The organism is Winogradskyella poriferorum, from assembly GCF_036553625.1.
GTDB lineage: Bacteria > Bacteroidota > Bacteroidia > Flavobacteriales > Flavobacteriaceae > Winogradskyella > Winogradskyella poriferorum.
Map to the genome: position 1 here is coordinate 57,672 of NZ_JAZHOU010000004.1, position 57,671 is coordinate 115,342.

A 57,671-nucleotide genomic window follows, 5' to 3' on the forward strand; every position below is an offset into this window, starting at 1 on the left:
TTCATAATTATTTTCGGCACTAAAGGAATGGCCTGTGGTTTCGTGTTTTTCGCCACCGTGCAATATGAACTTGATGTTCTGTTTCTTATAAATTGCTACGTTTTGAGCTGCAATCTTTTTTGGGGTGCAATCCACAACAAGGTCTGACTTATTTAAAATTTCCTGCATATTTCCCTTCACTGAAATGCCTTCAGACTTCATTTTATCAGCAGCTTCTTGAGTTGCCGCGTAGATATCATACTCTTTTCTTACAGCGTTTTGAATACGCCAATCACTAATGATATCGCATACTCCTGAAAGCTTCATATCGTCTTGTAGATTGATGGCATCTGCCACTCTTTTTCCTATAACGCCATATCCTATTACTGCTATTCTTTTCATATTATATTGTTTTAAGTGTTTGATTTTTTATTAAAATGAGGGAACCGATAATGCCTGCGATTAACGATGAAAATAAAATGCCGACTTTAGCGGTATAAATAAATTCTTCATTGGTAAATGCTAATTCGTTTATAAACAGAGACATTGTAAACCCGATACCTGCTAAAAAGGCCACTCCATATACTTGATTCCAATTAACAGCTTCAGGTAGTTTGGCAAGTTTAAAAGCAACAAGTATTCTTGAAAATAAGACGATACCAATAAACTTCCCGAGTATGAGACCAAACCCTATTCCTAGACTTATTGGGTGGGTAAGTACTTCTAGCACTTTGCCGTGTAGGTGAATGCCGGCATTAGCAAAAGCAAATAATGGTAACACTATAAAATTCACAAATGGATTTAGGGCATTTTCAAGTTTTTGAAGTGGTGTTTCAGCCTCTGAACTTGTAACTTTAATTTCTTCGAGTATTTCTAACTGGGAATGGGAAATTAGCGAACCTTTTACAGGTTTTTCTTTATTAAACTTTTTGTGTAATGCAGAAAGGCGTTTTAAAAATGTAGCTTCGTTAATTTTTACACGACCAGGTATTGCTAAGGCTGTTAATATGCCAGCAATGGTAGGGTGTACTCCTGAGAAGAAGAAAGCTAGCCAAACACCGCCAATACCTATGGTGGCGTAGAACCAAGTTTTTCTAACACCTGCATAATTTCCAATAATTAATAATCCAAAGAAAAGAAAAGCGTGAAATAAATCCATCGTAGATATACCAGAAGTGTAAAACAGCGCGATTACCAACACACCTCCCAAATCGTCCACAACGGCGAGTGTTACCAAGAAAACTCGTAATGCAATGGGTAAGCGTTTTCCGAAAAGAGCCAGCACGCCCAGAGAAAAAGCAATGTCGGTGGCCATAGGTATTCCCCAACCCTGTGATGCTTCGCCACCAGTATTAAGGATAAAATATATAAGGGCTGGAAAAACCATTCCACCAATAGCTGCACCAATGGGCAATATAGCATTTTGAGGTGTTGATAGCTTACCGCCCAATATTTCTCTTTTCAATTCTAAGCCTACCTGAAGAAAGAACAGAGCCATCAATGCATCATTAATCCAGAGTAGTAGAGGCTCAGTCAATTGAAAATTACCGATGCTAAATGAAATAGTAGTATTTAGTATATTTTGATAAGTGTTTTGCCAAGGTGAATTAGCCCATAGCATAGCTATTATCACTGCCACTAATAGTACAATACCTGTGTTACTAAATACTTTATTAGTAATGTTCCATACGCTATTATGTAATGCCCTTTTAATCATTGACCGATGCGTTTTTTACTGCGGTTTGCGAATTGGCAATAGATTTTGAATTTGATGCTTTACTGAAATTTCTAATAATCAGGCGGTTGCTCTTTTCGTAAGTGAAATAGCTTACCGCCCAATTAAAACCAACCATCAATCTATTTCTAAAACCGCTTATGGACATTAAGTGTACGATAGACCATAATAACCAGGTGAAATAACCTCCAAATTTGAATTTGCCTAAATCGGCTACTGCTTTTCGTTTTCCTACCGTTGCTAATGCCCCTTTGTCCTTATATTCAAAAGGTTTTACGCCCTCATTCTTCATTAATTTTAATAATACTTTGCCCAAGTATTTACCTTGCTGAATCGCTGTTTGTGCAACTTGTGGATGCCCTTTTGGTGTATTTTCGGTAATCACAGCCGCTATATCACCTATGGCAAAAATGTTTTCGTAACCTTCTACCATTAAAAATGGATCTGTTTTTAAGCGGTTGCCTCTAACCACATGCTTTGCATCAATACCTTCTGGGAATTGCCCTTTGACACCTGCGGTCCAAATCAGGTTCTTTGCTAAAAAGGTCTTGCCACTTTTTGTAGAAACTTTATTGCCATCGTAATTAGTGACAGATTCATTAAGAAGTACCTTTACATTTAAATCTTCTAAATACCTTAAGGTTTTTGAGGATGCTTTGTTTGACATTGTGCTCAAAAGCTCTTTTCCGGCTTCTATCAAATAAATATTCATTATGGAAGATGAATATTCTGGATAATCCTTTGGAAGGATGTATTTGCAGAATTCTGCCAAAGCGCCTGCCATTTCTACGCCTGCGGGACCGCCACCCACAATCACAAAATTGGTTAGCGCATCACGTTCTTCATCATCACAGGTAATGGCCGCTTGTTCGAGATTCTGTAACATCATATGGCGAATATTCAGGGAATCGCGAATATCCTTCATTCCCAAGCTATTTTCTTCAACTGTATTCATTCCGAAGAAATTGGTAGTGGTACCTGTTGCTAATACAAGGTAATCGTAATGAATATTTCCTTTGTTAGTTTTTACAACATTTGAAGAAGGTTGAATTTCTTCTACTTCTGCCAATCGGAAAACCACATTTTTATATCCGTTAAACTGCTTTCTAAAAGGAAACACTATACTATCAGGCTCTAGGGCACTAGTTGCCACTTGGTAAAGCAATGGCTGAAATTGGTGAAAGTTATTTTTGTCAAATAAAACGACCTGTACTTCTTTGTGTTTTAATTTTTCTACCAAAGCCAAACCTGCAAAACCACCACCTACAATAACCACACGTGGCCAATGGGTATCCGGCAGACATATATTGTCCGTTGCTTTACAAGCCGATTTTGATTCTATATTGTGTATAGGTTTATCTTCCATATTCATTTTAAACTCACTACCTGTAGTAAAATGGTTTCTAACCGTTACTCTTATCCCTTGCTATCATCACCGAACACCTAGCGTGAGTAGCCAAGTATTGGGAAACAGACCCTAGTAACAAACGTGATAGCGCGCCTTGACCTTGAGAGCCAACTACAATTAAATCGGCGTCCCATTCTTCAGCTTTTTCGAGAATCACATTTTTAGGTAACCCACTAACAACACTAGTGGTTATGGTAAGTGTTTTATTGATGTTCTTAAGGGTGTCACTAGCTTCCGATATAATTTTTTCACCCACTTTTTGAGCACCACTTATAAATTCTTCAAAATAATTGTTCAAGCTACCACCGGTCGCCATTAATTCTGGCCCTAGGGCTGTGGGAAATTCGTAAACGTTTATGACGTGAATTTCAGTATTTGGTGGCAAGTTCATTCTATTAAGTTGTTCTACAGCTGTTTTGCTGAAATCTGAACCGTCTATTGCCAATACAATTTTCATAATTTTATAGTTTGTTAATAGAAATATATTAGGCTCAATTGTTATTTATAAAGCTTTGGGCATCTTGTTTTGAAGCAAAATAATAGACGCTGCCTTTACTTTTATCCTGAACGATAACAGCGTTTGCTTTATCTACTTTTACATCATTAATAGGATTGCTTCCAAAGCGAACGTTATCTATATTTTTCTGCAGTTTATCAACACAACCTTGACAACAGCCGTAATAGGTTGTGCCCTCAACATCTATGGGTATTTGTTCTACCCCCATAAACCTGTCGTTTACCATACAGACTTTATCGTTTGGCACGATTTCATAGGTTGTTTGAGAAGCAACAGTTGAATTCATTTGAATGGGTTTTGTTTTAGTGACTGAAAGCAATGCCGTTTCAGTCTTATCTTTTTTATCATTGGCACACGATAACAGTATTATTGAGGCAAAAATTAAAAATAGGATACTGATGAGTAGCTTGTAGATTTTTCTGCTTGGATTTTCTACCGTTCCTACCATAGGTTCATTACTCTGTTGTTTAAAATGTCTTTGTTTCATTTTTAAATTATTATTAATTATGAGTTGTTTTATGTAAGCTTATTAGTTTATGCCAGTATAAGTGTTCATATAAGCCAGACCAATACATTCCAAAGGTGAAGGCAAATAATAATTCCTCAATGGGAATGCCTAGGACAAGAATATGGGTTAGGTTGTCGAGATTCCAGTACAGTTCGACATATCGGGGATAAAATGGAAGGATACTTCCAAAGTATATGAAGTATAATACCGTAAACAAGATGCCCCCAACCCATATCTTTCTTTTTAAATCTGGGCGACAGTACAATGTTGCTAAACCACCTAGGAACATCGCTATAGTTCCACAATAAATATGGTTTAATGATGTAAATAGCGCTAAAATTAAAAACACGATTGCTGGTACAAATAAGCTGTATATATGCAAGCGATGTCTTCTGTGATTTCGCTCAGTATGCGTTATTTCTTGCAAGGTTTGTCTAAAAATAAGATTATAAAGTACCACACCTATACCACCGATTGCAAAAGAAAAAATGAGACTTTCGATATCAAACCTTGTTTTTGCAGCCAAATCAAAAAGTGAAGGTGGCATCCAATATTCTGGCACAAACAATGGTTCTGTTAAACCAAAAGGCATTGTAATCAGGCTCATCTTGAGCATTTCTTTTCTAGAATCTTTCTTGAAGAGATAGATTACCGCCCAAAGCGCCAGGATAATTAATGACCATATAAACCAAACGTATTGCATAAGATGTTACAAGCCTTTATTTTTTTATTTTGAGTTGTGCATTGTAAAATGCCCCAATACAGGCACCAACCAGCCAACCCAGTATGAAGGTCTGTATGATTCCTAAACCAGCTTCCCACAATGGAACATCCATTCTGATTATACTTGTAGTGTCCAATCCGTGCAAAAGACTGTTGAAAAAATCGATTGTGCCTTCCCTACCTGCGGTTGACATCACTATCATACAGCCTAAATAGATTAATGCTCCCGTAAGACCGAAAGCAAATCCTAGTTTTTTTACGTTTAATCGATACATAATTTTATAGTTTTGAATTAATTATCTGATTTTAGAATCTTTTTTGATTCTTCATATTCTTCCTTGGATATCTCGCCTTTTGCAAAGCGTTTTTTAAGAATATCCATTGGGTTGTCTTTCGTTTTTTGATATGGAATATCTGCTGGGATGAAAAATATCCAAGCAAGAAGTATAATCCATATAATCCACCATATTAGGTGCATACCTCCAAAGTGTCCGTCGTAAAAATGCATAATGTTTAGTTTTAAATTGTTAATGATTTATTTTTGAAATTGTATATCCTTTGAGTTCATCAAGTTGCTTTTGTATGTCTTCAACCGAGAGCGTTTCGTTCATAGTGATAATTGTAGCCCCTTTTGGTGCTAGAAAAATTTCTGCTTTTTCGATATTAGGATGCTTCTCCAAGATGTTCTTGACCCTAGTAATACATCCGCCACAACTGATTCCGCTTATTTGAAATTTTTGTTTCATTACAATTTATTATTAATGATGTTGATGTCCTTTTCTTTTCTGAGTTGAACCATTGTCAGACTGCTTTTGATTATGGTCGTGCCTATTATGGTTCCCGTTATTGTGTCCGTGCCTTCCGTGGCCGTGAGACCCGTGTGGCATAAACAGGTGAATGGCGAACATAAACAGTATGAAGATGAAAAGGGAAGAGCCTCCTCCTATACCAAAAGAAGGTGCTAAAAAGATGAACAAAAGCGGTAAGCCACAGCCTATAATCATCCATATCCAGTGATTGTTTTTCATAATTGCTTGATTTTTAAGTTTTATTAATGATGATTGTGGTCATCTTTTTTCGATGTGTCCATCTTGCTCATTTCTTTCATATCCATTCCCTTGTTGCTCATCATCTTAGTACACGATTCCATACAATCTTCGCTCATCATTCCTTTTTTGTGCATCATTTTCATCATATTGCCCATCATTTTTCCATCATTAATCATATTATTCATCATTGAGTGCATCATACTGCTATCCTTCATCATCATTTGCATCCCTTCATTTTTCATCATTGCACCCATCATCTTTTTACTATTCTGCATCATTTGCATTGCGTGAGGGGTATTTTGCATATGCTCTATAAAGGCAGACATATATTCGTGATTTTCAGAAATGGTATTGAAAACTTCATTCCGTGTTTTAGAATTTTCCAAAATTGCTTGAGTATCGACATCCTGTTTACAACTGCTAAGGCTTAAAAGCCCAAGCACGGTTAAAAGCAAAAGTTTGTTTTTCATCATTTTAAGTTTTAATGTTATTACTTGTTTTTTAAACCCATTCCGCTTAATCTGATTAAGGGAATGGGTTGTCAGCTATTAATTAGCAGATTTTAGAAAATCCAATATCTTATTGCTTTCCTTTTCCGTAAGATTTGCTCTTACTCGCATATGAAGACTAATGGTTTCCCAATCTGTATCATTGTAATCTGAAGGTGAGGGCGCAATGTGACACCTGTTACATACTTCACCCCAAAGTTGAGCTCCTGATTTTTCTAATTTAAATTCCTGGTCACTGTCTACTACCTCTGTTTCTGGAACAGGCGTGTAAACTTCTTTTGTAGATGAGCAAGCGACTATCGTTATTAGAATAACAAGAATCGATGCTATAGCTACTGTAATTTTGTTAATGCTTTTCATATCTCTTGATTTATGATTCAATTAAAATCCAATTGCCCAATGAATGAATAACCCATCGGTATTGGTAATACCACTTCCATCGTGTCCACCTTCAGTTTCGGTAGTTTGATAACTAAGCTTTACTACAGAACGCCAACTTAACCAATAGTTGATTCCAAAGGCATATTGAACAGATGCCTCTTCCCATTCTGCACCTTCTGGGGCATTAAAATCCGAGTATCGCCCTACGAATTCTAACTTTTTCATAAAGTCATTTTCAGCCATTGTAGGTCTATAACTTAGTTGGGCGTAAAATGAGTTACTTTGATTATCAAAGGAATATTCTTCGGCATCGCCATCTTCGTGAACTTCTATAAAAGTTGCTGTATCCACATTAGAGTTATTGTATTGGGCTTTGATATCCACAATTCCTTTTAATGGTGATATAGGCTTTACATACGAGAAGTCTAATGCAAAAAGAAAGGCACCCACATCCTCATATTGAGAATCTTCTTCACCAGTTCCACTTGTCGAGTAGGCTGAAAACCCAATTTCTGCAGATGAATCAGAAAATGGAAGTATTCCTATTCTACCGCCATAGGCTTTGGCTAGGTTGTTGTCTTCAAAATTTTCGAATTGTAAAATACCTGCTTCCTCAGGTTCTTCGCTACCGTCATTTATCCTTGGTCCATTGGTTGAGTAGATAGAATAATTAAGCCTTGGACCTCCCAAGTCAAAAGCACCCCGAAGTTCAACACCAATTCCAGAAGATGGTGCAATACCATCATGTCCATAGCCTAAAGGTGCGTTAGGTAATCGATTTATCCAAGCGGGATGTAAACGTTCCATAAATGTGCCAAAAGGCAATAGGAATTTACCAGCTCTGACTGTCATATTCTTATTAAGGACATACATTACATCGGCATATTCTAAACCAATCTCCAGTTCATTTCCCTCTAATTTAAATTCTAATTCGGCCTCAAACATTAACCTGTCTGAATGCTTGTAAAGAAAAATTGGCGCATAGGTTAATCCTAAGAATGTTGATTCTGTTTCGTCATTAGAATCCATATATTCAAATCCCGTATGTCCGTAGCCACGTAACATAAATTGGGTTTTACTCGGTTCGAAAGTGTTGTAGGTTTGGCTATAAATTTGATAGCCAAAAGCAAACACAAAAAGTGATAAGATTAACTTTTTCATTGTCTTAGGGTTCTTAAATAGTTAATAAGTTCCCAGCGTTTTTTCTCTGGGATTGAGGTTTTGTACGAGGGCATAGGTGAACGTCCTTGCTCTATCTTCCAGAAGATTGCACCGTCTGATTGTGATTGAAAAATTTCACTGGTTAGGTCTGCTGGTTTTGGTTTAAGCCCTGTACCGCCCATACCATCACCTTTCCCTTTAGCGCCGTGGCAGACAAAGCATAGCATTTTGTATATTTTCTTACCAGAAGCAATAGAGCTTGCATCACCTTTTAGTGGATTTTTGATTTTATCCGCACTTGCCGGAGCCACCCACTTATCCTGTTCTATTGGTGTATATTCTGTTTGAGGGGATTTGATAAACCCTACTGTTAAAAAGTAAATGAACCCTAGTAGGGTAATACTGAAAAAAATCTTTTTTGTTTTCATATGATTAGGATTTAGTTTTTATTTTTTCTTAAAATTGTTTTAGAATAGAATTCAACGCGAAATCTTTCTTAAGTTCCATTTATTATCATCGCTTTTTACCGCTATCAGATTATCAGAAATAAATTTAGATGTGATGACGGGTGGTTTTTTGTTTTTAGTGTATTTTGGGGAAATATGTAAAGCCAATTGGGTAAGGTGGTCTAGAGAATTTCCGTTCTCATCAATGACCACCTCAAAATAGTGGTAGTTAACAACATCTTTTTTAAAAATATCATTAAAGCCTATGGTCTCTTTATGTACTATTAATGCCAAGGTCTTGTTACCTTGAAAGTTTAAGACATTTAGAAACTGTGGTTCGATACTTATGTTTCCTTTTTTGTCAATAAACCCATAAAGGAGTATATCATCTTTTTTCTGCGCTATAATACATTTTCCATTACTGAACAGAGGATAGTAGCCTTTGTCGGTTTTGGTCTTTACCAAGTCTTGTCTAAAATCAATGATTATAGAGCCGTTTTGGTCAATAAATGCCCAGTTATTTCCTTTTTTTACTGCTGAAAGACCATCGTGAAAAGGGGATACAAAGTCAATGTTTTCTATGGTTTGTCCAATTCCCAGTATTGGGATAATTAATAATGTGAGGAAGATTGTTTTCATTTTTTATACATTTTAGTTTGATGAAAATAGCGAATGACATAAGCCTTTATCTGCACAACTTTCGTTCATATCTACATAATTTCATCGTAATAATTTCGCTTCCAATTTTCTGTGTTTTTGTAATCTGTCATACTCATTCCTACCACATCCTTAAATTGTCTGGATAAGTGATTTACACTGCTATAATCCAATAAGTACCCTATATCAGAGAAGGAATGCTGTTTTAGCTGTATGAGTTCCTTGACTTTTTCAATTTTTAATTTTATAAAGTACTTTTCAATGGTGGTCTTTTCCTTCGATGAGAACAGTTTGCTCAATGCCTTGTAATCTCGGTGAAGGGATGATGATAAATGTTCTGAGGTCTTAACTTTTAGCGTTAGCGGTAGCTCATCAAGTTGTTCGATTAGAATAATTTTTATTCTTTCAACCAGCATTTCTTCTTCACTTTTTACAATCTCAAAACCATTTGCGTGCAGCACTTGGGTAACCTCTTGGTTAATTTGTGCCTTGCTTAGGTCTGGTGCTTCTACTAAAAGCTTTCCTAGCTCTAGGGAAAGGACCGTTATGCCTAGTTCTTGTAGTTCTTGCTTGATTACTTTTAAGCAACGACTACACACCATATTTTTAACCCAAAATTCTTTTGGTTGTGTCATATCTAATAAGGTATTGTTATTGGGCTTTTGCTCAATAGCCAATCCTGTAATTGAATGTTTACAGGGTAATTTGCAAATAAAACTGTAGGGAATAGGGTACAACAGTTTACAGCCAAAGACTAAGCGCTGGCTATAACCAATTGCGCAGTAAAAGGGCTTTTACCGCGATGTAGAAAATCAAATTAAGTAAATCTCGTATAGAGTATGGATGTCCTTAGATAACAAGGGCGGCCTGTAGGCCTCGAAAGGAACTATATTTTTATCTAGCCCTTCAAAAAGGTTAATGTAGGAGTAAATAAATGTTTTTACGAATACTAATTGGTCAGCTTCTAAAACCGTAGTTGATTTTTTGAAGGTGTCATTAGCTTCTTTTAGGATAGTCTGATTGTCGCAACAATCCTTTTCTTGCAATGATGTACATTTTTTAAAAGGATTATTTTCCTTTTGAACCTTGTCCTTGCAAGCTTCAGCTTTACTGAAGAATGCCATATCCACTAACTTATTACAGCAAAAATGCATATTTACTGTAAAGGAAGAGGTTGACAGCAATATAAATGCTGCCAAGAAGAAAGACAATATTTTTGTAAAAAATGTTTTCACCTGGTAAAGTTAAGAAATTTTGTTTAACATTTAAGTAAAATAAGTTTTGCTTTCAATACGCTCATTATTAATATTTTATGAATGTTATGCAAAATTCCATTCATACAAATATAAATCTAAAGATTAAACAGAATAATGACTTTTGTCATATTTCAGTAAAATAGAGATTGATATGTTTGTAGAATTAAACACTTAGTTATGAAGAAGATACTGATTACGATATTGGCAATTACAATTGTACAGTCAATGTTTTCTCAAGAGAGAATATCTGAACTTTCTTTTGAATATGAAGCGTCTTCTAGAGGGTTTTATCAAAGAATTAAAGTTGAAAAAGGTATACTTTTTTTTCAGGAGAACAGAAATGAAAGTAAAGATGTTACTGTTGATATAGATGAAAAGCAATGGGAAAAATTAGTTGGTTTGGTTAAAAAAGTAGAGCTTGAAAATCTTTCCTTATTTAAGGCTCCATCTAAGAGAAGGGAAATTGATGGTGCTGCCATTGCAAAATTGAAAGTGATTAAAAACGAGAATGAATACACGTCTACTAACTTTGACCACGGCAACCCGCCATTGGAGATTAAAAACCTTGTAAATTATATTATTTCATTAAGTCAATCAGGTAAAAAGGATTGATGTTTTACTCAAGTAAATAATCTAAATTTATGTTAAACAAAATTAAAATGTTAAAATTTTTGTAGCTTTGCAGAACAAATGAAGAAGGTTTTTTATAAAATAGTATCCTTTTGTATGGCACTTTTAGTGTTCCTATCTACATTGTCTTTCACAATTGAAAGTCATTATTGTGGGGATGTTTTAGTGGATACTTCAATGTTCGGTGCTGTAGATACCTGTGGTATGGAAACCCAACAAAAAACTGATTCTTCGGAATGCAGTTTGGCTAAAAAAGACTGTTGCAGTAACGAGCAATTAGTTGTTGATGGTCAAGATAACTTAAAACTTTCTTTTGATAAATTAAATAAAGAGCAACAGAAATTAGTTGCTACATTTATTTACACCTATGTAAATCTGTTTGCAGAACAACAAACAGAAAAACCTACTTTCACGGATTATTCTCCGCCTCCCTTGGTCAGGGATGTTCAAGTTTTAGACCAAACTTTCCTTATTTGATTTTTAAGTAATTAGTACTGTAGTCCAACATTAAATTGTATGGACTAAGCTGTTTGGTTTTTGTTTTAGACAACAAAATTATAATTACTTAAAAATCATTTATATGCTAAATAAAAGCATCAAATTCTTAATAGAAAATAAACTAGTAGCGGTTCTGTTACTAGCCTTATTCGTGGCTTGGGGAGTTGTAAACGCACCTTTTGAATGGAATACCGGTTCCTTACCACGCAATCCTGTAGCGGTGGATGCCATTCCTGATATTGGGGAAAACCAACAAATTGTATTTACTAAATGGGATGGGCGTTCGCCACAAGATATTGAAGACCAAATAACCTATCCGCTTACCACTTCACTTCTTGGTATTCCTGGGGTAAAGACCATACGGAGTTCTTCAATGTTCGGTTTTTCCAGCATTTACATCATTTTTGAAGAGGACATAGAATTCTATTGGAGTCGAAGCCGTATTCTCGAAAAATTAAATTCGTTACCTGCTGGATTATTGCCCGACGGAGTAAATCCCGCACTAGGTCCAGATGCTACAGGTCTCGGGCAGATTTACTGGTATACTTTGGAAGGCCGCGATGAAAATGGAAATGTGACTGGTGGTTGGGATTTACAGGAACTTCGTAGTATTCAAGATTTTTACGTGAAATATGCATTGTCCTCGGCGAGTGGTGTTTCAGAAGTAGCCTCTATTGGTGGTTACGTTTTAGAATACCAAGTAGATGTCAACCCAGAGTTGATGAAACAGTATAAAATTGGCTTAAATGAGGTTGTTAAAGCAGTTAAACAAAGTAATCAAGATGTAGGCGCCCAGACCTTAGAAATCAATCAGGCTGAATATCTAATCCGTGGTTTAGGGTATGTTAAGTCTATTTCAGACCTGGAGAATGCAGTAGTTACTTCAGAAGATTTTACCTCTATACGCTTAAAGGATATTGCCAACGTCTCTCACGGCCCTGCGACAAGAAGAGGGCTTTTAGATAAGGAAGGTGCTGAAGTTGTTGGTGGTGTTGTAGTAGCCCGTTATGGCGCTAACCCTATGGCGGTTATTAATAATGTTAAGGAGAAAATAAATGAACTAAGTTCGGGCTTACCTTCTAAAACACTGAACGATGGAAGAACATCGCAATTGACCATTGTTCCTTTTTATGATAGAACCGAACTCATACAGGAAACATTAGGAACACTTGATGAAGCATTGACTCTAGAAATTTTGATAACCATTTTCGTAATTATCATTATGGTATTCAACCTCAGGGCTTCTGTATTGATTTCAGGACTATTACCTGTGGCGGTATTGATGGTTTTTATATCAATGAAGTTGTTTAATGTAGATGCCAATATTGTCGCTTTATCTGGTATTGCCATCGCCATTGGTACAATGGTAGATGTGGGAGTTATTCTATCTGAAAATGTACTGCGTCACATAGATGAAAATGACCAGAACCTACCAATGAATACAGTTGTATATAATGCCACAGCCGAGGTCTCTGGCGCTATTCTAACTGCTGTTATGACCACAATAATAAGTTTTATTCCTGTATTCACTATGATAGGAGCTGAAGGTAAGTTATTTCGACCTTTGGCCTTCACGAAAACAGCGGCACTCACAGCATCTCTTATAGTGGCATTATTTCTTATACCACCTTTTGCAGCCTATTTTTTCAGAAAGCGTAATGTAAAAATTTCTTTTAGATACATTCTCAATATTGCTTTAGTAATAATTGGTCTGTTAGCAGTAATTTTTGGACATACCCTTGGGCTTATACTGGTTGCATATGGTATTGTTGGTTTACTGTCTGTTAAAGAAAAAATATCGGCAGATAGAGCTAATATCATCAACATATTTATTTCAGCCTTTGCCATTGTATTCTTGTTGGCGGAATATTGGAGACCATTGGGTGTAGATAGAAGCATTTTCTGGAACTTAATATTTGTGGGCCTAATATGCTTTGGCCTGTTGGGTATATTTACGCTTTTTAGGAGCTATTACGTGCGCATATTAAATTGGGCGTTACGCAATAAACTCTTGTTTCTATCGATACCTACTGCTATTGTTGTCTTCGGTGTTATGATAATGCGGAATACGGGTAAGGAATTTATGCCATCACTTAATGAAGGGTCTTTTCTTTTAATGCCCACATCAATGCCCCACGCTGGAGTTGAAGAGAATAAGCGCGTATTGCAACAACTAGATATGGCCGTTGCTAGCATCCCAGAGATTGAAACGGTGGTTGGTAAATCTGGACGTACAGAATCGGCTTTAGACCCAGCACCGTTGTCAATGTATGAAAATGTAATTCAGTACAAGTCTGAATACATTTTAAATGATAAAAGAGAAAGACAACGATTTAAAGTTAATGAAGATGGTCTCTTTATGTTAAAGGATGGTAGCTTGGTTACAAATCCAAATGTTGAATTGGAAGTAGACGAAGGCAAGTATGATGCCACCTTATTAAAAGACCCTTTTAACATTACCGATAGACAACTTATACCAGACGATGATGGTGAGTATTATAGAAACTGGCGACCAGAAATTGAATCGCCCGATGATATTTGGAAAGAGATTGTAAAGGTAACTAAACTTCCCGGAGTTACTTCAGCACCTAAATTACAACCTATTGAAACCCGATTGGTAATGCTTCAAACGGGTATGCGAGCGCCAATGGGTATCAAAGTGAAAGGGCAAGATTTAAATGAGATAGAAGCCTTTGGAGTGCAATTGGAGGATATATTAAAACAAGCCGACGGTGTTAAGGATGAAGCGGTTTTTGCAGACCGAATAGTTGGTAAACCTTACCTTTTATTGGATATCGATAGAGACAAGCTTGCTCGTTATGGTATTTCCATACAGCAGGTACAGCAAGTGATACAAGTGTCTATAGGTGGTATGGTGCTTACACAAACTGTTGAAGGCAGGGAGCGATATGGAATACGTGTACGTTACCCAAGAGAACTACGTGCAAATCCTAATGACTTAAAAGATATTTATGTTCCGGTAGAAAAGGGCAACCCAGTACCCATAAGTGAATTGGTTACCATTCGTTATGAGCAAGGACCACAAATCATAAAAAGTGAGGATACTTTTTTAGTAGGTTACGTGCTCTTTGATAAGTTGGATGGTTATGCCGAGGTAGATGTGGTAGAAAACGCCCAAGCGCTCATACAAGAAAAGATTGATAATGGACAGCTTGTTGTGCCAAAAGGAATTAACTATCAATTTACAGGAACCTATGAGAACCAATTAAGGGCCGAAAAAACACTTGGTGTAGTTGTGCCACTCGCATTGCTAATTATATTTCTCATTCTTTATTTCCAATTCCGTTCTGTTGCAACATCCCTTATGGTATTTACAGGAATTGCCGTAGCGTTTGCGGGAGGCTTTTTAATGATTTGGTTTTATGGCCAGGATTGGTTTTTGAACTTTAGCTTCTTTGGTGAAAACCTACGAGACCTGTTCCAAATGCACACTATAAACTTGAGTGTTGCCGTTTGGGTTGGGTTTATTGCATTGTTTGGTATTGCCACAGACGACGGTGTGGTAATGGCAACCTACCTCACACAGACCTTTGATAAAAACAAGCCTAAAGACAGAAAAGGAATAAGAGCGTCAGTAATTGAGGCTGGAGAAAAGCGTATCCGTCCTTGTTTGATGACGACGGCAACAACCATTCTTGCCTTGTTACCAGTACTCACTTCAACAGGTAGAGGTAGTGATATAATGATACCAATGGCTATTCCAAGTTTCGGAGGTATGTTAATTGCACTAATAACCTTATTTGTTGTACCGGTATTATTTAGTTTGAAACACGAACTTAAATTAAAAAAAGCTACAAAATGAGAAATATAATTCTATTGGGAATTGTCTTTTTCGCTTTCGCGAAGATTAATGCACAGCAATTAGCTTCTTACATTCAAGAAGCTCAAGATAACAATCCCGAAATTCAAGCTTTTGAATTGCGCTACAACATAGCAGAAGAAAAAGTTAATGAAGCTAATACCCTGCCAGATACACAAATAAGTGCTGGCTATTTCATTAGTGAACCTGAAACACGAACTGGAGCGCAACGCGCACGTTTCTCAGTCAAGCAAATGTTACCATGGTTTGGGACTATTTCGGCAAGGGAAAATTACGCAAGCTCAATAGCTGAGGCCCAATATGTAGATATTGTCATTATGAAGCGCAAATTGGCACTTTCAGTCTCTCAATCCTATTATAAACTATATGCTATTAGGGCCAAACAATTGGTTCTCGAGAAAAATATCGACCTTTTAGAAACCTATGAACGTTTAGCATTAACGTCGGTAGAAGTTGATAAGGCATCAGCTGTTGATGTACTTCGTCTTCAAATTAGGCAAAATGAACTTGTACAACAAAAAGAAGTATTAGAGCAAGATTACCTTGCCGAACAGGCAACCTTCAATAATCTATTAAATCGTGATGAGACCATTGCTGTAACTGTGGTTGAGGATATGTTTATTCCAGATGAGGACGCATTAATATTGACAGAAAATCTTCAGTTAAATCCTGAACTCATTAAATATGATAAACTCTATGAATCCGTTGGGCAATCAGAGTTGTTGAATCAAAAACAGAGCTCACCCAATATAGGCTTTGGGCTGGATTATGTACCAGTTTCTGAGCGTCCTGATATGAATTTTACTGACAATGGAAAGGACATCATAATGCCAATGGTATCTATCTCAATTCCAATTTTTAACAATAAATACAAATCTGTAACAAAACAGAATCAGTTAAAGCAGTTGCAGATACAGTCCCAAAAAGAAGATAGATTAAACAAACTTGAAACCCTATTAGCAGATGCGAAGTACAACCGAGAAAATGCGAGAATTAAATTCAATATTCAATCGGACAATCTAAAACAAGCAAATGATGCTGAAGAAATCTTGATAAAGAATTATGAAACGGGCACTATTGATTTTAACGATGTACTGGATGTTCAAGAGTTGCAATTAAAATTTCAAATAAACCTTATAGAATCTATTAAAGGCTATTATGTACAATATGCTTTGATTAATTATTTAACACAATAAAAAATGAGAACAATAAACATAATCACATTATTACTATTTACCTCATTCACTTTTGCCCAAGTAGGCACAAACGGTTCGGATAGGAAGGAAGAAGGACGAACTATAAAGGAATATAACCTTACTATAGAAGAAAATAAAATGACGCTTGGGGGTGTAAGCGCAAAAGCAATGACCATCAATGGTAGTATTCCAGGACCTGTTCTAGAATTTGATGAGGGAGACCTTGCCATAATCAACGTAACCAATAAAATGGATGAAGAAACCTCTGTGCATTGGCACGGTTTGATACTTCCCAATTTTTACGATGGTGTACCCTATTTAACCACGCCACCTATTAAACCCGGAACAACTTTCCAATACCGAATACCCATCAACCAATCGGGTACGTATTGGTACCATTCCCATACAATGTTACAAGAGCAAAAGGGTGTTTATGGGTCTATTATCATTCATCCAAAAGAAAAAACTCTGGAATACGATAAAGATTTGGTGGTGGTTTTGTCAGATTGGACCGATGAAAAACCAATGAATGTATTACGAAACCTTAAAAGAGGTAACGAGTGGTATCAAGTTAAAAAAGGTACTGCGGTCCCTCTTAGCAGGGTCATTTCAGAAGGAGCCCTTGGTGCTCAATTCAAATTTTGGAGAGACCGTATGGAAGGAGCCGATATAGCAGATATCTATTATCCTGCATTTCTGACCAATGGAAAGTCGTTAGCGGAATATCCAGAATTCAAACCAGGGGAAAAGGTTCGACTTCGCTTTATCAATGCATCCGCTTCCACTTATTATTGGTTGGACTTTGGCGGTGGCAACCCGATGGTCGTTGCGGGCGACGGTATTGATGTGGAACCTGTAGCAAAAAGCCGTTTCCTCTTCGGTATTGCCGAAACCTATGATGTTATCGTTACCATTCCCGAAGGTACTTTAGAAGTTACCGCCACCGCTCAGGACGGTTCTGGAAGCACCTCGTTGCGTTTGGGCGAAGGCATCCTATACCCAGCCGAAAGAATTGGCAGGCCTGATAAAGTGGAAATGATGAAGCAAATGGCCAAAATGGATATGAAAATGGGAGCGCCTTCAATGGTAGGTAACAAAAAGAAAAAAACACCTGAATACCTGAAGGAGAATTATGGGATGAAAATGGATATGAAGGACGGAAAAATGAATATGAACGATGGTATGAACGATGGCAAAATGGGTAATCAAATGGATATGAAGGCAAACGACCATATGGGTCACGATATGTCTATGATGCAAAAGGACACCGTGTCTTTCGATTACAGCACACGTAAAACCTATTTCAACTACGACTTTTTAAAGGCAACCGAAAATACCACATTCAAGGCCAACTTACCCGTAAACGATATTCTGTTGAACCTGACCGGAAATATGCAACGCTATGTTTGGAGTATGAACGGTGTTCCACTTTCGGAAACCGATAAAATAAAAATAAAAAGTGGTGAAGTAACCCGAATAACACTCAACAATCTAACGATGATGCACCACCCAATGCATTTGCACGGTCATTATTTTAGGGTCGTTAACGAAAATGGTGAACGTTCACCATTAAAGCATACCGTCAATGTACCGCCAATGCAGAAAGTGGTTATAGAGTTCTACAACGAAGAGTATGGAGATTGGTTCTTTCATTGTCACGTACTATATCATATGATGGGAGGTATGGCAAGGGTGTTTAGTTATGATACCCCAAGAGATAAAAGAATGGAAGATTTTCCCGTTCAGAAACTCATAGATGAAACCGACCATTACTATTCTTGGGGATTGTTGCGTGCAGGCTCAAACTTTAATGAACTCTTTTTAACCTCTAGCAATATCCGTAACGAATTTGGATTACGAGCAGAATTCGATTATGACAAAAATCTTGAAGCTGAAGTAAATTACAACAGGTATCTCAATGATTGGGTGCGTCTCTATGTAGGTGTTAATACCGAAACCGAAATACCAAATTCCTTCGATGAGTTCAATACAGTTGGTCTTATTGGTGTAAAATACTTTACACCTTATAGATTCAATGTAGATGTGAGTATGGATAACCAGCTACGCCCAAGAATACGCTTGGACAGAGAACTATTGATTTTTCCAAGAATTTTTCTGGAAGGCGAATATGAATATAGAGCAGACTTTGGATGGGTGAATGATTTAGGAGATAGCTCTTTTGAAAGCGAAACACAATGGTTGGTAGGTCTTTCATACATCCTCTCTAGAAATTTTTCAATTCAAGGAAACTATAACAACCGATATGGTTGGGGTGGCGGTCTTTTAGCAAGATTTTAAATAAAGATTAACATATATCAATAATAATTAAATCAAAAACAAAATGAGCAAATTAAAATTAGTATTAGGGATAGTTGCAATAGCATTTGTAACCTTAACAGCAGTGTCTTGTAAAGACGCTAAAACAGACAAGAATAATTCAACAGAGCATCATTCAGAGATGAATGCAGATGGAGACCATTCAAAAATGAATCACGATAACAGTGATGGACACCACGATGGTGAAAAAAAGGAAATGGCAATGAATGGAAATGGTGCCTCACAAGCCGTATTAAATGATTATTTCAATCTTAAGGACGCTTTGGTGGCAGATGACAACGCAAAAGCGAAAAATTTAGGAGCCGTTTTGGCAAAAAGTCTGGGTAGCTTGGATATTTCTAAATATACGGAAGAAGAAAAGTCAGAATTAAAGGAAATTATTGAAGATGCAGTTGAGCACGCAGAACATATCTCAGAAAGCGATATAGCGCACCAAAGAGAACATTTTAAAGTATTGAGCAAGGATATGGCTGATATGATAGCAATCACCGGAACATCGATGACCATTTATGAGCAGTACTGCCCTATGTACGATAACAACAAAGGCGGTGCCTGGCTCAGTATGAATGAAGAAATCAGAAACCCGTATTTCGGTGCCAAAATGCTGAAATGTGGTAAAGTACAACGTGAAATCAATTAAATGAAGGCTGTAAAAATCATAGCATGGATAGCATTAATTGCCTTTGTGGTTATCCAGTTTTTTCCTGTGGACTATAACCAGAGCGAAACGGTTCCCGATACTGATTTTATGCTGGTAAATGATGTCCCAAGTGATATTCAAAACAAACTGCAAGTCTCTTGTTATGATTGCCACAGTAACAACACACAGTACCCTTGGTACAGCAAGGTGCAACCCATAGCTTGGTTCTTAGAAGGGCATATCAAAGAAGGAAAAGCAGAGTTAAACTTCAATGAATGGGATTCCCTTTCCAGTCGAAGAAAAGCAAGCAAGCTAAGGTCTATCGTTAAACAGATTGAAAATGGTGAGATGCCTTTGGCTTCCTATACTTTAATTCACAAGGAGGCTACTTTTTCAGAAAAAGAAGCACAGAGGGTTGTTAAGTATATGGAAAATTTAAAAGACAGTTTATAATTAAAAAAAAAGATAAGATGAAAAATTTAAAAATCAGTGTAATAGTAATGTTACTGTTAACAGTTTCTTTTACCAATGCACAGGAAAAGGAAAAAATGAATCACGACCATAATCACAATAAAATGATGGATATGAAAGGTGATACAAAAGCAGAGGCAATTTTAAGTGATTATTTCAGCTTAAAAGATGCTTTGGTAGCAGATGATTCAGAAAAAGCAGTTGAGGCAAGCACTAAATTGGTGGCTTCACTGAAAGCGTTCGACGAGTCTAACTATACAGCTAAAGAGCAAAAAGAATTGACTGATATTATTGAGGATGCCACAGAGCACGCAGAACATATTTCAAAAAGTGAAATAGCCCATCAAAGAGAGCATTTTAAAGTGTTGAGTAGGGATATTACCGATATAGTAGCTATTACGGGCACAAAGAATAAGCTGTACCAACAGTTTTGCCCAATGTATGATAAGGGGAGTGCTTGGTTAAGCACTAAAGAAGAAGTGAGAAATCCATATTACGGTAGTCGAATGCTAAAATGTGGAAAAGTTCAAAAAACTATTCACTAGATAATCTGTTTCAAGCAATCTACCTATCGTGCTGGTTTATTAGTTAACAGAGGATAGAAGATACCAGGTTGTCAGGATAGTTAAAAAGTCCTGTCGTGGGAAGGAAAATATTGATGGTTAGTGTTAATTCCTTCCCATGTCAGGCACAAGATAATAGAAAAAGAAAGATTGATTTGGTTAATAGCAGCCTGTTAAGAAGGGAGAGGGATTAAATCCCCCTAGAATTATAGTATCCCTCTTCCTTTATCGGGCAAAATACAAACTTTTGGAAAGGAGAAATTCTTTTAGAAGTACTTGATTATGGGAGTGAAACCTGTTTTTTGATTGATGGATAGAGTTTAACTCTCATTTTCAAGTAGTAATGGTTGGAAGTTGCAGTGAGAATAAAAATTTAAAACGATGAAAGAATGTTGTAAAGACGGATGCCACCACAAAGCAGAAAAATCTGCTGTTAGAAGATGGTTTAATTACATACTGTATGCAATACTGATTGTAATAATTGGTAGTGCGTTGGCACTTCAACTATTTAATTAGAACACAATGAATATGGAAGATATAACCAATATACCTAAAGACACAGGGTTTTACGAACAGCTCTTTAAAAAAGTATTGTTCACTGCTGGCGTAGTTACGCTTTTGTCCTTAAGTTATGTATTATGGGTTAATGAAAATTCTGATAACTTATTTCTGCCATTTTTAATTGTTGGGTTAGCCTTGGCCAAAATGATATTCATTGTTAGACTCACTTTTATACAATTAAGTAAAATAATAGGCGAAAGCCATCAGCTTACGCACGTTCTTACATTGTTTGCTGTATTAATTGTCTTGATTATCCTTTCGTTTTCAGCAGATTATCTAGCGTTGTACGTATTGAATTCAGAAAATTTTAAGTCTGCAACATCACTTGAAGGTTCATTTTTTAAAGGGTTTTTTGAGTTTACATATTTCAGCCTAATTACTTTTTCATCTGTTGGTTTTGGAGATATAGTGCCATTAACAATTCCTGGTAAACTCTTGGTAATTATGGAGGTTTTCTTGAGCTTTTTGGTTTTGGTTTTTGGTATTGCCAACATTAATAGAATACACGTCAATAAATAAAACATTATAAAACTAAAATTATGAAAACACTTAAACTAGCAACAACCTTAATACTACTTCTGTTTACCACTGGCCAAATCTTTAGCCAAAATGCAGGGAGTACAACAGATAAAGAAGCTGTTCTAAAAATAATGAAATCGTACAAAGATGCATTGCAAAATCTCACTACCAAAGGCACATTTGAGTTGTTTGCAAAAGATTCCGAGGTATATGAATCAGGCGGTATTGAGGGTACCTATGAGCATTACATAAAACACCATCTAGGTCCAGAACTGGGGCACTTTAAAAGTTTTACTTTTTCAGATTATAAAATCGATGTGAAAGTAGATGCACCCTACGCATTTACTACAGAAACCTATGTTTACACCATCGTATTAAATCCAGACGAAACAGGTAAGTCACGAACTATTAAGAAAAAAGGAGTAGCAACCTCAATTCTAAAGAAAATAGATGGCCAATGGAAAATTATTAAAACACATTCTTCATCAAGAAACAAAAAGTAGTTGTTAATGGTAGGTAGAAAAACAGCACTTAAAATTAGAAAGGCACATAGGTATTTAGGTCTTTTTATTGGGATTCAATTCCTAATGTGGACGATTAGTGGTCTGTATTTTAGTTGGACAGATATTGATGATATCCACGGAGACCAGTTTAAGAAAGAGATACCTAAACAAACGTCCTTCAATAACCTTTTAGGTACTGCTCAACTAAACTTAGAGGAGCCAATTAAAAACTTAGAACTCTTGGAAATAGCTGGTGAACCTTATTATTGGATAAATGAAAACAACTTGTACAATGCTGTTTCAGGTAATAAAAAGAATGAAATTACCAAACAAGAAGCAATCAAAGTAGCTGAGCGTTATATGTTATCAGATTTAAAAATAGATAAAATACAGAGAATTGAAGCAGTAAGCGACCACCACGAATATAGGGGAAGACCTCTGCCAGCTTATGAGATTTCATACAAAACTGATGAAAATCTTAAAGTTTATGTGGCAATTAAAAATGGAGCGTTTCAAACAGTTCGCCACCGAGATTGGCGTTGGTTCGATTTTTTATGGATGACACATACTATGGATTATCAAGGACGAGATAATTTTAATACCATTGTTTTAAGAGCATTCTCATTGTTGGGATTAATAACAGTATTGAGTGGTTTTTTACTTTGGTATACATCATCACCTACAATTAGAAAAATAAATAAGAGAACAAAAAAGTAATATTATGAATAAAAACATTATTTACATAAGTGTTGCGGTAATTGTTGGCCTGTTTGGTGGCTATCTAATTTTCGGTAGAGGTTCTGCTGATACAGCAACAAACACAGTTTTGGATGGTCACAACCACTCAGAGGAAATCGCTACTAACCAAATGTGGACTTGTTCGATGCACCCACAGATTATGCAACCGGAACCAGGAGATTGCCCTATTTGCGGAATGGATTTAATACCAGCAGAAGCAGGCACAGATGGTCTCAATGCTAATGAGATTAAAATGACAGAAAATGCTATGGCTTTGGCTAATATTCAAACCTCAGTTGTAGGGCAGGGACAAATGGGTGATAACTCATTAAAGCTATCGGGTAAGATTAGGCCCAATGAAGAATCTAATGCGGTACAAGTTACCTACTTTGGTGGTAGAATAGAGCAATTATACGTTAATTCTACAGGAGAACGTGTAGGTGCAGGACAACGTTTGGCTACTATCTATTCACCAGAATTAGTTGCTGCACAACAAGAACTACTAACGGCGTCCTCACTTAAAGAATCGCAACCAGAACTTTATAAGGCCGTAAGAAATAAACTTAAACTATGGAAACTTTCAGAGAAACAGATTAACGCTATTGAATCTGCTGGAAAAGTGCAAGAATATTTTCCCGTATTCGCCACGGTTTCTGGAACAGTCACTCATAAGATGGTAGAAGAAGGCGACTATGTAAAGCAAGGTCAACCACTATATAAGATTGCAAACTTTAATACCGTTTGGGCAGAATTTGATGCTTATGAAAATCAAATTGCATTATTAAGAGAAGGTCAGACTATTAAAATAACGACAAACGCCTACCGTAATGAAGTTTTTGATGCAAAAATTTCATTCATTGACCCGCTATTAAATTCAGCGACTAGAACTATAGTTGTAAGAGCTGTATTAAATAATATAAAAGACAAGTTTAAACCAGGAATGTTCGTTGAAGGTACCATTGAAGGCATTCAATCGGGTTCTAAAAGTGCAGTAACCGTTCCTGCTACCGCTGTTTTGTGGACAGGAAAACGGTCTGTAGTTTATGTTAAAACAAAACCGAACGAACCTGTCTTCGAAATGAGAGAAGTTTTATTGGGTAATACCAATGGTGAGAGTTATACCATTCTTGAGGGACTTGCAAATGGTGATGAAGTAGTGACAAATGGAACATTCACTGTAGATGCAGCAGCACAATTGCAAGGCAAAAAATCAATGATGAATGCTGAAGGGGGAAAAACTATGACAGGACACGAAGGCCATCTAGGAATGCAAAATGACGGTTCAGGGGAAAAGATGAACAGCACCAATCATTCAGAGATGAACAAGAGAATTGAAGTTCCTAATAAATTTCAGAGCCAATTAAAAGAGGTTTTTGATGGCTATATTCTATTAAAGGATGCTCTAGTTGATGACAACTCTGAAGAAGCACAAACTGCTGCAAAGAAAATAAGTCAGAATTTAGCAAAAGTAAATATGAAATTATTGTCCGATGAAGAAGCACATAACCATTGGATGACAATCCAAAAAGAGGTAAAAAATTCTGCAAATGCTATTGAAAACAATTCAGATATAGCGGCACAAAGAGGACATTTTAAGCACCTTTCTGCACATATGATAAGTGCTGTGCAACTTTTTGGCGTAAACCAAAAAGTCTTTAGCGAGTATTGCCCTATGGCAGATAACAATAAAGGTGCCTATTGGTTAAGCCTTGAAGAAGAAATTCGCAATCCGTATTACGGAGAAGCAATGTTAAAATGTGGTGAAGTAAGGGAGACCATAGAATAGGTCAGCCTTAAATAAGAGTCCCATAAAGAAATATATGCAATGGTAAGAAGAGCGATGATGAGTGAGAGTAGAAGAAATAGGAGAAAAGCTGAAAGAAATAAACACCGAACCAAGAACAATATCACTAAAAAAGATAGAATTATTGGAGTATTGGCACTAATCATCATATTTATTATTGCCGCTATTGCAGCGTATTACTATTCACTTTCAAAAGCAGGGTTAAAGTTGTTTTAAAAAATGAGTTATAAAGTTCACATAAAAAATATGGTATGTCCACGATGTATCTCTGCGGTATCTAATATGTTGCAAGAACTGAAGATACCATATAGCTCAATAAAATTGGGAGAAGTTGAATTAACAAAATCTTTAAGCGTGGAAAATAAAAACAAATTTTCCAAAGCACTACAAGATGTTGGATTCAGTCTAATCAACGACCGTAGAAGTCAGCTTATAGAACAGATGAAAACCTTAGTGGTAGACAAAATTTATTACTCATCAGAAGATTTGAACATTAAATGGGCAGACTTTATTAGTGAAAAATTGCGCCTGGACTATAAATATTTAAGCTCACTTTTTTCATCAGTAGAGAGTATCACTTTTGAACAGTTTATCATTAACCAAAAAATTGAGCGTGTTAAAGAACTCATCGTTTATGACGAGTTAACCTTAAGTGAAATAGCTTTTATGTTAAACTATAGTAGTGTTGCTTACTTAAGTAATCAGTTTAAAAAAGTTACGGGAATGACACCTACACAGTTTAAAAATAATAGAGATAAGAACAGAAAATCGCTTGATGAATTTTAGGATATTGAGAGTTCAATGCCACTTTTATGTGGTAAAATCGATTAGTGTTTTAAAAGAGTTAAAGTATTACCTAATGTAGCAAATACTTGTTTTGTATAAATCTTAATTTTAATAAATTAAACTAATTAAAATAACCAAAAATATAAACTATGGAAAACAACGAAAAAAAGCCAAATAATTATTTAAAATTTTTCGCAATGATTGGCACCTCAATGATTGCGATGTTCTTTTTGATGTACACACACTCGTATCAGATTATTGACCATTTCTGGTACAGTGAGACCCGTTTTTTTATGACCCTGATTATGGGTGGGTCGATGGTCATTATTATGCTTCTGTATATGTTAAATATGTACAAAGAGAGAAACAAGAATATTATGATTTTGAGTCTAGGGGTTTTATTGATTGCAGGGGGGATTTGGCTAGTTCGAAGTCAAATAACAGTTACTGGTGTTGACTATATGGAAGGAATGATACCCCATCACTCTATAGCTATTTTAACTAGCGAACGTTCTAAAATAAAAGATGTCAGGGTAAGGAAACTTGCCGATGAAATCATCAAGGCGCAACGTAGGGAAATAATGGAAATGCAATGGTTAATCAATGACATCAAGGAAAATGGAATAGTGGAAACAGAAGAGGAGAGAAAGAATCGCCCAATTCCCAAATTTGAAGGTTCACTTACCGAGGAAACAAAGAATCTAAACGATTAAGAACTTAAGTATACATCATCGATTAAAAGAAAAAGGATTTACCTTAAATAATCTTTCCAATTAGGGAAAGGCTTTAGAGGTTGAAAATCTTTTTTCTTTTAGAGGTTGATGAATTCAAAAAAATTGATTGCTAGCCTGCAAAAGATTCTTAACGAGAATGGTAGATTGATTTTTTCCCAAAAACTACATTTACTTTTAGAATATAACATTTGAGATTTTAAGTTATAGTTAATTTGAATGATGTGTTAGCTTTTTTTATTTAAGTATTTGCTTAAATAATAATATAAGTATAAATTTGCTAAAATTTTAATTATGGCTCTTGAATTAAGTTGCACCCGTGCCGAGGCAGACCAGAAGCAGTTGATGCGTTGTCGTAACATTTTGAATACAACCTCAGAATTAATCATTAGTGTCGGCAAGGTACTGGCCCTGGCAGGTAATGAGACCAGACTGAAGATACTTTTCCTGCTAAACGAGGAAGGTGAGCTTTGTCCTTGTGATTTTTCAGATATACTGCAAATGAGTGTCCCAGCAATTTCACAACACATTCGAAAGATGAAGGATGCCGGATTGATTTCTTCGAGACGAGATGGTCAAACGTTGTATTACTCTTTGGTCAAAGATTCAAGCGAGGTATTGGAAGGAATTTTCGGCAGGCTTAAAGAAAACAAAAAAGTAGCATAGAATGAATATGGAAAAATCATCAAATACAGTAGCGTACACTGGAATAATTTCAGCAATAGCGGCATCAATATGCTGCATAACCCCAGTTTTGGCATTGATTGCTGGCATAAGCGGAATTGCCTCAACTTTCTCTTGGATAGAACCTTTCAGACCTTATTTAGTAGGGCTAACGATTTTGGTGCTTGGTTTTGCTTGGTATCAAAAACTAAAACCCCAAAAAGAAATTGACTGTGAATGTGAGACAGATGACCTGCCTGCCGGTAAGGCAGGAAGGCCTAAATTTATTCAATCAAAAACCTTTTTAGGAACAGTAACTCTACTTGCTATAATAATGTTGGCTTTCCCATACTATTCAGGGATTTTTTATCCAAATACAGAAAAGCAAATAATCATAGTTGACAAATCAGACATTAAAACCACTGAATTTAAAATCAGCGGGATGACCTGCACGGGTTGTGAAGAACACGTAAACCACGAAATAAACAAACTTAATGGAATTGTACGTTCAAAAGCATCCTACGAAAACGGAAATGCAATCGTTGAGTTTGACAAAACCAAAACCAATGAAACGGAAATCGAGAAAGCAATTAACGCAACAGGTTATAAAGTAACCAACAAAAAGGAAAACTAATGGAAGTCCAGTTAAAATCAGAAATAACTTGCCCAAACTGCGGACACAAAAAAGTAGAGCAAATGCCAACAGAATCCTGTCAATTCTTTTACGAGTGTGAGAATTGTAAAAAAGTATTACGACCAAAAGAAGGTGATTGTTGTGTTTATTGTTCGTATGGAACAATTGCTTGTCCACCAATTCAAAATAATAAAAGTTGTTGCTAAAAGCATTATAATTTTGCAACACAGTTGCACAAAAATATTTTTATATTTGTATTGTGAAATTCATAACGCTTATATTATCAATTTACTTTCTAACACTCAATACAGTACCTTGTAGTGATATAGATAAGAGTATTGATGATTCTCAGGTAGTTTCTGTTGTTGACTATAATGGGGAACACGATGAAGACTGTGAACTTTGTTCGCCTTTTTGTCATTGTCATTGTTGTCACGTTCACACGATAAGTTTTAGTTTACCTTCATTCAAACCTTATCAACCCGAAGTGCCAAAAGAGTCTTTCAACCATCTTGATAGTCTTGAAAGTAACTTTTATCACTCTCTCTTTCAGCCCCCGCAGGTTTAATTCAGTTTTATAGGATAGCTATATCAAGTTTTGAGGTTTTCAGCTTTAGAAAACTTCAAACGGTGTATTTCGCTTGTGCGCCTGTCCAGAGTGCAGTCGAAGGGAAAGCACAATTTCATTTTTAACTGAATTAACACCTAAATCTATGATTAACAGAATCATTGATTTTTCAATCAATAACAAATTTATTATCGGTCTGCTCACATTGGCACTCATTGGTGCTGGGATTTATAGTATGACCCAAGTTCCCATAGATGCCGTACCAGATATTACCAACAATCAGGTACAGGTCATCACGCAATCGCCCAATTTGGGCACAGAGGATATAGAGCAGTTTGTGACCTATCCCGTGGAAGTGGCGATGAGCAACCTGCCCGATGTCAAGGAAATACGTTCGATTTCGCGATTTGGACTTTCCGTGGTAACGGTAGTTTTTGACGATGATATGGGAACCTATCTGCCCCGTCAGCTAGTTTCCGAGAAACTTACCGAAGTGCGCGAACAGATTCCTGAAGAACTCGGTCAACCTTCTATGGGACCCATCTCAACAGGTTTGGGCGAGGTGTACCAATACACCTTAAAGGTCGAGCCTAAGTTTCAGGACAAATATTCCCTTGCCGACCTACGCACGATGCAGGATTGGATTGTACAACGACAAATGGCGATGGTGCCTGGCGTCGTTGAAATCAATGCGATAGGTGGAAAGATTAAACAATACGAAGTGGCCGTTGACCCCAACGAATTGAAGTCTATCGGGCTTACCATTACCGATGTATTTAAAGCCTTGGAAGCAAACAATAAGAATACGGGTGGCGCCTACATCGAAAAGAACCACCAGGCCAACTTCATTCGGGGTGAAGGTTTGGTACGTAACCTCAATGACATCAAGAAAATCGTTATTAAAAATGAAAATGGTGTGCCCATCACCGTAAACGATGTGGCCGATGTACGCTTCGGTTCCGCCGTTCGCTATGGGGCATTAACGCAGGATGGCGAAGGCGAGGTCGTCGGTGGACTGGTAATGATGCTCAAAGGCGCAAACTCAAACGAAGTCATTGTCCGCGTTAAGGATAGGATGGCCGAAATCCAGAAATCACTTCCCGAAGGCGTGGTCATCGAACCCTTGTTGGATAGAAGTAAACTCATCAGTGAGACCACAGGCACGGTACGCAACAATCTTCTGGAAGGCGCGCTCATCGTGATTTTTGTACTGGTCTTTCTTTTGGGGAACTGGCGTGGCGGACTGATTGTGGCATCGACCATTCCCCTATCCCTATTGTTTGCCTTTATCCTAATGAATGTTTTTGACGTATGGGCGAACCTGATGAGCTTGGGGGCAATCGACTTTGGTATTATCGTAGATGGGGCGGTCATTATCGTGGAAGCGAGTGTATTTCTTATGGCCAGTTATGTGCTTAAAAAGAAATCTTTGGATAAGAAAGACCGTGACGAAATTGCAGCCGATGCATCCAAAAAAATGATGAACGCTGCCTTCTTCGGGCAGTTGATAATTTTAATTGTTTTCTTACCCATCCTTGCACTTGAAGGCGTCGAGGGGAAGATGTTCCAGCCTATGGCACTCACGTTCATCTTTGCGATGATTGGTGCAATGGTACTATGTCTGACCTATGTGCCGATGATGTCCGCCTTGTTCCTGAAACCGCCAAAAAAGGAAAAGAAATCGTGGGGCGACCGTTTTGTACATTGGGTACAACGCAAGTATGAGCCCCTATTGTTAAACGTCTTGGAAAAAGGAAAATGGGTCGTTAGTATTGCGGTGGCCATCTTTGCCGTGGCCATCTTCACGTTTACCAAAATGGGTGGTGAGTTCATACCGCAATTGGACGAGGGCGATATTGCCTTCCACGCTATTTTGAAACCCGGAAGTTCATTGAGCGAGACCATCGAGACCACCACAAAAATAGAACGCATCGTAAAGGCCGAATTTCCCGAAGTGGAAAAAATAGTCAGCCGTATCGGTGTTGCGGAAGTGCCTACCGACCCTATGCCGATGGACTTTGCCGATGTATTCGTAATACTGAAACCGCAGGACGAATGGGTGTCTGCCGAATCCAAATATGAACTTATTGAGAAGATGAAGGATGCGGTGAGCACTATACCTGGTGTCAATTATGAATTTACGCAACCCATCGAAATGCGGTTTAATGAGCTATTGGAAGGCATCCGTGAGGATATTGCGATTAAAATATATGGTGAGGATATCAATGTGCTTGCGTCCAAAGCGGACGAGATTACCAAAATTATCGCAGGTACTGAAGGTATAGGCGATATGCGGGCAGAAGCCACTTCGGGCTTACCGCAGATGACGATAAAGTACAATCGCAACAAACTGGCCCAATACGGCGTGAGCATCGATCAACTCAATACGATGGTGCAATCCGCTTTCGCAGGTGGGTATGCAGGGGTCATTTTTGAAGGTGAAAAGCGTTTTGATTTGGTGGTCAGGCTCGATGAGCAGAACCGCAGCGATATCAACGATATCCGTAATCTCTATATCAATCTACCGAACGGTTCACAAATTCCACTTCAAGAACTGGCAGCCATCGAATACACACCAGGACCGATGCAGATAAGCAGGGACAATACCAATCGCAGAACCTATGTAGGCGTTAATGTACGTGGTCGTGATGTGGAATCGCTGGTCAATGAGATTAAAGAGAAACTGGATGCCAACTTGGATTTACCCCCCAGGTTATTTTATCCGTTATGGTGGTGCCTTTGAAAATCTGGAAAGGGCCAGCGACCGTTTGCAGACCGTAGTTCCCATTGCACTGTTGCTCATATTCATCCTGATTTACTTTGCCCTAAAATCCTTTCCGCAGACCTTGATGATATATCTGGCCATCCCAATGGCGACCATAGGCGGTGTGTTCGCTCTCTGGCTCAGGGATATGCCCTTCAGTATTTCCGCAGGGGTTGGCTTTATCGTGCTTTTCGGGGTTGCCGTACTGAACGGTTTGGTAATGATTAGCGGACTCAACGAACTGAAAGAGGAAGGCGTTACCAACCTAAAAGAGCGAATCGTTGAAGGAACAAAAAGAAGGGTACGCCCCATTATGCTCACGGCCTTTACCGATATTCTCGGTTTTCTGCCTATGGCCATTTCCGCATCCGCAGGGGCAGAAGTTCAGCGACCATTGGCGACGGTCGTTATAGGTGGATTAATTACATCCACCTTATTGACCCTATTCATTCTTCCCATTTTCTATCAATGGGTAGAAAAACGTTCGGAACGCAAAATAAAGGTCAATCCGAAAATCGTAACCGCTTCTGTGGTGGTATGTTTCTTTTTTGCTTTCGCGGAAGTAGAAGCGCAGCAAGTTCATCAGAACGATACATTACCCGTTGTTTCATTGGAACAGGCCGTAGAAATATCCAAAGAAAACTATCCGCTATTGATAACAAAACGGCTGGAAATTCAAAAGCAGAATGCTCTGAAAGGTACTGCCTATGATTTGGGTAATACCCAAGTATTTACGGGCGGTGAGGAAATTTCAGAAGGTCAAGGTATTTATACAATAGTTGGTGTAGGCCAGCAGAACATCAACCTGTTCGGTATCGGTTCAAAGAAGCGGTTGCAAAAACAGCGTATCGCCTTGGCGGAAACCGCACTTGACCTTACCGCATTGCAAGTGGCACAGGAAGTCAAAAAAGTGTGGTCACAGGCCTATCAGCAACGGCAGAAATATGAACTCTACCGTGAACTGGATTCCATCTACTCGCAGTTTGAAAAGGCCATTGAACTGAACTACAAGGTAGAGGCTATTTCACGCTTGGAATATTCATCGGCGACCAATCAGGCATTGCAAATCAGCAACAAACTGCAACAGGCCGAAAGTGATTACGCCATTGCCCTACAGAAGCTCAATCTTTGGTTGGTTTCCGACACGTTCTATACCGTTCCCGATTCGTTGGATGGTAGCGAAGTGGCAGTACTGGGAATTCCATCAACCATAGAAACCCATCCCGAACTGGAACTTTCGCAAAAGCGGATTGATGAAGCCCAAGCCAGCTACAAAGCTGAACGTTCCGATTTGTTGCCCAATTTCAACCTTCAGGGCGGATTGCAACGGGTGAATGGCAGTAGCGGATTCTACACCTATCAGGCGGGAATATCTCTTCCGCTGTTTTCTCGTGCCGAACGCAGTCAGGTCAAAGCTGCCAAATTGGAAAGTGAAATCGCAAAAGCCAATGCAAACTTTACCAAACGTCAACTGCAATCGGAATACCGACAAGCGGTAGAAACCTATCAAAAATGGGAAGCATCTTGGCAATTCTATAAAGACAAAGCTTTACCGCTTGCTGAGGAACAGAGACAAGGCGCATTGCTGGCCTATAAGGAAGGTGCCGTGGATTACGCCGCTTTTACCCAAATTATTAGGGATGCCATACAGACGGAAATGGATGCGCTGAACGCTCTCGACAATTATCTAAAATCAGTTTTCGAACTACAATATTTCAAGCAATAAAATGAAGAAATTATCAAAATACATAGTTATTGGTTTGTTGGCGATGCTTTTGGCGTTGACCGCTTGTGGCGATTCCAAAAAAGAATCCGCAGAGAATAACAAAGACAATCCGGAAACGGAAAAAGCGCATTCCGAGGGCGAAGCCAAGGAAGTAATGCTCACGGCCAAACAGTTCGATGCACTGCAAATGGAAATCGACACCCTGAAAATGCGGAATATGAGCGGCTATATGGAAGCCAACGGACAGTTGGAAGTCCCACCACAAAACGAGGCCACCGTCACAACGGTAGTGGGTGCCAACGTGGTTTCCATCGAGGTCATTGAGGGCGATAAGGTCAGCAAGGGGCAGACCGTCGCCTATTTGTCACACCCCAATATCATCGAAAAACAGACCGATTATCTTGATGCGTTCAGCAATAGCCAGTTTCTCAAGAAAGAATACGAACGGCAAAAAACATTGTATGATGCAGGCGTGGGCAGCGGTGCAAACTTTCAAAAGACCGAAGCCGAATACCAGGCATCCCGAAGCAAGGTCAACGGTCTCGAAGCTCAACTGCAACAATTGAGCATCAGCGCATCCGGTGTGCGGAACGGCACTATATATCAACGGGTGGCACTTAGAAGTCCCATCGAAGGGTTTGTGGAAAAAGTTGCCATAAAAACTGGCCAATACGTGGATCCGCAGACCGACTTAATGGAAATTGTGGATACCCACCACGTACACGCAGATTTGATGGTTTTTGAAAAGGATGTCTATAAGGTGAAAGAAGGGCAAAAAGTGGTTTTCAATGTACAGTCGATTCCGGGAAAGGAACTAACTGCCGAAATCTATTCCGTAGGAAAGACCTTTGAACAAAACCCGAAGGCCATTCACGTTCACGCTGAAATCGAGAACAAGGAAGGCAACCTGATTCCCGGGATGTACATTCAGGGGCGCATCCAAACTGAAAATACCCAGACAAAGGCGATGCCAGAAACTGCCATAGCAGCCGATGGTGAACGATTCTTTGTATTCTCGGCCGAAAAGGAAGGTGATGATTGGTCGTTCAGACCCATTGAAGTCACCAAAGGCACCCACGATGGCGATTGGATTGCCATTGATTTTTTGAGCGAACAAGAACCGAATACAAAATATGCCTATAACAATGGCTACTATTTGATGGCAGAAATGAAGAAAGGCGAATCGGAAGAACACGGACATTAATAAATACAATCATAAAATGAAAGAAATAGAACAAAGACTTACTGATAATGGTGTTCGCCCCACGGCGATGCGGTTATTGATTTATAAATATTTGGCAGAAAAAGAAGTGGCTACCTCGCTGACCGATATCGAGACTGCTTTCACGAAAGCGGACCGAACTACCCTTTTCAGGACCCTTAAAACTTTTGAACAAAAGGGTGTGGTACATCAAATAGACGATGGGACAGGAATTGCCAAATACGCACTTTGCGAAAAAGGTTGCAATTGTGAACTTGAACAGGATTTGCACCTGCATTTCCATTGTAATAGCTGCGATGAGACCATTTGCCTGACCGAACATAAGATTCCACATATCAACCTGCCGGAAGGCTTTGTGGCAGAGGATGCCAATTTGGTTTTGAAGGGTATTTGTGACAAGTGCAGCGGACAATAAATGCACTTCCGTTGCATCCTCTATTATCGCAACTTTGAATTTTAAAATCTTATGAAAAAAAAGAAAGTAAATTTAAAAGACTTAAAGCATAATTCGGAAGAAGAGCATAGTCACGATGATGGTCATAATCACGACCACGGTGATAGTAGTTCATTTAACACCTACCTGCCCGCTATTTTCAGTTTTGTATTGCTGATTACAGGCATTGCCATAGATTATTTTGATGCGTTCCCATTCTTCAAGGATTGGGTTCGGATTGTTTGGTACACTGTAGCTTACATTCCCGTTGGTTTTCCTGTTATCAAAGAGGGCTGGAACAGTATTAGGAAGGGTGATTTCTTTACGGAATTTTTCTTGATGTCCATTGCGACTCTGGGGGCATTTGCCATAGGTGAATATCCCGAAGGTGTGGCCGTAATGCTATTTTATGCGGTGGGCGAACTGTTCCAAAATGCTGCTGTTAATCGGGCGAAGGGGAATATAAAGGCACTCTTGGATGCACGACCCGATGAAGCATTGGTTTATAGAAATGGGGATTTTGTTTCAGTCAATCCGGAAACGGTCGAGATTGGTGAAACAATTCAGGTTCGCGTAGGCGAAAAAATCCCCTTGGACGGCATTTTACTTTCAGAAAAAGCATCATTGAACACAGCTGCCATTACTGGTGAAAGCAAGCCTGACACCGTCGCAAAAGATGATAAAGTGTATGCCGGAAGTATCAATCTTGACGGCGTAATCGAAGTAAAAACGACCAAAGAATTTAAGGACAGTTCCATCGCGCGAATCTTGGATATGGTTCAGAACGCTACCGCCCGAAAATCGAAGACGGAACTGTTCATTAGAAAATTCGCCAGAATTTATACACCCATCGTGGTTTTCCTTGCCATCGGACTGACGTTTTTGCCGTATTTCTTCGTGGACGATTATGTGTTTAGGGATTGGCTCTACCGCGCTCTGATTTTCTTGGTAATTTCCTGTCCCTGTGCCTTGGTCATATCCATTCCCTTGGGCTATTTCGGTGGTCTCGGTGCAGCATCCCGTAATGGAATTTTATTTAAGGGTGCATCCTTTCTCGATGCGATGACCAAGGTGAACACCGTGGTAATGGACAAAACGGGTACCGTGACCAAAGGGGTTTTCAAGATTAAGAAAGTGGTAACCAAAAATAGTTTTGCGCCTGCCCTGAGCGCAGTCGAAGGGGAAGCGGAATTTATGCAGTACTTGATGGCTATGGAAGAGCAATCCACCCATCCCATTGCAAAGGCAGTTCTGGAATATAAGGCCGATGGTGCAGAGTTGGAAGCGACCGAAGTTTCCGAAGTTGCTGGAAAAGGATTGAAAGGTACGGTCAACGGAAAGCAGGTATTGGTGGGCAATAAAGCTTTGATGGTTTCCAACGGAATCGAAGTTCCCTCTGAGACCGATACCATAGTCGAATCCATAGTAATGGTAGCCATCGACGGAAAGTTTGCCGAATATGTGACGATTGCCGATGAACTGAAGGAAGATGCCCACCAAGCCATAAAGCAAATTCGTGAAGCTGGCATTTCCAAAATCATAATGCTCTCGGGCGACAAGGATTCCATTACCCAACAGGTGTCTGAAGAGCTGAATATAGATTGGGCGAAAGGCGGTCTGCTACCAGAAGATAAACTGAACGAAGTCGAGAAACTCAAAAAACAACCTGATACGACTATAGCCTTTATGGGCGACGGTATCAATGATGCGCCCGTACTTGCTGCAAGCGATGTAGGTATCGCAATGGGTGGTTTGGGTAGTGATGTGGCCATCGAAACGGCAGATGTTATCATCCAGACTGACCAACCGAGCAAGATAGCGAGAGCGGTCAAAATCGGTCGTTCCACCCGTAGGATTGTCTGGCAAAACATCGGTCTGGCATTTGGGGTAAAGGTAGTTGTTCTTATCCTCGGCGCTGGTGGTTTGGCTACGATGTGGGAAGCCGTATTTGCCGATGTTGGGGTGGCGTTATTAGCTATTTTAAATGCGGTCAGATTGCAAAGAATGACTTGGAGTTAACATACAAAAAAAGCGCATAGAGAAAATGTTTTAAAAGCATAGTTGGTATATTTAATAATTCAATTTAAAAAGGTATTAGAAACCAACTAATAAAAGAAAATGAATGAGCAAATTTTACAACTCTTTCAGCGAATAACGTAACAGCTTTCCCGTGTTCTATTCCGAAATTTGTTAAATACAAAACGGATTAGTAAATGGAGGCAACCAATATATTCGACACCAAACCCAAAGAACAAAAAACAGGCATAAAAAAATCCTTTCCAGTTACGGGTATGACCTGTGCCGCCTGTGCCAGCAGTGTTGAGTCGATTCTTTCCCATACCGATGGCGTAAACAAGGCCATCGTAAATTTTGCCAGCAATTCGGTTTTAGTCGATTACGATGAAACCATTTCTGAAGAAAAACTTCAGAACGCACTGCGTGAAGTGGGCTATGATATCATTATCGATGCAGAAGACCCAGTGGAAGCACAACAAGAGCTTCAGCAAAAGCATTACCAAGACATTAAAAACCGTACCATTTGGTCAGCTATTCTGACGCTACCCATCTTCGTACTTGGAATGTTCTTTATGCAATGGGAACCTGGTAAGTGGATTTCTTTGGTATTGGCTATTCCTATTCTTTTTTGGTTTGGGCGTAGTTTTTTTATCAATGCTTTCAAACAGGCCAAACGTGGCAAGGCGAATATGGATACTTTGGTGGCTTTAAGTACGGGCATTGCATTTTTGTTTAGTGTGTTCAACACCATATTTCCGGAATTTTGGTTAAATCGTGCTATTGAGCCACACGTTTATTACGAAGCGGCGACAGTGATTATCACCTTTATTTCTTTGGGGAAATTACTGGAAGAAAAGGCCAAATCGAATACTTCTTCGGCCATTAAAAAATTAATGGGATTACAACCTAAAACGCTTAAAGTTATTGATAATGGGGAAGAAAAAGAAATTCCTATTTCTGCTGTACAAGTAGGTCAAACTATTTTAGTCCGTCCTGGAGAAAAGATTCCCGTAGATGGGGAAGTTACTAAAGGAAGCTCGTATGTAGACGAAAGTATGATTACGGGTGAACCTGTTCCAGTACAAAAGTCCAGAGAAGAGAAGGTATTTGCTGGTACTGTCAATCAAAAAGGTAGTTTTCAATTTACTGCAGAAAAAGTTGGAGGTGAAACCCTGCTTTCCCGAATCATAAAAATGGTACAGGAGGCACAGGGTAGCAAAGCACCCGTACAAAAACTGGTCGATAAAATTGCTGGAATATTTGTTCCCATCGTATTGGGGATATCCATTGTTACCTTCATCGTCTGGATGTCTATGGGAGGTGATAATGCGTTTTCTCAAGCTTTATTGACTTCGGTCGCTGTATTGGTCATTGCCTGTCCTTGCGCCTTAGGGTTGGCTACACCTACTGCTATTATGGTGGGAATTGGAAAAGGTGCCGAAAATAATGTCCTTATAAAAGATGCCGAGAGTTTAGAACTCGGTCATAAAGTTAATGCTATCATCCTTGATAAAACTGGCACTATTACCGAGGGAAAACCATTGGTGACCGATATACATTGGAAGCGTACACTTGAAAATAAAAATAAATTTAAACAGTTGCTTTTAGCAATAGAAGCCCAATCTGAACACCCCTTGGCGGAAGCAGTTGTTAATCATTTTAAAGAAGAAAATATTGAAAAAGTTGAAATTGCTTCTTTTGAAAGTATTACGGGTAAAGGTGTGCAGGCTAAAAAAGAGAATGGCTCACAATACTATGTTGGAAACCATAAACTAATGCTTGAGAAGAATATACAAATTGATGCTTCCTTGATGCAAACAGCAGAAAGTCTTGAAGAGCAAGCAAAAACCGTCATATTCTTTGGTAATGAAATAGATGTATTGGCGATACTTGCTATTGCAGACAAAATAAAGGAAACTTCAAAAATAGCCATTGCAACACTTCAGGAAAGGGACATTGATGTCTATATGCTCACAGGTGATAATAATAAGACAGCATCAGCCGTAGCCCAACAAGTGGGAATAGCAAATTTCCAAGGGGAAGTAATGCCTTCGGATAAAGCAAACTTTGTGAAAAAATTGCAGTCTGATGGTAAAATAGTAGCTATGGTAGGCGATGGCATCAATGATTCCCACGCCTTGGCGCAAGCCGATGTAAGTATCGCGATGGGCAAGGGGTCCGATATTGCGATGGATGTTGCAAAAATGACATTGATAACCTCAGATTTACAATCCATTCCGAAAGCATTGGCACTATCAAAAAAAACGGTACTGGGCATCCGTCAAAACCTGTTTTGGGCATTCATTTATAATATTATTGGTATTCCGATAGCGGCAGGCGTGCTATACCCTATAAATGGCTTTTTATTAGACCCAATGATTGCAGGTGCAGCAATGGCATTTAGTAGTGTCTCTGTAGTTGCAAATAGCTTAAGGTTAAAAAGGGTAAAACTTTAATATTAATTATAAATTAAAACAAAATGAAAACTTTAAAATTTAAAACAAACATCAATTGCGGCGGTTGTGTATCAAAGGTAACACCATTCTTAAATAATCAGGAAGGTGTTGAAAGCTGGGAAGTGGATACTGTAAACCCAGATAAAATTCTAACAATAAAAAGCAATGGTGCTTCAGAAGAAGATGTAAAAGCCACATTGCAAAAAGTGGGCTTCAAGGCAGAAGCTGTAGATTAATACTCTTTAGTTTAATATGGATTACATTTTAATTTCGGTTGTAATTCTTCTATTTGCGATTCATTTTTATAGAAAAGCGCAACGTCATAGCATTAAACCATTTCCAGAACGCTGGCACGGGCTATTATTAGAGAATGTACATTATTATAGCAACCTTTCACAAGAGAAGCAAAAGGTTTTTCAACAGCGAATGATGCAATTTCTTAGTGAAGTCTATATTGATGGTGTGAAATTAGAATTGGAAGAGCTCGATAAAATTTTAATCGCTGCGAGTGCAGTGATTCCTGTGTTTGGCTTTAAAGAATGGCACTACACCAATTTAAGCGGAATTCTCTTATATCCAGACAATTTTAATGAGGATATGCAATTTGGAAGTAGGGATAAATCACGTAATATTGGTGGAATTGTTGGCAACGGTCGATTTGAAAAGCAAATGATTTTGTCTAAAAAGGCATTATATCACGGTTTTAAAAATAAGAGTGATAAAAACAATACTGGTATCCACGAATTTATACACCTAATAGATAAACTTGATGACAGAACAGATGGTGTGCCAGAACGATTATTGCAGCACCAATATGCCATACCGTGGTTAAATCTAATCCATAAGGAAATCGAAGCAATTAACGACAACCATTCAGACATTCGTAAATATGGTGGTACTAACCAAGCAGAATTCTTTGCGGTTGCATCAGAATATTTTTTTGAGCGACCAGATTTACTCAAAAGAAAACATCCTGAACTTTATGGTATGTTGGTTAATTGTTTTAAACAGAAGATAGAATAGTTTGTAATAACCGTAGAATAGATTTTTACAAGTAATTTATATATCGAAATATATTATTTAAATAGAGACGCCTAGAGAAAAACTTAAAAAATAATTAAATTAGTATAAATGCATAATTCTATTAAGTTTTCAATTATTTGAAATCTAGATAAATACAAAGAATTAAGTTCAAACTAAATTTTAGAAGATTAATATTACAAGAAACCAGCATCACCGTTTAACGTCAGTCAAAAGTTTATCCATTAAATATAAAAACTAAAATGGCCTAAAGAATGAACTAAATTATAAAGCTTGCGATTGTTTCATCACATATTTAATAAAGTTCATTTACATGAAGAATATTTCAATTTACTCTTCCATAAGTCTTATAAATATTTTTAAATTTTGGTTCGATAATAGGTCAATCTTGTGTACAAAAAGCCTTTCATTTTTTGAAAGGCTTTTTTATTTTTAAAAGATTTCATTTCACATTTTTCTTATAATTTAACACAAGGTGTCACGAGCTAGATCAACAGTTGATTCTAGTAAAATTTAATATATCAAATAAAATTAAACTAAATTTACGCAACCGATTGCATTATTTTTAATCTAAAAGTTTATATTTGGAATAATAAACGAATAAAAGTCTCTAATTTGTAGAGATAATTTATTCACTTTAATGTCTAAAATGAGTATTTTTCTAAGAAACTTAATAGTGCGTTATCACGCTTTACTAATCTTAAGTTTTATTCTAGTTCCTTCAATTTCTCTAAATGCCGAAAATGGATATGATCTTTGGTTGCGTTACAGCTATATAAATGATAGTGAGATTCGTGAAAATTACAGTCAATATTTTAATAAAATTAATATTAGTGGAGAAAGTGAGACTTTAGTAGTAATTAAAAACGAACTTCTTAGAGCCTCGAAAGGCATGTTCAATAAAAAAGTTCTTTGGGAGAATGACCATTTAAAAGCTAAGCTAATAATTGTAAATAAAGAGAACTATCCAAAGCAATTAGAAAAAAATGTTCCTCAAGATTGGGCGAGTATTGGTGAAGAGGGGTTTAGTATTAAGTATGTAAAAATCAATGATAATTATAAAATTATTATAGCAGGAAATTCTGAAATAGGATTACTCTATGGAACTTTTGAATTGTTGAAACAGATGCAAATGCAAAATGATTTGTCTCGTCTCAATATTATCGAAAGTCCTAAAACAGATATACGGCTGCTAAATCATTGGGATAATTTAGATAGAACTGTAGAGCGTGGTTATGCAGGGTTTTCCATATGGAACTGGCATAAGCTTCCAGAGTATATAGACCCTAGATATGAAGACTACGCAAGGGCCAACGCAAGTATAGGTATAAATGGTACAGTTTTAACTAATGTTAATGCCAACGCTTTGGTATTAGAGCCTAGATATATTGAAAAAGTAAAAGCTCTAGCTGATGTTTTTAGACCATATGGGATTAAAGTTTATCTAACAGCACGCTTTTCTGCACCAATAGAAATAGGAGGGCTAGAAACAGCTGATCCTCTTGATGAGAATGTAAAGAATTGGTGGGCAACAAAAACAGCAGAGATTTATAAAGAAATACCAGATTTTGGCGGCTTTTTGGTTAAAGCTAATTCAGAAGGGCAACCAGGTCCACAAAATTATGGTCGTAATCATGCAGATGGAGCTAATATGTTGGCAGATGCCGTTGCTCCTTTTGGTGGTGTTATCATGTGGAGGGCTTTTGTATACTCAGAACACGACCCTACCGATAGAGCAAAACAAGCCTACAGTGAATTTGTGCCTTACGATGGTCAATTTCGTGATAACGTAATAATACAAGTAAAAAACGGTGCTATAGATTTTCAGCCTAGAGAGCCTTTTCATCCTATGTTTGGTGCTATGCCTAAGACTCCTCTTATGATGGAGTTTCAAATTACTCAAGAATATCTTGGGTTTAGTACACATATGGTTTTTCTTCCAAAATTATATGAAGAAGTTTTGAAAGCTGATACCTATCGTGAAGGTGAGGGGTCAACAGTAGCTAAAGTTATTGATGGCTCACTTCATAATAAATCAATAACTGGAATGGCAGGTGTATCTAATGTCGGCACGGATATAAATTGGACAGGTCATCCATTCGCTCAAGCAAATTGGTATGGTTATGGGCGTTTGGCATGGAATCCTTATTTGTCAGCAGAAGAAATTGCAGAAGAATGGTTAAAGTTAACTTTTAGTACAAATCCTAATTTTCTTGATACAATGATTCCTATGCTTATGGAATCTAGAGAGGCTGTTGTCAATTACATGACTCCACTTGGTCTTCATCATTTAATGGCTACAGGTCATCATTATGGACCAGGACCTTGGGTAAATGATCTTTCTAGACCAGAATGGAACCCTACTTATTATCATAAAGCAGACAAAGAAGGTATAGGTTTTAACCGAAGCGAAACAGGTACTAATGCCGTTTCCCAATATGAAGAAACGGTGGCGAAAAATTTTAATGAACCTGCAACTACACCAGAAAAACTATTACTTTGGTTTCATCATTTGTCTTGGGATTATAAAATGAAAGATGGAAACATACTTTGGGATGCCCTTGCGCTAAAATATCAAGAAGGTGTTAACCAAGTAAAAAAAATGATAAGCACTTGGGAGCAAATGAAACCATATATAGATGAGGAACGTTTTAAGGAAGTGAAAATGTTGCTTTCCATTCAATTAAAAGAAGCAAAGTGGTGGAGAGATGCATCCTTATCTTATTTTCAAGAATTTTCAGGAAAACCAATTCCTAATGGTGTGCCAAAACCAGGTAAAACATTAGAAGAATATAAATCAATGACATATCCATATGCGCCAGGTATAAGGCCAAGATGGTAATCAATATCAATTTTAATGAGAAACAAAACGGCAATCGTAACTGGCGGTAATTCTGGTCTGGGCTATGCCACGGCCAAAAAATTCTGCGATAATGGTTATACTACTTATATAATTGGTAGAAACCAAGAGAAAACAGCTAAGGCCTGCGAAGAAATAGGTGAATTGGCAAAACCAATCGTATTTGACCTTGATCAGTTAGATAAAATACCTGAAATGATTAGTCAAATAGCAGAAACCGAAGGACATATTGATGTTTTGGTTAATAATGCCGGAATTAATATGAAAAAGGAATTTATTGAGGTTACTGATGAAGAATTCGATAAAATCATTCATACCAATATGAAGAGTGTTTTTTCGATATCTAGAGAAGTTGTAAAGGTGATGAAGAATAGTGGAGGAGGAAATATAGTAAATATAAGCTCAATGGCAGCTCAGTATGGTATTCCAAAGGTAATTGCCTACACGGCTAGTAAAACAGCTATTGAGGGTATGACGCGCTCTATGGCTGTCGACCTTGCCCAGTACGGAGTTAGAGTAAATTGTGTTGCACCAGGTTTTATAAAAACTCCAATGACTGCAGAAGCACTTAACTCAGATCCTGAAAGAAAAAATAAAGTATTTTCTCGTACACCAATGGGTAAAATGGGTGAGCCAGAAGATATTGCAGATGCTGTTTTCTTTTTTGCTAGCAATGAAGCCAAATTTGTAACTGGTGTTACCATGTGTGTTGATGGTGGTAATTCCATTGGTTTTTAGTTTATGAAATATCAGATGTTACATACTATGCGTTGGTTCGGTCCACAAGACAAAATTAGTCTTCGAGATATTAGACAATGTGATGTAAAAGGCATAGTTACAGCATTACATCATATCCCTGTTGGAGATATTTGGACTGTTGATGACATAAAAAAACGTCAGCAGGAAATTCGTGATGAAGGAATGGAATGGGCCGTTGTGGAAAGTCTTCCAGTAAGTGAAGATATCAAACGACAGAAAGGAGATTTCAAGATTCATATTGATAATTATAAGACCAGCCTTAAAAATTTAGCCACTTGTGGTATTTATGTGGTGACTTATAATTTTATGCCTATACTAGATTGGGTTCGTACCAATCATGCGTATGTAAATGCAGACGGAACAAGAGCTTTACTATACGACCATAAAGCGTTCATTTATTTTGACGTATTTCTCTTGAAAAGACCAGGAAGTACAGAAAGTTATTCAGAAGAGGAAATTGAGGTTGCGCTTCAATACGGACAAAACCTTACCGATAGTGAAAAAGAACAATTATTTAGAAATGTATTATTGGGACTTCCAGGAAGTACAGAAAATTTTACAGCTAAAGAAATATTGGCACTTTTAGACAACTATAAGGATATTGATGATTCTTCACTCAGAGATCATCTCATTTATTTTTTAAAAGAAGTTGTCCCAGTAGCTGAAGATTTAGGTATTAAGTTAGCCATTCACCCTGATGATCCTCCTTTTTCTGTAATGGGTTTACCACGTGTTGTATCACAAACTAGCGATCTTCAACAGATTTTTGACGCTGTTCCTTCAGTTGCTAACGGACTTTGTTTTTGTACGGGTTCTTTAGGTGCTCATCCAGATAACGATTTAATGAAGATTATAAAGCTATTTGGTAAGCGTATTCACTTTTTACACTTAAGAAATGTAAAACGAGAAAATAAGGATGTTTTTAGGGAATCAGCCCATTTAGATGGAGATGTTCAGATGAAGTCTGTCATGACAGAGATTTTAAAGCTAATGGAAAAACGTAAAGTTAGCTTACCAATGCGACCAGATCATGGCTTTCTATTTTCTATAGAAGGTCAAAAAGAACAGTATCCTGGATATTCACTTATAGGAAGAATGAAGGGACTAGCAGAACTGAGAGGATTAGAAATGGGAATCTCTAATTAGTATGGTTAGTTTCAGAATAGTTGAAATATTTGATAAAAGAAAAACTATAAAACATTAATTATTAACTGTTTAATGTAGAATCTGAAGCCAAAAACAAAAAGATTATATGAAGGAAAAGTTAATAAAAATATCACACCATAAAAGGATTTTACTGGTAGCCTTTTGTTTGTTTGTAATTTTTTCTTCTTTCGGGCAAGTTAAGCTTCCTACTATTTTTCAAGATGGCATGGTTTTGCAAAGACATACCAATATTAAGGTTTGGGGCTGGGCTTCACCTGGTGAAAAAGTAAAGGTTAAATTTAACGGAAAGTCTAAAACGACAAAAACATCTCGCGATGGTAGTTGGAGTGTGGAGTTACCAAAAATGAAAGCAGGAGGTCCTTTTACTTTAAAGGTTTCAGGAACTAATGAAATCGTTTTGAATGATGTGCTTATAGGTGATGTTTGGTTATGCTCTGGTCAATCTAACATGGTACATCAACTAGATATTCATGATGTTACTTATGCAGATGAAATTAAAAATGCCAATTATCCTGAAATAAGACATTTCAAAATTCCTACGAATACAGACTTAAGTGGTCCAATTAAAGATTTAAATGGTGGCGAATGGCAAAAAGCCATAGGTGAAGAAGTAAGACCATTTTCTGCAGTAGCCTATTTCTTTGCAAAAAAATTATATAAAAAATATAATGTTCCTATAGGGTTGATAAATGCGAGTGTTGGCGGAACACCTATTGAGGCTTGGATAAGTGAGGATGGTTATAAAAGCTTTCCTAAATTTTTAGAAGTCATTGAACGAAACAAGGATACAAGTTATGTTAATAGTTTAAGTGGTAATCACAATAATACCAACAGTTCTTCTCTTCCTAAAGATAAAGGTCTCATCTGTGAAACCCCTTGGTATTCATCAGATTTTGAACCCAAAAATTGGCGTAGAATAAACATTCCGGGATATTGGGAAGATCAAGGTGTGAGAGATTTAAATGGAGTAGTTTGGTACCGAAGAGAAATTCAGTTACCTCAATCTATGATAGGTGAGGAAGCTGAGGTATTTCTAGGCAGAATTGTAGATGCGGACGAACTCTATATTAATGGGAAAAAGATAGCTCAAACAACGTACCAGTATCCACAACGACGCTACAATGTGCCTAAGGATATTTTAAAAGAAGGTAAAAATGTGTTTGTTATCCGAGTGACAAATTATGGTGGAAAAGGTGGTTTTGTACCTGACAAACCGTATAAGATTTTTACTGAAAAAGATACAATAGATTTAAAAGGGTATTGGGAATATAAAGTAGGTGAAGTGTTTCCTCCTCGAGATAGAAACAGTTTTGCAGGTCCACGAAGAATTAATCCTCAAAACGAACCAACGGCACTTTACAATGCGATGGTAGCGCCTTATACGGAATATCCTATAACAGGTGTTCTATGGTATCAAGGCGAGAGTAACGCTGGGAGACCAGAAGAGTATGCTGAATTGTTACCGGCATTAATTAAGGATTGGCGAGCAAGATTCAATATTGAAGAATTACCTTTTATATACGCTCAACTTCCAAATTTTGGAGATGTAGATTATCTACCTACAGAAAGTGGTTGGGCAAAGTTACGCGAGTCTCAATTGAAGTCTTTAACGGTGCCAAATACTGCTATGACAGTTAATATTGAATTAGGTGAGTGGAATGATATTCACCCAGATAACAAGAAAGATGTGGGTGAGCGTATGGCTTTGGCAGCGCAAAAGTTAGCATATAATGAAGATATAGTTTATTCAGGTCCGTTATATCAGAGTTATATTGTAAATAAAAATAAAATTATTATATCCTTTTCAAATATTGGAAGCGGCCTTATTACAGATGACGAAGAGGCACTCAGTGAGTTTGCAATTGCAGGTGAAGATGGTGAATATGTTTGGGCAAATGCAAAAATAGTGGATAATAAAGTGGAGGTTTGGAGTGATACTGTAACGAAACCCAAGTATGTTAAATATGCCTGGGCTGATAATCCAGATAATCCAAATTTATACAATAAGGAAGGTTTGCCTGCTTCACCATTTCAAATAATTATAGAGTAATTATTTTGCCAAAAACTACCTTCTAGGTTGTTGGTAAATAATAGAAATTTAGAGAAAAATAAAATATTTACGAAACCGATTGCATAAATCTTGGAATTAACTTTTTTTTTTAGTTAATTTATTGTTTAATCAATGATTTAAGTTTATAATATAACTTATTTCTAAGTTTAAGAGAAGTTAAAAAAAGAGTATAATATTTAAATAAAAATTGATAAAATGAAAAAGATTTTTTTAAGATTAATTATTGTTTGTCTAATTTCCGTTGGATGTAGCTCTGACAGCGACAGTGGAGTAATTGTTGGTGGGCCATCAGGTGGTTCTGATGATGATGGTGTTGTTTCTGGTGATCCTTTATTATATAATCCTTCGGATAATCTACAAGACCTTGCTAGTTTTCCTATTGGTAATATTGTTTCAGCTTCACGGTTAGCATCTAATTCTGAAGATGAATTTAGATCTCTACTAAATAGTGATTACAACAGTATTACTGCAGAGAATGATATGAAAATGGCCAACATTTTTACAGGACCAGGTAATTATGATTTTAGCGATGGTGATGCCATTGTAGCTTATGCCAAGGCAAATGGAATGCGTGTGCATGGGCATGTATTGATTTGGCACCCAGAATATGCTATTCCGGACTGGCTTGAAAATTTTGCCGGAACTGATCAAGAATTTGAAGCTTTAATTGAAGACTATGTAAAGGCTACTGTAGAACATTTTGCCATAGAAGTTGATGCAAATGGAAATTCAATCGTGGCAGCTTGGGATGTAGTTAATGAGTATTTTGATGATAACGGAGATGTTAGATCTACTTTATTTACTCAAAGAATGGGGTCAGATTATATTGAAAGAGTATTTCAATGGGCTAGAGAGGCAGATCCCAATGTAAAACTTTTCTACAACGATTATAATATAGCAGGACAGACCAATAAACGAAATTCAATATTATCTATGGCAAATACATTCCAAAACAGTGGAATACCAATAGATGGTATTGGCATGCAGATGCATTTTAGTATAGCTTGGCCATCTCAGCAAGAAATTACTCAAGCTATTACAGATGTTGCAGGCTCTGGTTTATTAGTTCACGTTTCAGAATTAGATATAGGTGTAAATCCTAATGATGATATTACTAGTTTAACTGTTGAGCGTGCTCAAGAACAAGAGGCATTATATAACCATGTGTCTTCAGAGTATAGTTCTATTGTTCCTTCAGGACAGCAATATGGTATTACCGTTTGGGGCGTAAGAGACCAAGATAGCTGGAGATATGATGGAGGAACTGAGTGGCCATTACTTTATAATGAAAACTTTGAGTTCAAAATTGCACATCGAGGCTTTGCAGATGGACTTTAGAATATAATTTACTAACATATTGAATATCTCATATAGACCTTGTTTTTGTTTGAAGAGCAAGGTCTTTTTTGTTTAAGAATCCATAATTACTCGCTTTAAAAAAATTAGATTTAAAATGTTGAAAAATAAACCTTCAAAAGCACTAAAGGTTATACTAAGTGTATTTCTTTTAACAACTATACCTTTGGTCATATCATCATTTACAAGTGTACATAATGATTCATTAAGTAAGCTCACAAAGCCCTCAAGCCAACCGATTTTCAAGAATGTTGTTTATACAGGTAACGATGATATATATAAGAACAATCCTTTATCAGAAAATGAATTCTATAATCCTATTTTACAAGGGTGTTATCCAGATCCTGCCATAACTAAAAAAGGGGATGACTATTATATGGTCTGTTCTTCATTTGCAATGTTTCCTGGTGTCCCTATTTTCCATTCAAAAGATTTGGTTAATTGGTCACAAATAGGACATGTTTTAGACAGACCTTCCCAATTGGATGTCAGTAAAGTTGGAATTAGTCATGGTGTTTATGCACCAGGCATCACTTATAACCCAAATAACGATACGTTCTATATGATTACCACTGTAGTCTATGGAGTAGGAAATATGGTTGTTAAAACGAAAGACCCAATGAAGGGTTGGAGCGAACCATATAAACTGAATTTTAGTGGTATCGATCCTTCGATATTTTTTGATGATGATGGTAAAGCATATGTAGTACATAATGATGCACCAGACGAAGGTAAAGAATTGTATAGCGGGCACCGAGTTATAAAAGTTTGGGAGTATGATTTGGAAAAGGATGATGTTATACCAGGTACAGATAAAATCGTTGTAAATGGTGGAGTTGATATCAATGAAAAACCTATTTGGATTGAAGCACCACATCTTTACAAAAAGGATGGATTTTACTACTTAATGTGTGCAGAAGGTGGAACAGGTGGATGGCACAGTGAAGTTATATTTAAGAGTGATAAACCTACGGGACCTTTTGTGCCTGCACCGAGTAATCCTATACTTACCCAACGTTATTTTGCAAAAGACAGACAGAATAAAGTAGATTGGGCTGGTCATGCAGATTTAGTGCAATTTGATGGTGATCAGTACTATGGAGTGTTTTTGGCAGTACGACCAAATGAAGAAAACCGTGTTAATACTGGTCGAGAGACTTTTATCTTACCAGTAGATTGGTCTGGAGAATTTCCTGTTTTTGAAAATGGGTTGATTCCTATGAAACCAAAATTAAAGCTGCCAGTAGGTGTTTCAAATAAGATGAGAAGTGATGACTTTTTTCCAAACGGTAATTTTACATTTCAAGAAGATTTTTCTTCGGATAAGCTCGATTACCGTTGGATTGGTTTAAGAGGACCACGAGAAGCTTTTATATCTAAAATTAAAGAGGGTTTAAAAATCAAGCCTTTTGATGTGAATATAAAAGAAAGAAAACCTACGTCAACACTATTTCATAGACAGCAACACAACAGTTTTACTTTTTCAACAACATTATCTTATCGTCCAGAATCAGAAGAAGACTTAGCAGGTGTAGTGGCATTGCAAAATGAAGGATCCAACTATGTGTTTGGAGTAACCAAAAAAGGAAACAATTTTTATATAGTACTTCAAAAAAATAAATGGCCAGGAAGACAGGGAGACGTAATTTCAGAAGTAATTGCAAGCTCTAAAATAGAACTGGATGATGATGTTAAGCTTGAAATTTCTGCTAATGGTGATAAATATGAATTTAAATACGCAGTAGGAAATACCGAACTGAAAAAACTTGGTATTACAGTATCCGGAGATATACTTTCTACCGATATAGCAGGTGGTTTTACGGGTTGTTTGTTGGGTCTATATGCGACTTCGGCTAATGACGCAATTCCAAACTAAGCTTTTAAAAATAATACCTAGATTCTGAGTAAATAAAATTAAACAAATGAAAATCAAAAACTTCTTAAAAACACTTATCATAATATTCATAGTTAGTTGCAGCAGTAGTGATGATTCTGGTGTTAATGTTGGTGGTCCTTCAGGAGGAAATAATGGAGGGCAAGAACCAGTAGAGTATTTAAAAGAGCACGTGAGTTTTCCAATAGGAGTTGCTTTGTCTTATGAGCAAATAGCGTCTAATACAAATAGTATGATAAACTACAGAGAAGTGATGAATAATGAATTTAACAGCCTCACTTTCGGAAATGAAATGAAAATGTATAACATGTTTCCTGCACCAGATACATATGATTGGAGTGATGGAGACGACCTTGTGGCTTATGCTCAAGAACATGGTATGCGCATTCATGGTCATACTTTATTATGGCACCCAGAATATTCCATACCAAATTGGCTGGAAAGTTTTTCGGGTACCGATCAAGAATTTGAAGATCAGGTAAAAAATTACATTATTAACACAGTAGCCCATTTTGCTGAATTTGAAGATGATAACGGAAATCCAATTGTTGAAAGTTGGGATGTGGTTAACGAGGCACTTACTAGCGAAGCTATGAATGCCGTTTTTAGACAAAGAATAGGCGAGGATTACGTTGCAAAATGCCACCAATGGGCAAGACAAGGTGATGCTAATGTTAAGTTGTTTTACAATGATTATAATATTGCAGGAGACCCTAACAAGCGAAACGAAATACTATCAATGGTCAATAATTTTATTGCTAATGGTGTACCCATTGATGGTGTTGGAATGCAAATGCACTTAAACCATAATTGGCCATCTCCTTCAGAATTACAAACTGCAATACAACAAGTTTCAGATACAGGTCTATTAGTGCATATTTCAGAAATAGATGTGAAAGTAAATTATAATGATGATATTACTGAATTCACATCAGAGAGAGCTCAGGCACAGTCAGACCAATATCAAAGAGCTGCCTATTATTACAAAACAATTGTTCCATCTTCTCAACAATTCGGAGTTACAGTTTGGGGACTAAGAGACATAGACAGTTGGTTGTATGATAACGGTACCGATTGGCCTTTACTGTTTGACAATAATTTTGATAGAAAACAAGCCTATATAGGATTTACAAATGGTTTGAAAGGAATAAGTCCAGATTAAGTCAACCTTTACATATGTCTGTATTTTCAAAAATTAGAATTTCAAAAATTTTAATAGTGTTAAGCATAATACTATTAAGTTGTGATGATTCTAAAAAAAACAGAAATATTGATGATAACTCAAATACTGATAGTCTTGTAGTTGATAATAATGCAACTCAGAATATGATTCTAGATATTCAAAAAAGAGTAGCAGAAATTAATGTAGAAACTGTACCATATATTTTTAATAATGCCAAAGTTGCCAAAATGGAACAGCGACTCCAAATGGTTCAGGGAAATAAACGGCTAAATTTATTATTTTCTTACGGTTTAGAATTATTGAATGCAGGAAAAACCGAAAAATCCATTGAAATTTTCAATGAACTCTTACAAGCTGTCGAAACTCAAAATGTACAGTCGAAAAATGAATTAGTGTATTACCTCAAAAAACAATTGTCAATTGCATATATGCGAAAAGCAGAACAAGATAATTGTATGGCTAATCACAATGAAGATTCGTGCATTATTCCTATCAGTCCAAAAGCGCAACATGTAATTAAAGAAGGGGCGCAGCAATCCATTAAGTTACTTAATGAACTTTTAAGATTGAATCCTAATGATCTAGAATGTCAATATTTACTAAACATTGCGCATATGACTTTAGGACAGTATCCTAACGGAGTACCCAAAAAGTTTAGAATTCCTGAATCACATTTCGTTAACTCAGAAAAAATAACACAATTTAAAGACATAGCTATGGAACTTGGTGTAGCCGTTAACTTGAAATCTGGCGGTACTTGCGTTGATGATTTTAATAGTGATGGTTACCTAGATATTATTGCTTCATCTTGGGGTTTTAACGATCAAATCAGGTATTTTGAGAATGATAGACAAGGTGGTTTTATAGACAAAACAAAGGATGCAGGACTAGAAGGTGTAACAGGAGGTTTAAATCTTAGGCACGCTGATTATAACAATGATGGAAATTTAGATTTCATTATTTTAAGAGGAGCATGGCTCTCAGTTTATGGAAGTATTCCCAATTCCTTAATGAGGAACAATGGTGACGGGACTTTTACAGATGTTACGGTAGATTCAGGGATATATTCTTTAAATCCAACACAAACAGCTGTATGGGCAGATATTAACCTAGATGGTTGGCTAGATCTTTTTATAGCAAATGAATGGTCTGAAGCTAAGCAGAGTTATTGTGAATTGTTTTTGAATAATACTGATGGTACTTTTACAAATATTGCAAAAGAGGCAGGAGTTACCGTTTCAGGCTTTTTTAAAGGTATAGCCAGTGGTGATGTAAATAACGATCTATATCCTGATTTTTATCTATCTAATTATGATGGCCCAAATACGCTTTACTTAAATAAAACAAAAGAATTTGGTAAACCTACTTTTGAAATAGTGGAAAATGCTGGTGTTTCAGAACCTAAATTAAGTTTTCCAACTTGGTTTTTTGATTATAATAATGATGGCTTAGAAGATATTTTTGTTTCTGGTTACTCTTCATCCGAAGTCTTACCCTCCGAAATGCTATTAAGAAATATAAGAAGTAATACTTCTGAATACAGACCCTTATTATATAAAAATAATGGTAATAATACATTTACAGAAGTTTCCCTGTCTACAAACTTAAAAGAGCCTGCTGCAACTATGGGATGTAATTTTGGAGACTTAGATAATGATGGTTATCTAGACTTTTACTTAGCGACTGGTGATCCCGATTTTTTCTCTATTGTGCCCAATAAAATGTATCGTAATTCAAATGGAAACTATTTTGAAGACGTTACCTATAGTGGTGGTTTTGGGCACATTCAAAAGGGACATGCTATAGGTTTTGGCGATATGGATATGGATGGCGACCAAGATATTTATGCGGTAATGGGTGGCGCAGTAGAAGGCGATGTATTCAGAAATTTACTTTTTGAAAATCCAGTAGGTAATAAAAACAATTGGATTAACATTGTTTTAGAGGGTAGGAAAAGCAATCGTTCTGCCATAGGAGCTAAGATTATTATTACCATTGAAGAAAATAATAAGGAAAGAAAAATCTACAATACTGTGGACTCAGGAGCAAGTTTTGGTGGTAATAGCTTAATGGCTGAAATAGGTTTAAGTCAAGCTACTGTCATAAAACAATTGGAAGTTAAATGGCCTCTTCACACTAAACAAACGTCCATATTTAAAAATGTAGCAGTAAACCAAACAATTAAAATTGTTGAAGGAAAGGAAATTCAAAAATTAAACCTGCATAAACTTTCTTTTAAAAATTAACATATAAATTTTCATGCGTACTGTAAACAAGTTAAGGATATTTAGAAAGCATTTCATTTCAAAGAGACAAGTATTCATCGTTGTAGTAATATGCTTATTTTATGCATGCCAAAATCAAAAGAGAGAAGATGCTATAGTTAAAGTTAATTCGGTAAAAGTATTAGGTGAGTTGGTTACCGATGATTTATTATCTCGGTCAGATTTTATGATGTATCAAACAGAAGAGGTACAAGCATTACATTATGCAGAGATTTGTGCTGCTTATGGTGCAACAAAATTAGCGGCTTTCCTAAAAGATAATGAAACCATCAATAAATTAATAGAACGATACAGAGAGCCTCTTAATGATAAAATTATAAACACCTCTAATCATGTAGATGCTAATGTCTACGGGATATTACCTTTAGAGCTTTACATTCAAACTAATAATGAAAAATATTTAGAACAAGGTTTAAGATTCGCTGATGGTCAATGGGAGAATCCTTTGCCTAATGGTTTAACATCCCAGACCAGATATTGGATTGATGATATTTATATGATTGGTTGTTTGCAGGTTCAGGCTTATAGAGCAACAGGAAATATGAAATACCTGGAACGTGCCGCATTGGAAATAGACTCTTATATTAAAAAACTACAACAACCTAATGGTCTTTTTTTTCATGGTCCTGATGCACCTTTCTTTTGGGGAAGGGGAAATGGTTGGGTTGCTGCAGGATTGGCAGAGTTATTATCAGTCTTACCTAAAGAGAATGTACATTATAATTCTTTGCTTTCTGGCTATAAAAAAATGATGAAAAGTTTATTGCATTATCAAAGTAATGATGGCATGTGGCATCAATTGATTGATAATAATAAATCCTTTAAGGAAACCTCTTCAACAGCCATGTTTGGGTTTGCAATATCTGTAGGAGTGAAAAAAAGATTATTACCAGAAAAGCGATATAAAGAGGCTTATGAAAAGGCCTGGAATGCCCTTACAAATTATATAGACAAAGAAGGTAAGGTGTCGCAAGTATGTGTCGGAACAGGGCAAAGTAAAGATGAAGAATACTACCTAAATAGACCAAAAGTTACAGGTGACTTCCATGGACAAGCACCAATGTTATGGTTTGCGCATAGTTTATTAGAAATTATTGAATAGTTTTTTTATTGTAAAAGCTAAATCTGCTTTCTTTTGAAAATAGTCAAAACTCCATCGTTATTGACAATAATGTAATGGTCTTGTCCAGCTATACTTATCTTTTTCATGTCTTTTACATTACCAGTTGTAAAAAAACTATTATCTCTTTGAGATTTAAAATTACCGTTAGAATCTCCTAAAAGGATATACCCTGTATTAGCATCATAACGAATAGTTTCAACTTCGGCTTCATAAATATTACCTACACCTATAACATCTAAATGTCCATCTTTGTTTGCATCAGTAACCTCAAAAGCCATTGTTGGTCCAAATTGGGCTGTGGTAGGAAGTTCTATTATTTCGAAACTTCCATTGCCATTATTTTTTAGACAAATACTACTAAATTCGGTTGCTTTTTTATGATATGCACTATTTAAGTTCTCTTCACCATAAATATCAGATAGTGTTGAATTTGCGAACTCTTTATAGCTTTTTATTTTTTCGCTTACAAAAGGATTTTGCTCAGTAGAACATTCCTTACCTCTTACAGGTACAAGATTACCCTTGTAATACTTACTTAAAATCATATCATATTTCTCATCCTTATCAAAATTAGTTGAATATATATGTAGCGGTTTTTCTTCTGTCGGTTGGTATTTGTTGTTGTCACCTAAATTTCCCACTAGGTAATCCATCTTTCCATCTTTGTCTAAATCAACTTCTTTTATGGTGTTCCACCAGCCTTCAGTGTTTTCTAAAGGTAGTTTGGTTTCTTTTTTAAATATTCCATTGTTGTTATTAAAAAAAGTAATCGGAAACCACTCTCCAACAATTGCTAAATCTTTATCTCCATCACCATCATAATCGGTAAAAAGGATATCATTTACTATTCCTATTTCACTAAATTCTGGTGCCAGTTCTTTGGTAGCATCTATATAATTGCCTTTTTCGTTTTTAAGAATATAAGTTTTTGATGAAAGTGGATATTTACCAGGAATTACATGACCTCCTACAACTAAATCTAAATCGCCATCACTATCAACATCATAGGCTGATACAGCTTTTGTAGCACCTAAAATTTTTGGCAGAACATTAGACTTGGTGAATTTTCCGTTACCATTATTTAAATAAATTCTATCTTGAAGTAATGGATTGTTTTCACCAAGTTCATAGCCACCACTTCCAACGTATAAATCTAAATCTCCATCCTCGTCTGCGTCAAAAAATAGAGATGTTATATCTTCATATTTACGCTCTTTTAGAAGCAGACTTTCATTGCTTTTCTCAAAACTACCATCTTGAGTTTGAATGTACATTTCAGCAGCCTGATTTAATGCGCCTCCGACATAAAAATCGTCTAAACCATCTCCATTAATATCAGCAACCGATATAGCAGGTCCTTTTTGCGATTGTTTTTGAGGTAATAACGTTTGTAGCGCAAAATCATTAAACTCATTTTCTTCATGCTTGTAGGTAATCCCAATATCCTTTGGGTTAATTTGTATCCAGTTTTGAGGTACATTAACAGGCATTTCACCATCGAATTTAAAGATTTCTTTATTGAATACGAGTGTTTGGTTGACTTCAACATCTTGCATTGCTAAAACAGAATTATCTCCCCAAATTACTTCAATACGATCGATAATTTCTTCATCACCTAAACCAAAATTCAGTTGGTATCCCATAGAAGACTGATAACCTCTAGATGGATATAATTCTAGATATTGAGTTTTATCTTGGGAATAAATTTTAACTCTAGCTCCAATTGCATTTACATTTGTACTATCTCCAATAAGCTTTAAGTTAATATAATTGTTGGTTGAATTGTTTCTATAAATAGTTGCTTTATCCTCCATGTTGTTCATTACCAAATCTAGGTCTCCATCATTATCAAGATCAGCATAAGCAACACCGTTTGTATTTATTTTTATATCTAAGCCCCAAGATTCGGTTAGGTTTTTAAAGGTAAAATCTCCATTGTTTTTAAAAATGTAATTTGAAATTTTTTCAGAAGGCATAATGCTCATCATTTCATTGACTGTCATAGCACCTTTTTCTTTTTGTTGACGAATAGCTTCCTTTTTATAGTCTTGATTGCCAAGTTCTCTTTCTATGCCGTTAGAAACAAAAATATCTTTGTAACCATCATTATCAAAATCAGCAATTAATGGTGCCCAGCTCCAATCTGTCTTAGAAATACCTGCTAATTGACCAATATCACTAAATGTACCATTACCGTTATTTAATTGAAGCATATTTGCCATATATGAATAATGATAACCTGATTCTACCATTTCCCAAAAACCTTGAGTGTTCATTGAGGCCATGTTTTCTTTTCCTCGTCTATGATCTTCTGCTAACATATCTAACACAGTAAGATCTGGTAAAAAATCGTTATTGATATCAGCATAGTCAGAACCCATACTATTAACAGAAATATGCTTTAAGCGCGTGTTTATTTCATTTGAAAACGTTCCGTCTTTATTATTTATGTATAAGTAATCTGGACTAATAAAATCATTAGCTACATAAATATCTAACCAACCATCATTGTTAAAATCACCAATTGAAGCACTTAAACCCCAATCTTTATTAAGTACTTTAGCCTTAAGAGTTACATCTTTAAATTTATTACCATCATTTCTAAACAAATGATCAGATAATTGTTTGTAATGCATCCTTTCAGACTTGATCTCAATTTTATTGCTTTCCTCAAAATCGGGACGATGATTTACCAAATACATATCTAAATCACCATCTTTGTCATAGTCAAAAAAGTAAGATTGTACAGAAAAGCCATTTTCATCTAATCCCCAAAGTTTAGCTTCGTCTTTAAAAGTTCCATTTTTTTGGTTTACAAAAAGTTTGTTTCTTCTTAATTCCTCATTTGTTAAGGAAGCAGATTTACATACATAAATATCAAGCCAACCATCATTATTTATATCTACCATAGTTACACCAGTCGTCCAACCGTCAGCATCTTCTACACCAGCACTTTTTGTTATGTCTGTAAACTTAAAATCTCCTTCGTTTAAATATAATTTATTGGAGTTTTGATTTGATGTAAAATAGATATCTTCTAAACCATCATTATTAATATCACCAATGGCTACACCACCACCATTAAAGGCATAGACGTACTCTAGATAATTGAAGTTTATATCTTGTTTTACTGAATTTGTAAAATTTATGCCTGAGTGCGTGTCTTGAATTAAAGTAAATAAAGTTTTAGAATCTGATGCTTTTTTCTTTTTAACCTTGGAATCGTTACAACTAAAAATTGAAAACAGTAAAATTGTAAATAATAATAAGAGTCTATTTTTCATTATGGTTATCTTATCTTAA

General features: G+C 36.8%; 52 protein-coding genes and 1 pseudogene (1 of these 53 only partly in view). 36 read left to right on the forward strand and 17 right to left on the reverse strand.

What is annotated here, in order from left to right; translation table 11 throughout:
• From V1468_RS12285 to V1468_RS12360, 16 genes are all read right to left on the reverse strand, one after another.
• Positions 1-381, reverse strand: the 5' end (the start) of a protein-coding gene (locus tag V1468_RS12285; protein ID WP_331810523.1) for a type II glyceraldehyde-3-phosphate dehydrogenase. It extends 633 nt beyond the left edge of the window; only the first 381 of its 1,014 coding nucleotides appear in the window; it begins with the start codon at positions 379-381; its stop codon lies beyond the left edge, outside the window.
• A 1-nt stretch (position 382) separates the two neighbouring features.
• Positions 383-1,696: a Na+/H+ antiporter NhaA gene (gene nhaA / locus V1468_RS12290; protein ID WP_331810524.1), complete on the reverse strand. Its 1,314-nt coding sequence runs from the start codon at positions 1,694-1,696 to the stop codon at positions 383-385.
• Positions 1,689-3,080, reverse strand: a complete 1,392-nt coding sequence (locus V1468_RS12295) for an NAD(P)/FAD-dependent oxidoreductase (protein WP_331810525.1) — start codon at positions 3,078-3,080, stop codon at positions 1,689-1,691. The genes nhaA and V1468_RS12295 overlap by 8 nt, the downstream gene beginning before the upstream one ends.
• 37 nt (positions 3,081-3,117) lie before the next feature.
• Positions 3,118-3,579, reverse strand: a complete 462-nt coding sequence (locus tag V1468_RS12300) for a universal stress protein (protein WP_331810526.1) — start codon at positions 3,577-3,579, stop codon at positions 3,118-3,120.
• Positions 3,580-3,613: 34 nt separating this feature from the next.
• On the reverse strand, positions 3,614-4,126 hold the full coding sequence (locus V1468_RS12305; protein ID WP_331810527.1) for a hypothetical protein: 513 nt from the start codon (positions 4,124-4,126) through the stop codon (positions 3,614-3,616).
• A gap of 13 nt (positions 4,127-4,139) precedes the next feature.
• Complete coding sequence (locus V1468_RS12310; RefSeq protein ID WP_331810528.1) at positions 4,140-4,850, reverse strand: lycopene cyclase domain-containing protein; 711 nt, start codon at positions 4,848-4,850, stop codon at positions 4,140-4,142.
• A 16-nt stretch (positions 4,851-4,866) separates the two neighbouring features.
• Positions 4,867-5,145 (reverse strand): DUF5676 family membrane protein, encoded by a 279-nt coding sequence (locus V1468_RS12315; RefSeq protein ID WP_331810529.1) that lies wholly within the window; start codon positions 5,143-5,145, stop codon positions 4,867-4,869.
• A 17-nt stretch (positions 5,146-5,162) separates the two neighbouring features.
• On the reverse strand, positions 5,163-5,378 hold the full coding sequence (locus tag V1468_RS12320; RefSeq protein WP_331810530.1) for an SHOCT domain-containing protein: 216 nt from the start codon (positions 5,376-5,378) through the stop codon (positions 5,163-5,165).
• 19 nt (positions 5,379-5,397) lie between these two features.
• Positions 5,398-5,616, reverse strand: coding sequence for a heavy-metal-associated domain-containing protein (locus V1468_RS12325; RefSeq protein ID WP_331810531.1), 219 nt, complete (start codon positions 5,614-5,616; stop codon positions 5,398-5,400).
• Between the two features lie 305 nt (positions 5,617-5,921).
• The gene (locus V1468_RS12330; protein WP_331810532.1) at positions 5,922-6,224 is read right to left on the reverse strand and encodes a hypothetical protein; all 303 of its coding nucleotides are present in this window, start codon (positions 6,222-6,224) and stop codon (positions 5,922-5,924) included.
• 243 nt (positions 6,225-6,467) lie between these two features.
• Positions 6,468-6,788 (reverse strand): hypothetical protein, encoded by a 321-nt coding sequence (locus V1468_RS12335; RefSeq protein ID WP_331810533.1) that lies wholly within the window; start codon positions 6,786-6,788, stop codon positions 6,468-6,470.
• Between the two features lie 21 nt (positions 6,789-6,809).
• Positions 6,810-7,970: a hypothetical protein gene (locus tag V1468_RS12340; protein ID WP_331810534.1), complete on the reverse strand. Its 1,161-nt coding sequence runs from the start codon at positions 7,968-7,970 to the stop codon at positions 6,810-6,812.
• A complete protein-coding gene (locus tag V1468_RS12345; RefSeq protein WP_331810535.1) occupies positions 7,967-8,398 on the reverse strand; it encodes a c-type cytochrome in 432 nt (143 codons plus the stop codon). The genes V1468_RS12340 and V1468_RS12345 overlap by 4 nt, the downstream gene beginning before the upstream one ends.
• A gap of 51 nt (positions 8,399-8,449) precedes the next feature.
• A complete protein-coding gene (locus tag V1468_RS12350) occupies positions 8,450-9,055 on the reverse strand; it encodes a WG repeat-containing protein (RefSeq protein WP_331810536.1) in 606 nt (201 codons plus the stop codon).
• A gap of 71 nt (positions 9,056-9,126) precedes the next feature.
• Entirely contained in the window at positions 9,127-9,708 is a 582-nt protein-coding gene (locus tag V1468_RS12355; RefSeq protein ID WP_331810679.1) for a helix-turn-helix domain-containing protein, read from the reverse strand.
• 177 nt (positions 9,709-9,885) lie between these two features.
• Positions 9,886-10,308, reverse strand: coding sequence for an HYC_CC_PP family protein (locus V1468_RS12360; protein ID WP_331810537.1), 423 nt, complete (start codon positions 10,306-10,308; stop codon positions 9,886-9,888).
• A 198-nt stretch (positions 10,309-10,506) separates the two neighbouring features.
• Between V1468_RS12360 and V1468_RS12365 the strand changes: the two genes are divergently transcribed.
• The 36 genes and pseudogenes from V1468_RS12365 to V1468_RS12540 all read left to right on the forward strand — a co-directional run bounded on the left by V1468_RS12365 (position 10,507) and on the right by V1468_RS12540 (position 54,347).
• Positions 10,507-10,941, forward strand: a complete 435-nt coding sequence (locus V1468_RS12365; RefSeq protein WP_331810538.1) for a hypothetical protein — start codon at positions 10,507-10,509, stop codon at positions 10,939-10,941.
• Positions 10,942-11,019: 78 nt separating this feature from the next.
• Positions 11,020-11,436, forward strand: a complete 417-nt coding sequence (locus V1468_RS12370) for an HYC_CC_PP family protein (RefSeq protein ID WP_407942454.1) — start codon at positions 11,020-11,022, stop codon at positions 11,434-11,436.
• Between the two features lie 103 nt (positions 11,437-11,539).
• Positions 11,540-15,280 carry an efflux RND transporter permease subunit gene (locus tag V1468_RS12375; protein ID WP_331810540.1) on the forward strand — a complete coding sequence of 1,247 codons (3,741 nt, stop codon included), beginning with the start codon at positions 11,540-11,542 and terminating at the stop codon, positions 15,278-15,280.
• Entirely contained in the window at positions 15,277-16,494 is a 1,218-nt protein-coding gene (locus tag V1468_RS12380) for a TolC family protein (RefSeq protein WP_331810541.1), read from the forward strand. The genes V1468_RS12375 and V1468_RS12380 overlap by 4 nt, the downstream gene beginning before the upstream one ends.
• A 3-nt stretch (positions 16,495-16,497) precedes the next feature.
• Positions 16,498-18,792 carry a multicopper oxidase domain-containing protein gene (locus V1468_RS12385; protein ID WP_331810542.1) on the forward strand — a complete coding sequence of 765 codons (2,295 nt, stop codon included), beginning with the start codon at positions 16,498-16,500 and terminating at the stop codon, positions 18,790-18,792.
• Positions 18,793-18,835: 43 nt separating this feature from the next.
• On the forward strand, positions 18,836-19,471 hold the full coding sequence (locus V1468_RS12390; RefSeq protein WP_129759405.1) for a DUF3347 domain-containing protein: 636 nt from the start codon (positions 18,836-18,838) through the stop codon (positions 19,469-19,471).
• A complete protein-coding gene (locus tag V1468_RS12395; RefSeq protein WP_331810543.1) occupies positions 19,472-19,924 on the forward strand; it encodes a heme-binding domain-containing protein in 453 nt (150 codons plus the stop codon).
• Between the two features lie 17 nt (positions 19,925-19,941).
• Positions 19,942-20,487 (forward strand): DUF3347 domain-containing protein, encoded by a 546-nt coding sequence (locus tag V1468_RS12400; protein WP_331810544.1) that lies wholly within the window; start codon positions 19,942-19,944, stop codon positions 20,485-20,487.
• A gap of 399 nt (positions 20,488-20,886) precedes the next feature.
• On the forward strand, positions 20,887-21,021 hold the full coding sequence (locus V1468_RS12405; protein ID WP_331810545.1) for a hypothetical protein: 135 nt from the start codon (positions 20,887-20,889) through the stop codon (positions 21,019-21,021).
• 12 nt (positions 21,022-21,033) lie between these two features.
• Positions 21,034-21,585, forward strand: a complete 552-nt coding sequence (locus tag V1468_RS12410; protein WP_331810546.1) for a potassium channel family protein — start codon at positions 21,034-21,036, stop codon at positions 21,583-21,585.
• Between the two features lie 20 nt (positions 21,586-21,605).
• The gene (locus tag V1468_RS12415; RefSeq protein ID WP_331810547.1) at positions 21,606-22,088 is read left to right on the forward strand and encodes a YybH family protein; all 483 of its coding nucleotides are present in this window, start codon (positions 21,606-21,608) and stop codon (positions 22,086-22,088) included.
• Between the two features lie 6 nt (positions 22,089-22,094).
• Entirely contained in the window at positions 22,095-22,805 is a 711-nt protein-coding gene (locus tag V1468_RS12420) for a PepSY domain-containing protein (RefSeq protein WP_331810548.1), read from the forward strand.
• A gap of 4 nt (positions 22,806-22,809) precedes the next feature.
• Positions 22,810-24,612, forward strand: coding sequence for an efflux RND transporter periplasmic adaptor subunit (locus V1468_RS12425; protein ID WP_331810549.1), 1,803 nt, complete (start codon positions 22,810-22,812; stop codon positions 24,610-24,612).
• A gap of 39 nt (positions 24,613-24,651) precedes the next feature.
• The gene (locus tag V1468_RS12430) at positions 24,652-24,846 is read left to right on the forward strand and encodes a hypothetical protein (protein WP_331810550.1); all 195 of its coding nucleotides are present in this window, start codon (positions 24,652-24,654) and stop codon (positions 24,844-24,846) included.
• A gap of 3 nt (positions 24,847-24,849) precedes the next feature.
• Complete coding sequence (locus V1468_RS12435; protein ID WP_331810551.1) at positions 24,850-25,416, forward strand: helix-turn-helix domain-containing protein; 567 nt, start codon at positions 24,850-24,852, stop codon at positions 25,414-25,416.
• 149 nt (positions 25,417-25,565) lie between these two features.
• Positions 25,566-26,129 (forward strand): DUF305 domain-containing protein, encoded by a 564-nt coding sequence (locus V1468_RS12440; protein WP_331810552.1) that lies wholly within the window; start codon positions 25,566-25,568, stop codon positions 26,127-26,129.
• Positions 26,130-26,441: 312 nt separating this feature from the next.
• The gene (locus V1468_RS12445) at positions 26,442-26,813 is read left to right on the forward strand and encodes an ArsR/SmtB family transcription factor (protein WP_273420625.1); all 372 of its coding nucleotides are present in this window, start codon (positions 26,442-26,444) and stop codon (positions 26,811-26,813) included.
• 1 nt (position 26,814) lies between these two features.
• The gene (merTP, locus tag V1468_RS12450; RefSeq protein WP_331810553.1) at positions 26,815-27,444 is read left to right on the forward strand and encodes a mercuric transport protein MerTP; all 630 of its coding nucleotides are present in this window, start codon (positions 26,815-26,817) and stop codon (positions 27,442-27,444) included.
• The gene (locus V1468_RS12455) at positions 27,444-27,650 is read left to right on the forward strand and encodes a GDCCVxC domain-containing (seleno)protein (RefSeq protein ID WP_273420621.1); all 207 of its coding nucleotides are present in this window, start codon (positions 27,444-27,446) and stop codon (positions 27,648-27,650) included. Before merTP ends, V1468_RS12455 begins: the two co-directional genes overlap by 1 nt.
• A gap of 53 nt (positions 27,651-27,703) precedes the next feature.
• A complete protein-coding gene (locus V1468_RS12460; protein ID WP_331810554.1) occupies positions 27,704-28,012 on the forward strand; it encodes a DUF6660 family protein in 309 nt (102 codons plus the stop codon).
• A gap of 145 nt (positions 28,013-28,157) precedes the next feature.
• Positions 28,158-32,502, forward strand: a pseudogene (locus tag V1468_RS12465) (CusA/CzcA family heavy metal efflux RND transporter).
• Between the two features lies 1 nt (position 32,503).
• On the forward strand, positions 32,504-33,706 hold the full coding sequence (locus tag V1468_RS12470) for an efflux RND transporter periplasmic adaptor subunit (RefSeq protein WP_331810555.1): 1,203 nt from the start codon (positions 32,504-32,506) through the stop codon (positions 33,704-33,706).
• 16 nt (positions 33,707-33,722) lie between these two features.
• On the forward strand, positions 33,723-34,139 hold the full coding sequence (locus V1468_RS12475) for a Fur family transcriptional regulator (protein ID WP_331810556.1): 417 nt from the start codon (positions 33,723-33,725) through the stop codon (positions 34,137-34,139).
• Between the two features lie 51 nt (positions 34,140-34,190).
• Complete coding sequence (locus tag V1468_RS12480; RefSeq protein WP_331810557.1) at positions 34,191-36,176, forward strand: heavy metal translocating P-type ATPase; 1,986 nt, start codon at positions 34,191-34,193, stop codon at positions 36,174-36,176.
• 194 nt (positions 36,177-36,370) lie between these two features.
• Positions 36,371-38,629, forward strand: a complete 2,259-nt coding sequence (locus tag V1468_RS12485) for a heavy metal translocating P-type ATPase (RefSeq protein ID WP_331810558.1) — start codon at positions 36,371-36,373, stop codon at positions 38,627-38,629.
• Between the two features lie 23 nt (positions 38,630-38,652).
• Entirely contained in the window at positions 38,653-38,865 is a 213-nt protein-coding gene (locus V1468_RS12490; RefSeq protein WP_331810559.1) for a heavy-metal-associated domain-containing protein, read from the forward strand.
• A 16-nt stretch (positions 38,866-38,881) separates the two neighbouring features.
• Positions 38,882-39,652 (forward strand): M90 family metallopeptidase, encoded by a 771-nt coding sequence (locus V1468_RS12495; RefSeq protein WP_331810560.1) that lies wholly within the window; start codon positions 38,882-38,884, stop codon positions 39,650-39,652.
• Positions 39,653-40,319: 667 nt separating this feature from the next.
• Positions 40,320-42,512, forward strand: a complete 2,193-nt coding sequence (locus V1468_RS12500) for an alpha-glucuronidase family glycosyl hydrolase (protein ID WP_331810561.1) — start codon at positions 40,320-40,322, stop codon at positions 42,510-42,512.
• A gap of 15 nt (positions 42,513-42,527) precedes the next feature.
• A complete protein-coding gene (locus V1468_RS12505; protein WP_331810562.1) occupies positions 42,528-43,268 on the forward strand; it encodes an SDR family NAD(P)-dependent oxidoreductase in 741 nt (246 codons plus the stop codon).
• Between the two features lie 3 nt (positions 43,269-43,271).
• Positions 43,272-44,435 (forward strand): mannonate dehydratase, encoded by a 1,164-nt coding sequence (gene uxuA / locus V1468_RS12510; RefSeq protein WP_331810563.1) that lies wholly within the window; start codon positions 43,272-43,274, stop codon positions 44,433-44,435.
• A gap of 106 nt (positions 44,436-44,541) precedes the next feature.
• Positions 44,542-46,506, forward strand: coding sequence for a sialate O-acetylesterase (locus V1468_RS12515; protein WP_331810564.1), 1,965 nt, complete (start codon positions 44,542-44,544; stop codon positions 46,504-46,506).
• Positions 46,507-46,722: 216 nt separating this feature from the next.
• On the forward strand, positions 46,723-47,865 hold the full coding sequence (locus V1468_RS12520) for an endo-1,4-beta-xylanase (protein ID WP_331810565.1): 1,143 nt from the start codon (positions 46,723-46,725) through the stop codon (positions 47,863-47,865).
• Positions 47,866-47,980: 115 nt separating this feature from the next.
• A complete protein-coding gene (locus V1468_RS12525) occupies positions 47,981-49,759 on the forward strand; it encodes a glycoside hydrolase family 43 protein (RefSeq protein ID WP_331810566.1) in 1,779 nt (592 codons plus the stop codon).
• 46 nt (positions 49,760-49,805) lie between these two features.
• Entirely contained in the window at positions 49,806-50,939 is a 1,134-nt protein-coding gene (locus tag V1468_RS12530; RefSeq protein WP_331810567.1) for an endo-1,4-beta-xylanase, read from the forward strand.
• Positions 50,940-50,953: 14 nt separating this feature from the next.
• Positions 50,954-53,206 carry a CRTAC1 family protein gene (locus V1468_RS12535; RefSeq protein ID WP_331810568.1) on the forward strand — a complete coding sequence of 751 codons (2,253 nt, stop codon included), beginning with the start codon at positions 50,954-50,956 and terminating at the stop codon, positions 53,204-53,206.
• Positions 53,207-53,219: 13 nt separating this feature from the next.
• A complete protein-coding gene (locus tag V1468_RS12540; RefSeq protein WP_331810569.1) occupies positions 53,220-54,347 on the forward strand; it encodes a glycoside hydrolase family 88/105 protein in 1,128 nt (375 codons plus the stop codon).
• A 17-nt stretch (positions 54,348-54,364) separates the two neighbouring features.
• Here the strand turns inward: V1468_RS12540 and V1468_RS12545 are convergent, their stop codons facing one another.
• Complete coding sequence (locus V1468_RS12545) at positions 54,365-57,652, reverse strand: VCBS repeat-containing protein (RefSeq protein WP_331810570.1); 3,288 nt, start codon at positions 57,650-57,652, stop codon at positions 54,365-54,367.
• Positions 57,653-57,671: the final 19 nt, after the last annotated feature.

What these genes read in the sequence shown, in the direction of transcription:
- V1468_RS12415 (WP_331810547.1), top strand. Translation starts at nt 21,606, where the DNA reads ATGAAAACACTTAAACTAGCAACAACCTTAATACTACTTCTGTTTACC.
- V1468_RS12475 (WP_331810556.1), top strand. Translation starts at nt 33,723, where the DNA reads ATGAAAGAAATAGAACAAAGACTTACTGATAATGGTGTTCGCCCCACG.
- V1468_RS12370 (WP_407942454.1), top strand. Translation starts at nt 11,020, where the DNA reads ATGAAGAAGGTTTTTTATAAAATAGTATCCTTTTGTATGGCACTTTTA.
- V1468_RS12355 (WP_331810679.1), bottom strand. Translation starts at nt 9,708, where the DNA reads ATGACACAACCAAAAGAATTTTGGGTTAAAAATATGGTGTGTAGTCGT.
- V1468_RS12485 (WP_331810558.1), top strand. Translation starts at nt 36,371, where the DNA reads ATGGAGGCAACCAATATATTCGACACCAAACCCAAAGAACAAAAAACA.
- V1468_RS12425 (WP_331810549.1), top strand. Translation starts at nt 22,810, where the DNA reads ATGAATAAAAACATTATTTACATAAGTGTTGCGGTAATTGTTGGCCTG.
- merTP (WP_331810553.1), top strand. Translation starts at nt 26,815, where the DNA reads ATGAATATGGAAAAATCATCAAATACAGTAGCGTACACTGGAATAATT.
- V1468_RS12310 (WP_331810528.1), bottom strand. Translation starts at nt 4,850, where the DNA reads ATGCAATACGTTTGGTTTATATGGTCATTAATTATCCTGGCGCTTTGG.
- V1468_RS12435 (WP_331810551.1), top strand. Translation starts at nt 24,850, where the DNA reads ATGAGTTATAAAGTTCACATAAAAAATATGGTATGTCCACGATGTATC.
- V1468_RS12305 (WP_331810527.1), bottom strand. Translation starts at nt 4,126, where the DNA reads ATGAAACAAAGACATTTTAAACAACAGAGTAATGAACCTATGGTAGGA.
- V1468_RS12410 (WP_331810546.1), top strand. Translation starts at nt 21,034, where the DNA reads ATGGAAGATATAACCAATATACCTAAAGACACAGGGTTTTACGAACAG.
- V1468_RS12495 (WP_331810560.1), top strand. Translation starts at nt 38,882, where the DNA reads ATGGATTACATTTTAATTTCGGTTGTAATTCTTCTATTTGCGATTCAT.
- V1468_RS12400 (WP_331810544.1), top strand. Translation starts at nt 19,942, where the DNA reads ATGAAAAATTTAAAAATCAGTGTAATAGTAATGTTACTGTTAACAGTT.
- V1468_RS12545 (WP_331810570.1), bottom strand. Translation starts at nt 57,652, where the DNA reads ATGAAAAATAGACTCTTATTATTATTTACAATTTTACTGTTTTCAATT.
- V1468_RS12335 (WP_331810533.1), bottom strand. Translation starts at nt 6,788, where the DNA reads ATGAAAAGCATTAACAAAATTACAGTAGCTATAGCATCGATTCTTGTT.
- V1468_RS12535 (WP_331810568.1), top strand. Translation starts at nt 50,954, where the DNA reads ATGTCTGTATTTTCAAAAATTAGAATTTCAAAAATTTTAATAGTGTTA.
- nhaA (WP_331810524.1), bottom strand. Translation starts at nt 1,696, where the DNA reads ATGATTAAAAGGGCATTACATAATAGCGTATGGAACATTACTAATAAA.
- V1468_RS12350 (WP_331810536.1), bottom strand. Translation starts at nt 9,055, where the DNA reads ATGAAAACAATCTTCCTCACATTATTAATTATCCCAATACTGGGAATT.
- V1468_RS12525 (WP_331810566.1), top strand. Translation starts at nt 47,981, where the DNA reads ATGTTGAAAAATAAACCTTCAAAAGCACTAAAGGTTATACTAAGTGTA.
- V1468_RS12395 (WP_331810543.1), top strand. Translation starts at nt 19,472, where the DNA reads ATGAAGGCTGTAAAAATCATAGCATGGATAGCATTAATTGCCTTTGTG.
- V1468_RS12490 (WP_331810559.1), top strand. Translation starts at nt 38,653, where the DNA reads ATGAAAACTTTAAAATTTAAAACAAACATCAATTGCGGCGGTTGTGTA.
- V1468_RS12380 (WP_331810541.1), top strand. Translation starts at nt 15,277, where the DNA reads ATGAGAAATATAATTCTATTGGGAATTGTCTTTTTCGCTTTCGCGAAG.
- V1468_RS12530 (WP_331810567.1), top strand. Translation starts at nt 49,806, where the DNA reads ATGAAAATCAAAAACTTCTTAAAAACACTTATCATAATATTCATAGTT.
- uxuA (WP_331810563.1), top strand. Translation starts at nt 43,272, where the DNA reads ATGAAATATCAGATGTTACATACTATGCGTTGGTTCGGTCCACAAGAC.
- V1468_RS12455 (WP_273420621.1), top strand. Translation starts at nt 27,444, where the DNA reads ATGGAAGTCCAGTTAAAATCAGAAATAACTTGCCCAAACTGCGGACAC.
- V1468_RS12405 (WP_331810545.1), top strand. Translation starts at nt 20,887, where the DNA reads ATGAAAGAATGTTGTAAAGACGGATGCCACCACAAAGCAGAAAAATCT.
- V1468_RS12470 (WP_331810555.1), top strand. Translation starts at nt 32,504, where the DNA reads ATGAAGAAATTATCAAAATACATAGTTATTGGTTTGTTGGCGATGCTT.
- V1468_RS12315 (WP_331810529.1), bottom strand. Translation starts at nt 5,145, where the DNA reads ATGTATCGATTAAACGTAAAAAAACTAGGATTTGCTTTCGGTCTTACG.
- V1468_RS12375 (WP_331810540.1), top strand. Translation starts at nt 11,540, where the DNA reads ATGCTAAATAAAAGCATCAAATTCTTAATAGAAAATAAACTAGTAGCG.
- V1468_RS12430 (WP_331810550.1), top strand. Translation starts at nt 24,652, where the DNA reads ATGGTAAGAAGAGCGATGATGAGTGAGAGTAGAAGAAATAGGAGAAAA.
- V1468_RS12320 (WP_331810530.1), bottom strand. Translation starts at nt 5,378, where the DNA reads ATGCATTTTTACGACGGACACTTTGGAGGTATGCACCTAATATGGTGG.
- V1468_RS12445 (WP_273420625.1), top strand. Translation starts at nt 26,442, where the DNA reads ATGGCTCTTGAATTAAGTTGCACCCGTGCCGAGGCAGACCAGAAGCAG.
- V1468_RS12515 (WP_331810564.1), top strand. Translation starts at nt 44,542, where the DNA reads ATGAAGGAAAAGTTAATAAAAATATCACACCATAAAAGGATTTTACTG.
- V1468_RS12500 (WP_331810561.1), top strand. Translation starts at nt 40,320, where the DNA reads ATGAGTATTTTTCTAAGAAACTTAATAGTGCGTTATCACGCTTTACTA.
- V1468_RS12345 (WP_331810535.1), bottom strand. Translation starts at nt 8,398, where the DNA reads ATGAAAACAAAAAAGATTTTTTTCAGTATTACCCTACTAGGGTTCATT.
- V1468_RS12330 (WP_331810532.1), bottom strand. Translation starts at nt 6,224, where the DNA reads ATGCAAAATACCCCTCACGCAATGCAAATGATGCAGAATAGTAAAAAG.
- V1468_RS12295 (WP_331810525.1), bottom strand. Translation starts at nt 3,080, where the DNA reads ATGGAAGATAAACCTATACACAATATAGAATCAAAATCGGCTTGTAAA.
- V1468_RS12390 (WP_129759405.1), top strand. Translation starts at nt 18,836, where the DNA reads ATGAGCAAATTAAAATTAGTATTAGGGATAGTTGCAATAGCATTTGTA.
- V1468_RS12385 (WP_331810542.1), top strand. Translation starts at nt 16,498, where the DNA reads ATGAGAACAATAAACATAATCACATTATTACTATTTACCTCATTCACT.
- V1468_RS12520 (WP_331810565.1), top strand. Translation starts at nt 46,723, where the DNA reads ATGAAAAAGATTTTTTTAAGATTAATTATTGTTTGTCTAATTTCCGTT.
- V1468_RS12300 (WP_331810526.1), bottom strand. Translation starts at nt 3,579, where the DNA reads ATGAAAATTGTATTGGCAATAGACGGTTCAGATTTCAGCAAAACAGCT.
- V1468_RS12540 (WP_331810569.1), top strand. Translation starts at nt 53,220, where the DNA reads ATGCGTACTGTAAACAAGTTAAGGATATTTAGAAAGCATTTCATTTCA.
- V1468_RS12420 (WP_331810548.1), top strand. Translation starts at nt 22,095, where the DNA reads ATGGTAGGTAGAAAAACAGCACTTAAAATTAGAAAGGCACATAGGTAT.
- V1468_RS12440 (WP_331810552.1), top strand. Translation starts at nt 25,566, where the DNA reads ATGGAAAACAACGAAAAAAAGCCAAATAATTATTTAAAATTTTTCGCA.
- V1468_RS12505 (WP_331810562.1), top strand. Translation starts at nt 42,528, where the DNA reads ATGAGAAACAAAACGGCAATCGTAACTGGCGGTAATTCTGGTCTGGGC.
- V1468_RS12365 (WP_331810538.1), top strand. Translation starts at nt 10,507, where the DNA reads ATGAAGAAGATACTGATTACGATATTGGCAATTACAATTGTACAGTCA.
- V1468_RS12480 (WP_331810557.1), top strand. Translation starts at nt 34,191, where the DNA reads ATGAAAAAAAAGAAAGTAAATTTAAAAGACTTAAAGCATAATTCGGAA.
- V1468_RS12325 (WP_331810531.1), bottom strand. Translation starts at nt 5,616, where the DNA reads ATGAAACAAAAATTTCAAATAAGCGGAATCAGTTGTGGCGGATGTATT.
- V1468_RS12340 (WP_331810534.1), bottom strand. Translation starts at nt 7,970, where the DNA reads ATGAAAAAGTTAATCTTATCACTTTTTGTGTTTGCTTTTGGCTATCAA.